The sequence below is a fragment of the Anaeromonas frigoriresistens genome, assembly GCF_016820655.1.
In the GTDB taxonomy this organism is placed as follows: Bacteria; Bacillota; Clostridia; order Tissierellales; family SIT17; genus Anaeromonas; species Anaeromonas frigoriresistens.
Genome location: NZ_WSFT01000024.1, coordinates 1 through 56,737 on the forward strand (window position 1 = coordinate 1; position 56,737 = coordinate 56,737).

Consider the following 56,737-nt stretch of genomic DNA (forward strand, 5'->3'; position numbering starts at 1 on the left):
TCTATTTTTATCGAATCCTACCATTTCTTCTCCATCAACTATGATTACTGGTACTCCCATATACCCCTTTTGAATAAGCTCTTTTCTTGCAGATGGATCAGTTTGAACGTTTTTCTCATTATATTCTACACCTTTCTCCGAAAGGTACTGCTTTGCAGTTGTGCAATGAGGTCACGTATTACTTGTATAAATAGTTACATTTGCCATTAAAATTCCTCCTTATAGAAATATTCTATAGTTATATTATAACCTATTTAATATTTCTATAATACCCTTAATTTTTTCTTTTTAATCATTTTTATTAACCAAATATCTTCAAATTGATTATTCTAAAGGGTTAGTAGGCCTTAGAGGAGTTACTATTCTTCCAGTTTTGGCATCAATATGTATTAGCCAATATCCTAGTTTGTTATCCTTGTTTGAATCAGATCTCTCTAACCATGTAGTGAATCCTGACATACCCCGATAAGGTTGTTCTTGTCTAGAAAACTTTCCAGGTATTCCATATACAAAATGTTTTACATCCCTATCATTTTCTGCTACTACCCCAAAAAGATAGTGTTTATATTTTCTTATCTGTCTGGAGGATGTGCTCATTCTATTCATTATAGTATAAGGGTAATGCATATTAACCACATAATTGTAGTATGGTAAAAATCCTCTTCTTATATTAACACTGTCTTCAGTTATTTCCCAAAATCTATATTCATTCAAGTTTATTTTAAAAGGTTCTACTTCATTAAAATAGTTTAATATGTTTAGGGAATAACTATCCATTTTATTATTAATATTTTCTTCAGAATTATTATTTATTGAGTAACCGTACTCGTTATTATAGTTATCTATATTTTCTCTAGATTTATATTGTTGATATTTTTTATATTCTTCTAAGTCTTTCTGAGATTTTTCCAAATAATAATCTTCTATATTATCATCAGCACTTGGATAATTTAACCCTTCTGTAGTTTCTTCATATTTAATTTTCTCTTTTAAATTAACTTTATCATCATGTTCAACTTCATGATGAGATTCTTCGGTTTCTTCATCTGCCTGTTCAATTTCTACCTCTTTTTCTATTTTAGCTTCAACATCTTTTTCTACTTCTTCTTTCTCTTCTTCTACTTTAGCTTCAACATCCTCTACTTCTTCTTTCTCTTCTTCTACTTCAGTATAAAGATTAACTTCTGAAGTAAGCTTATCTTCATGTTCTTGTTCTTCTATTTCTTCTAATTCTTTCTCTTCTTTCTTAGATTCAACCTCTTCTCCAACTTCAGTATGAAGATTAACTTCTAAAGTAAACTCATCTTCATGCTCTTGTTCTTCTTCAATATCTACTTCTTCAACATATTTTTCTTCTTTCTCTTCTTTACTATCATCTTCTACTAATAATGATTTTATATCCTTGCCTTTCTCTTCTCTATGTATAAATCCATATAATATTTCGCTATCTGAATGCTTCACAGCTACTATATTATAATCATCTATACTTTTATCTGATTTTAGTACATTTTTAGGATTAAAGTCATTTTTATAAAAAGCCTTTCCATTTCCAGTATCATATATTGTACCAAATCTAGCTACATTTGATTTTAATCCTTTTTCTGTTAATAGAAAAATATCATATCCTTTGTTAACATCAGATATTCCATCTAAATTAATTTCTAATTTCCCTCTACCATCTCTTATTTCAATCTTAGAATATCCCTTTATCTTATTTCTAGTTTCTGTTGGTTCTAATATTATAAACTTCCTTAAATATTTAAGACTACTCATCTTTACCCCCCTTTCAAATCCTTATTAATATTATATGTAGGAATTCTAAAATAGTTCACAAAAAAATAGAAGATGATAGACATCTTCTATTAATTATTTATTATTTAATTCATATATCATATCCGAAAGCCTTCCCATATCTTCTATAGATAGCTTTTCTCCTCTGATATTCTCTTTTATACCTAAGTTATCTAACATGTCTTTTATTTGATCTTTACTTACTCCTATACCACTAGCACTTAAAGAGTTCAATAGAGTTTTTCTTCTATGAGAAAATGCTCCTTTAACTACATTAAAAAATAATTTTTCATCCTTTACCTTTACCTTAGGTTTATCATATACATCAAGCCTTATTACGGCTGAATCCACATTAGGCTTTGGAATAAATACATTTTTAGGAACAATAGTAACTATTTCTGGATTACAATAGTATTGAACTGCAATAGATAAAGCTCCATAAGCCTTTGTTCCTGGTGAAGCTTGCATTCTCTCTGCTACTTCTTTTTGTACCATTACTATTATACTTTCTAGATTAACTTTATCTTCTAGAAGTTTCATTATAATAGGTGTTGTTATATAATATGGGAGATTTGCTGCCAATTTTACCTTTTTATTCTCGAATTTTTCTTCTATTAATTCATTTAGGTCAAGTTTAAGTACATCACTATTAACTATTTCTACATTATCATAAGAGGATAATGTATCTCCTAATATAGGGATAAGCTTTTTATCTATTTCTATAGCTACTACCTTCTTAGATCTTTCGGCTAATGCTTGAGTTAATGTACCTATACCAGGACCAATTTCTATTACTTCGTCTTCTTTACCCAAATTTATTCCATCACATATCTTATCTAAGATATTTCCATCAATTAGAAAGTTCTGACCTAATCCTTTGGAAAAACGAAATCCATACTTAGATAGGATATCTTTCATAACCTTAGGAGAATGTAGTCTATCAATATTATTCATCTCTGTCATTCATCCTTTCTATTGCTTTATTAAATTCTTCCCTTGTAATTCCATAATTATTTAGCCTTTTTAAAAATTGTTTTGAATTACAGTATCCTATTCCCAATATTTTTCCTAAAAAGTCTCTTCTATAGGAAGCATCTTCACCACCATTAAGTCCATTCCTAAGTAAATCACTTTTTGTGAATTCATTTCTTTTTTGTTGGGATTCAAATCTTGCTCCTTTTAAAGCTTCTATTATATCTTCAGGTTTAGCATTCTCTATTCCTATATCACCATCTAGTATAGCTTTATCTCTAGGCAAAAAAGCATGCTTACAACCTTTTACTCTACTAGATATATAATTTCTTATTTTTTCCCCTGCAAAGTCTGGGTCTGTAAGTATTATAGTTCCTCTATTTTTCTGAGCAAGCTTTATTCTTTCTATAAGGTCATCAGGATACCCAAATCCTCCTGTTATTATCACTTCACAATCCACTGCTTTTTTTAATGCAGATACATCATCTTTACCTTCTACTACTATTACTTCCTTTATCATTCGAACACTCCTATTCAATGGAACTATGATAATTATAACATATCGTGAAAATAAAAAGAGCGGAAATATCCGCCCTAATTAATCTAATATATGAACTTTTACTTTTCTTCTACCAAATCTTAGACATGTATTTTCACTTGTATAGAATAAGTCGACTTTATTACCTCTAATAGCTGATCCTGTATCCGCAGCTACTGCATATCCATAGTCACCCCAACCATCTAATGATTCGATATATAATCTTGTTCCTAAAGGTATAACAGATGGATCAACTGCAATTTTTCCTGGACCAGAAGGTACACCAGATGCTGTATTACCTTGTAGATTATAAGCAGTTGCTGTCATTGTTATTGTTTTACTTCCTTTAGTACTGGATCTAGAAGTTGTAGCTTTAGGACGTGTTGTTTTAGGAGTCGTTTTTTTACCCCTTGATGCTACGGTTATAGGTTTCTTACCTTTTTCGACAATCTTGTTAACAGGTTCTTTAACAACTTTCTCTGAAACCACTTCTTCTTTTACTAGCTTACCATTCTCAAAAACCTGAGATTTAGTTATTTCTTTAACTCCTTCAGATCCTTCTTGGGCAACCCTTGTTTTCCCAAGATCTAAACTCTTGTTGTCCTTATACATAGTATTATATTGTATCTTATCTTCTTCAACCACTTCTTTTTTCTCTACTCTAGTAAGATTGATCACCATGTTTTTCTCATAGGTTGTGCTTAACCCTGGCTCAACCCTATCATTCACATCATATTCAATATCTAAAGTATTAAGTATGTCTTTTACTGTATTTTTATATGTTTTTCTTGTGATTGATTGATTTCCAATCTTAATAGTTACCGGTGTGGAGCGTTTAATTATTACCTCCATACCCTTTTCCAATTTCTCGTCCTTGTTTAAATTGATGTAATCTGAATCACCAATATATATGTCATTTTCGTCAATAAATTCCTCTACTGTATCACTTGCCGTTTTAATTGTTTTCGTCTCATTGTCTACAGTTAATTTTACTTCAGCAAATGAATTGTTATGCAGGACGAAGGAAAATAATGCAATGGCGAAAACAGTACCCATGGCTAAAAGCCATTTCTTGTTTTTCAATATAGTATGCATTTTCTAACCTCCATTTCTTTGATTCCTAAGTAGTATATTAGGTATTTTCTCTTTTGTCAAATCCTATAGGACTTTTGGCCTATAACCAACCCCATAATACCTATATATCCTATTCCACCAAAGGTAAACAAAAATATTAACTACAGGTAATAATTCTTGCCATTATACACATTATTATTCAGTTAAACTAAAAAAAAGAAGGATTATTTGAAATAATCCTTCTTTTTTTTGTATATGTTTTAGTACCTTGGGTAATTTGGATACATAGGATACATTGGTCTCATATATTCCATATATTCCATATCTTCTAATTCTTCAATATCTTCCATGCAATCATCCATACTAGGCATCATTGGATAGGGACACATTGGATACATTGGTACACATCCATTCGGAGGAATGGTCATCTCCGGCAGTTCCATCTCAGGTCTTGGCATTGGCATATGTCTTGGCATTGGTCTACAATCTTGGTACATTTCTTCACCTAATACCTCTTCTATACATTCCATTATACAACGACAAAGTCTCATTGCCAAAGGATTCATATCCATAGGCATTTCTGGCATTGGTCTTGGTTGTGGCATAGGTCTCGGCATTGGCATTGGTCTTTTTATAGGATGTTCACTAGGTATTTGTGGTGGACATGGCTTTGGCATTGGTTTTGGTTGAGGACTTGGCTTTTGCTCAGGATATGGCTTCTGAGGTGGGCTTGGTCTCATAGGTTTCTCTTCTATAGGTAATCTGTCAGGCTTATAAGGCCGTTTAGGCATCTTTGGATATTCATATTCTTCTTCTGGCATAGGTTTGGGGTAAGGCTTTTTATCTTTTTCCATTAACTCATCTCCTTGAAGGGTAATTTTCATATATCTATTACCATTATATGAGGTGAAGGTAATGGTGTTACTTCTATTATACTTTGCTCTAGTTTGCGGGTCCCTTTTTGTCGAACTATGCGAAAAGTGAGACAGGAGAACCGTCCCTCTGTCTCACTCTATTTTATATTGAATATCTTCTTAGCATTCTCTGCAGTTTTTTTTGCTACCTCTTCATAGGATATTCCCTTTAATTCTGCTATCATTCCTGCTACATATCTAACATAGGCTGGTTCATTTCTTTTTCCTCTATGAGGGTGGGGTGTTAAATATGGAGAGTCCGTTTCTATTAGTAGCTTATCTAAAGGCACTCCTTCTGCTACTTCTTTTGGAGTTTTAGCATTTTTAAATGTCACTGGTCCAGCAAGAGAAATGTAAAAGCCTAAATCTATAAATTGTTGGGACATTTCTAGTGAACTTTGATAACAGTGCATAATTCCTCTTAATCTATCATCATTTTCTTCTTTAAGTATATTATATGTATCCTCATGGGCATCTCTATCATGAATTATTATTGGAAGGTCTAGTTCTTTAGCTAACTTTATCTGCTCCCTAAACCACTTTTTTTGGATTTCTCTAGGAGAATTGTCATAGTGATAGTCTAATCCGATCTCACCTATGGCTACTACCTTTTCATTTGTAGCTAATTCCCGTAATATTTCAATAGTGTTTTCATCCATTGTTTTAGCTTCATGGGGATGTACTCCTACTGCTGCATAAATATTCTTGTGTTTTTTAGCAAGAGATACAGCCTTTACTGAGGTAGCTACATCTGCTCCTGGATTTACTATTAGTTCTATACCATCTTCTTTAAAATTCTGTATAATCTTTTCTCTATCATTATCAAATCTACTTCCATCTAAATGGGCATGACTATCTATTAACATTAAACTCTCCTCCTCATTTCATTCTTTTATATTATTACCCTGTGGGTATTTATTTAAAATATGAAGAATGCCTTTAAGCTATTTAAAAAACAAGATCCTTCATTCCATTAAGGATGACTGACCTTGTTATATTTAAGTTACAACAAATTGTGTGCCATTTCTATTAACAAATAAAGCAATTTTATACTTTTGTTCTTATTACCTTGTCTTTCAATACTTTAGTTATTTCTTCCTTATTATATACGTCTATAATTAGTTTCTTAATCTTCATCTCACTAGGTCTCTTATATCTTAATATAAGTTTATATTTTTCCCCATTAGTATCTTTAAATTCATATCCTTTTATATGCTTCCAGCGAATAAAACTATTATATTTTACAACACCTTCTTCAACTAACATTAAAGGTTTTGTATAGTAATTTGCAAAGAATATAAAGTATACAGCGATAAATACTCCTATATCCATTCCCGCCATTATACTTCCGCCTTTTACTGCATTATATGCTCCATATAATATATATATAATTGCTATAGAAAATAGAATCCATTTAATAATTGTTACAGTCTTACCTTCTTTTCTTCCTTTATATAATACTTTTCCTCCTAATTTAGTATTAGCTCTATCTTTAAGAAAACTTACAACCGCAAAGACCAATACTAAAAAAGTCAGAACAAAATATGTGCTTTCCATAATTATCCTCCCCAACTCTCATGGTTTATTTAATATTACTATTATAACATTAAACAAGAATAAGGGGTAGAGCCATTAAAAAACGAGGACAATTGTCCTCGTTTTTAACTATACTACCTTTGCTCCACTATCAATATCTTCTAATGTTGTAAGTAGTGATAATGCTTTTCCTTTTTCTGCTGACAATATCATCCCTTGAGACTCTACTCCTCTAAGCTTTATAGGCTTAAGGTTTGCTATTATAACCACATTCTTACCTATTAACTCTTCTGGCTCATATGCTTCTGCAATTCCTGATACTATTTGTCTTTCTTCTTCTCCTACTTTTAACTTAAATACTAAAAGCTTATCCGCATTTGGATGTTTTTCTGCATTTATTATTTCAGCTACTTTAAGATCTAATTTATCAAAATCATCTAAAGTAATATAGTTTTCTTCCACTTTTGGTTCCTCCTTTTTAACACCTTTTCTCTTATCTATTAGTTTTTGATTTTCTTCATCTAACTTTTCTATTTCTTCTTTTACATCTAACCTTGGAAACATAGGCTTAGATTTTCTTACATTTAATCCTGACTTAAGTCTTCCCCAGTCAGATAACGATTCCCATGTGGTCATTTCACTTTTATCAATTCCAAATTGTTTCCATATATCATTAGATGTATTCTCCATAAATGGTCTTATAAGAACAGATATTATTCTGATAGATTCTGATAAGTTATATAACACAGTATCTAGTCTATCCTTTTTATCCTCATCCTTAGCTAATACCCAAGGAGCAGTTTCATCTATATACTTATTCGTTCTACTGATTAGCTTCCATACCTCTTCTAGGGCATTGCTATATTTTAGTTTGTCCATATGACTATCTACCATAGTAGGAGTAGATATTGCTAATCCTCTAAGCTGGTCATCAAACTCTCCTTCTTCCTTAGCTTCAGGTATAATTCCACCATTATATTTATCAATCATAGCAACTGTTCTACTTACTAGATTTCCTAAGTCATTGGCTAAATCAGAGTTTAATCTATTCATGAATTTTTCTTTAGTAAAGGAGCCATCTTGCCCGAAGGTAAATTCTCTTAATAAGAAATATTTAAGAGCATCTACTCCATATAAGTCTATGATTGGCTCAGGATATACTACATTTCCTTTAGATTTTGACATTCTATCATTATCAAATAATATCCATCCATGAGCAAATACTTGCTTAGGTAACTCTTCCCCTAATGCCATAAGTATAGCTGGCCATATAATAGTATGGAACCTTACTATCTCTTTTCCTACAAAGTGTATATCTGCAGGCCAGTACTTTTTATAGTCACTATCATCATCACTTAAGTATCCTAAAGCTGTTATATAATTACTTAATGCATCTGTCCATACATATATAACATGTTCTTCATCAAAGGGAACCTTGATACCCCAATCAAGGGATGATCTAGTTACTGATAAATCATCTAATCCAGGCTTTAAGAAATTGTTTATCATTTCATTTCTTCTAGACTCTGGTTGTAAGAAATCTGGATTTTCTTCTAATAGTTTAAGAATTCTATCCTGATATTTTGATAATTTAAAGAAATATGTTTCTTCCCTATCAGTATGAACCTCTCTACCACAGTCTGGACATTTACCTTCATTTAGTTGACTTTCAGTGAAGAAGGATTCACAAGGAGTACAATAATATCCTTCATATACTCCCTTATATATATCTCCTTGATCATATAGCCTTTGGAATATTTTTTTTACTGCTTCTTCATGATAGTCATCAGTTGTTCGGATGAAAATATCATAGGTAATGTCTAATTGTCCCCAAAGTTTCTTGATGTCTGCTACTATTCCATCCACATATTCTTTTGGCTTTAATCCTTTCTTCTTTGCTACCTCTTCTATCTTTTGTCCATGCTCATCTGTCCCTGTTAAAAACTTTACATCATAACCCTGTAATCTCTTATACCTAGCCAATGCATCTACTGCTACCGTGGTATAGGTATGACCTATAGTTAGATTCGCACTGGGATAGTATAATGGTGTGGTGATATAAAAAGTGTTCTTATCTGCCATTTTTACAACCTCCTTAATATTTTTTCCTACAATAAAAATTTAAAATAAAAAAACCTTCATCTCTATATAGAGACGAAGGTTGAATTCGCGTTACCACTCTAGTTTGCTTAAATCTCTCAATTTAAGCCTCCATAGGTTTATGTATAAACCTTGTATAATTAACGGATACAATACCGTCATGACCTACTTATTTTCAATCATGAAGCTCAGGGGCCATATTCAACTAATTCTCTATCACCAGCTTTCACCTAACCTGGCTCTCTTATAGATAGATTCTTAATCTACTCTTCCCTTCATAGCATTTATATTCTTATATACTATTATTGATTAATGATATATAAACTATTCATTTTTGTCAAGATTTAAATCATCTAAGTGATTCCTTTGAGGGTCTAGTTCAAAATATATTTTTTCAGAATTAGGTTTGATTACTAAAAATTTTCTATTGTCTACAAATCTATAATCAGAAATAAAATAACTAAATTCTCCCACATTCAACTCATTATTCATTTGCCCTGTCAATAACTTTGTATGGTCATGATCTTGTAACTCAATTATACTAATAGAATTTTTAATTATTCCTTTCTTTAATTCCCGAGTAAAGTTTATTGCCATATACATTTCATATGGTGATGTCTTATGATCTTTATATATAGCTCCTTTAGGTAACTCTACTATATTCTGTACTCTACCAAATTCTGTTCTCACTAAAAAGTTAAGAGGATTTTTTTCATTCTTATTATTTCTAATTATAAAATAATCATATTCTTTTATTTTCTCTAAATAAATAATCTCTAAATTATCTGTGTCCGTCTTCGATTCAATGCCAATTTCATTAGTATAATCTACACTTATAGCTATAGGCACACCTCCAGCTTTTAAATACACATCACTTTCATATCTGTCTATTCTTTCTCTTGTATTTAAATTTATTATGGAGTGTAATTTATCCCCTTTATTATATAAATCATCTTTAAATGTAATGTGTAATTCTTCATTTCCTCCATTATTTTTTATTTCTAAGATAGGTGGATTTTCTTTTTGATTGTCTTCAGTATGCCAATAATATCTATATTCCCTAGTTTTATATTTTAATACACCAGAATGAATAGATTTAAATTCCTTATCTAATTTCTCTTCATATAAATATATATCATTTTCTGGAATACTATTTATTTCTATATACTCATTTGTAGTATCCATGTAAAGATATCCAAAATATCCCAAAGTCAATATCCAGATAATGCTATTAAATATCCACTTCTTTTTAAATCTTCTCCCCATATCCCCCACTCCCACATTTTTACTATTATACTTTATTATAGCATAAAAATAGCAAATAACCTTTTGGTTATTTGCTATCCTTCTATATCCTATTTTTCATTTATGACAAACACTCCTACCGATAGGAATATAGATCCCATTAAGAGCAATATAAGGCTTGGAATTATGGCTACATTAAATCCTTTTCCATAAGTGACTATTTGCTCCATTCCTTGAATAGCCCACTTCTGAGGTGTAAGATTTGCTAAGAAAAGTATTATTTTTGAATTCACTATTTCTAAAGGCCACATAGCTCCTCCAAGCATAGCAGTACTAGTAAGAATAACAGGAGTCATAGCTGCTAATTGTTGATGAGTTTTGACTATTCCTGAAAGTAATAACCCAAAACAGGTAACAGCAAATACAAAGGCTGCTCCTATAGTTAATATGCCTAATGTGCTATTTCCCCAATCTACATTGAAGAGGTATTTCCCTCCAAATATTAATACTATCAATTGTAATGCTCCAGTAGCATAGGTAGTAATAAATGTACCTCCTAATATTTTCCCTCTAGAAACTGGAGATACTAGCATTCTACTCCAGGTATTATTCTGCTTATCTTCCAGTATAGTACCTATTCCAAATACCATAGTATAGGTAGAGAAAAATATTGAAAAACCTATAAGAGCATGATTCATTTGATCAAATCCTTCTCCAGAAGAATCAATAAAATCCTTTGTAACTTTGATTGGTTTTCTATATTTCCATGCTTCACTTATCTTTTTATAGGTAGAATCAAATGTTTTTTCTTTATTTTCTATATTAATACTTTTATCTAGTTCATTTACGATAACAGAGGATAACCTTATATCTCCTATCATTCTAGATATGTTACTCTCCAGTGCATTTTTAAGAGTGATAGAATCTAAATCATCTTTAATCTTTAAGATTCCCACTTTAGGAGAGTTTTTATTTTCTATACTATCTTCAAAACCTTCTTCTATGACTATGGCTGCTATGGATTTATATTCTTCTACTTCAGATATAGCATCATCATAATTCATATATTGAAACTTATAGGGGTTTTCCTCTGTTATCTTCTCTATTACCTTCTGAGAATACTCAGTATTGTCTTGATCTACAACTATCACTGAAGGTCTATATTCCCCCATGCTTTTACCAAATATAAAAGTAAGTCCTAATGCCATAAGAGTAAGAAAAAGTATCACAGGATATTCTTGTTTCATTTTTAATAGTCTAAGTTTTATTACACTAAGCATTCTTTACTCTCCCCCTTTCTTTTAATACATAAAGGGTGATAGCTATACATAATACTCCTATACCAAATAAGGAAAGAAGATATTTCCATATAAGCTTAAATTCATACCCCATCATTACTTTATGAAAAGACTTTAATGCTAATCCATTTACTGATAACAAACTTAGTTTTTGAACAAAGGAAGGCATTATCTCTACAGGAAAGAAACTTCCTCCTACCAAAGCCATTCCTTGAATTATAACCGTTTCAAACACATTAGCCATCTTGTAATTTCCAGATTTAAAGGTAAGAGAGCTTATAAGAATCCCCAAACCACTTACTGCAAAACAAGCTAGTAAACTAATAGCTACAACATTTATTATATTCCCCCAATCCACTCCAAGAACAAATGTAGAGAAGGTTATCATAGTTGTTATTTGGATTAATGCTAAAGAGAATATCGTAAAAAACTTACCCGCTATTATATCTGCTTTAGATGTGCCCGAGACTATCATTCTCTGATAAGTAGTATTATCTTTCTCTTCTAATAAAGCTCTCCCACCTAATCCAGCAGAAAATAATATAAACATCGTGGTCATAGCTATGGAATAATATCCAAAGCTTGATATAGGCTTTTTACCTTCTATGGTTATATTTTTAACTACTACTCTACTCTCTTCTAATTCCTCGCTAATATTCTCTATAACTGTATCCAAATTATTAAATACATCGAAGGATCCGCCTTCTTCTAATGCTTTTTCAATAAATACATTTTTTCCGATTATCATTGATGATAAATTTTCAGTAAATCCCATCATTATACTTTCTATTATTTGTGTAGATATACTTTTATCAGGATCTCCAACAACTTTAATGTCTATTTCATTTCGATAAGTAGTTAAAAAGTTCACATTCATATCATATAGAAAATTATCTGGAAGAATTACTATTGAATCAACCTCTCCATCCTTTAATAAACTTATAGCTTTTTCTCTATCTGTTAGTTTATAATCTATAAATTTTTTTATATCTTCATTTCCCAAAAACTCATCAAAAAATATTTTCTCCATATCTAGATTATCATCTAACATATTTTCTATATCCATCTCTAAGTCAACCATGTTAGACATATCCCTCATAGTATCTTTTAGCTTTTCCTTATCCTTTTCTTTATCATATTCTTTTACTATTGCAATATCTACAGTTCTGGTGAAATCTTCGCCTCCAAAATTTCCTTGCAATGCTGCACTTAATATTGAAGTTAGAATTACTGGCATTAATAAAATAGTGCCTAGAGCTTTTTTATCACTGAGGATTACTTTTAAATCCTTTATAATCATACTTAATATTCTCATATCATCACCCCTAATCCCTTAAGGCTCTTCCTGTTAGATGAAGGAATACTGCTTCAAGGCTTGGCTTTTTGATATCAATAGAAAGTATACTACTTTCAGTACCCATCACCTTATCTAATATATCTTTAAAGGCCATATCTCCATTTTTCATAGTAAGTATAATAATATTATCCTTACTATCAACTTCTTCAACTTCTTCTATTATTTTTAGCTTATCTAAAAGATTAGGAGGTATATTATCAAATGTTAGCTCTATCTTCTTATGGCCCTTTATAATATTTACTAATTCATCCTTAGTTCCCAAAGCTATTACTTGTCCTTTATCCATTATACTTATTCTAGTACATAAGAGCTCTACTTCCTCCATATAATGACTGGTGTATATGATAGTCATACCTTTTTTATTAAGTTCTAATACTGTATCTAATATATGATTTCTAGATTGAGGATCTATACCTACTGTTGGTTCATCCATTATTAATATCTCAGGTTCATGAAGTAAAGCCGCTGCTATATTTAGTCTTCTTTTCATTCCTCCAGAATAATTTTCTACTTTAGTTTTTAATTTATCCTTTAACCCTACTATATCTGCCACTTCATCTATTCGTTTCTTTAGATTATTTCCTTTTAACCCATATAGATTTCCCCAAAATTTTAAATTTTCATATCCTTTTAAAGTAGGATATAAAGCAATTTCTTGAGGTACCACTCCCATTTTTTCTTGAATCGCCTTAGGATTTTTAAATATATCTTCTCCTCTATAAAAAACCTTCCCTTTAGTGGGGTTTAACAAGGTGGATATTATAGATATGGTAGTGGATTTTCCAGCTCCATTTGGTCCTAATAATCCAAATATCTCCCCTTTATTAACCTGAAAAGTTATATCATTAACAGCATTTACATCCTTAAAACTCTTTTTTAAATTCTCTACCTTTAAAAGTGTCATTCCATTACCCCCTATTTATCTATGTTTCCGAAATTAAATGGCATCTCTTGATCTATTTCACTTTCCTTTAATATATTATCTTCATTAATATCAGGGAAATCAAACTCTTGCTTCTTTTCTATCCCCCACCTATTAATATTCATATTAAATGTGGCACTATTTATTTTTTCACTATCACTAGAATCCATAGTCACTTTAATAACTTCTTTAACTATATATCCATCTATATCTACATAAGCAGTATAGTTAAAAGCTCCAACATTTGCTCCCTCAATCATTTCTTCTGAATTATTAATGATATCATCGATAGTTACTTGTTCATTTCCATTTGAAGTATTGATTTGATTTGCTAAATTGTTTCTAAAATTCTCATCTTTAGCTACTGTATTTATTACATATGAAGCAAATTCTTTTAGTTTTCCCTTTTCCATTTGAATTGTGTACTCCGTTACCTTTACTTCTCCATCAGGGGTATCCATAACTGTGCTCTTGCCACTAAACACATCATCCTCTTGTAAGAAACCAACCCATTTCTCACTGATTTTCACTTTGGAGTTTTCAGATATAAACTCATTCTCTTGGGATGATTGTTTATTTTCATCAAATTCCTTTACGTTTATATATTTACCTATTATAGGCATTTGAAGATATATATCCTCTCCGTTTCCAAATACATCTAAATCAAATCCTAACCCACCAAAGTTAAAGTAATTTCGAGATATAAACTTTTCTGTTTCATCAAATTTTATTCTCATTTTTCCTTTCATGGTTTTAAAGTAATTCATTGCTTTTAATTCTTCTTCAGTCATCCCCTGAGTATTAATATCCAAATCCATATCCATATTCAATTCCATCTGACCCTTTGTTATCGAGTTTGTTTTTTCCACTGCATCTCCATAACTCTTTAAATCACTACCCTTACATCCAGTGAAACTAAATATTATTAAAGCTATTAAAAATATTGATATATTTTTTTTCATTTCTATCCCTCCATCGCCATCTTATATTAATATTTTATATAATAATTAGGTTTTTATCTTCTATCTAAGGTCATGATTAATGGAGACTAACTATGACTTTTTGCACAAAATAAAAAACAACTCAATTACTACTTAAACAATCACCTTAACTTTTAAAGACACTTCGTCAATCTCAGAGTGACGAAAATATAGTCATTCTGAACATAGTGAAGAGTCTTAAAGATCGATCAGTCAGTATAGGTCATTGGTAGTCTAATTCTACAGAGTGTTCTTTATAGAAAAAATAGCTAATTGAGTTCTATCTCGTAAGTCCAACTTATTAAGTACTTTTGTAATATGATTTTTTACAGTTCCTTCACTTAAATATAGTTCCTTAGAGATTTCTTTATTATTTTTACCTTCAGCTAAAAGTCTACATATATCCTTTTCCCTTCCTGTCAATAAATCTAGCTTCGGATTGTACTCTCTTTTCTCTTCGTTATTAGCCATTTGAGAAAATTTATTTATAACTTTAGCAGCAACCTCTGATTGTATTAAAGCTCCTCCTTCATATACCGTTCTTATAGCCTCTGCTATTTTCACGGGAGAAGCATCCTTAAGTAAATATCCTGATGCCCCGTATCTAAGGGCCTCATATATGTATTCATCATCTTTAAATGTAGTTAAAACTAGTATTTTAATATTAGGATATTTTTCTTTAATCTTTTTGGTAGCTTCTACACCATTCATTATAGGCATTTTAATATCCATAAGTATTATATTCGGTTTATAGAGGTTGCACATATCATAAGCCTCTTTTCCATTTTGAGCAATACCACAGATATCTATATCTTTTTCTTTCCCTAGTATCATCTGTAATCCTTCAGTAAGTATATGTTGATCATCAGCTATTATTACCCTTATCATTCTTTAACCTCCCCTGGGATAAATCCCTTTATCTCAAATCCATCATTTGACTTAAATGATATCTCTCCTTCTAATTTCTCAATTCTTTCTTTCATTCCCCTTATTCCATATCCCTTTTTTATTTGGACTGCTCCTATTCCATTATCTTTGATATTAAATCCTATTCCCTTATCTGTACATTTTATTTCGATGTTTATCTCTGAGGCTAAACCATGCCTTACACTATTAGTGAGTGATTCTTTAATCAATTTATATAATGTTTCTTCTATTTCTTCTGTTAATGCTATTTTACTACAATCTATCTGGCTATATATCTTCACATTAGTATGATCAGAAAATTCTTTTATAAGATTATCTATTTCTTTAAGGTTATTAATATCTACTCTTCTAAGAGTTTCCACAACATTTCGGATATCCCTTAATCCTTTCCTAGCCATTTCTTTTGAAGAATATAACAAATTTTTCGCCTCTTCTATATCTTCTTCTAAGATGTGCTCGGTCATTTCCAATTTCATAATAAGAGCTGTCATATTATGTCCTAAGTCATCATGTATATCTCTAGCTATTCTATTTCTTTCTTCAGTTTTTGATAGACGTTCCACTTCTTCTGTGTACTCTTTTAATTTCTTATGGGCTTTTAATAACTCTTTATATATTTTATCTTTTTCTTCTTTTTCTTCCCTTGTTTTATGGGCAAAATTTGACACAACTAATATAAATATATTAACCAACATAAAAAATAGCATCTCTGAAATATAGGTTACACTAGTATCATAATATATAAGAAAAAAGTATTTAATCAATGATATAAAAGCTGTGATTGAACCTATTATAATACCATTTTTTCGTTTAAGAGTAAGGGTTACTTCTAAAATTAATATCAAATATATAGAATGGATAAAATAATTAATCATAAACCTAGAATTGTTCTCTAATAAAAATATGATTACTATATCAAAGATATAGCTAGATATGTATAAATTTTTCTTATGTTGTAACTTAAGTCTAATAATTCCGTTAAGCACATATAAGAAAAATAATATTACAAGAATCGTTAATCTCTCTCCTCCTGCATTTTCATATAATACAGCAGCAGAAAAAAGTATAGATACAATTATAATTTTTAAAAATAATATTTTCTTTAAATAATTAATCACGTCTTCACCCCATTCTCTGATATTATTTTATCATAGATATATAATTAAAAGGGAGCCAAAAAGGCTCCCTTTTAATTATGTTGTTTTCTTATATTATTTAAGATTATTCTTTGCTCTACCCCGGCCACAAGCTTTCTTGTATAGGCTACTGTATCTGGATTTATACTCATACTATCTATTCCCTCTTGAACTAGAAACTCAGCAAATTCTGGATATAGGGATGGCCCTTGACCGCATATAGATACTGTTTTCCCATATTTATGAGCTGCTTTTATTAGCATTGATATGGCCCTTTTAACTGCCGGATTTCTTTCATCAAAATATCCCATACTATTTAGTATTCCTGAGTCTCTATCTGCTCCTAAGGTTAATTGAGTTAAATCATTGCTTCCTATACTAAACCCATCAACTAGCTGAGCGAATTCTTCTGCTTGGAAAATCACTGAAGGTACTTCTGCCATTATCCATATCTTAAAGTTTCCTCCTTGGACTAACCCTTCTGAAGCCATTATCTCCTTTACTTGCTTTAATTCCCAAATTGTTCTCACAAAAGGTAACATAACATAAACATTTATAAGTCCATATTCTTCTCTAACCTTTTTAATAGCTCTACATTCTAGTCTAAACCCTTCTTCATAGTCAGGAGAGATATATCTAGAAACTCCTCTCCATCCTATCATCGGATTACTTTCTACAGGCTCTACTTCTTCTCCACCTTCTAGACCTCTAAATTCATTAGTTCTAAAATCACTTAATCTTACTACTATGGGCTTTGGGTAGACTTCTTGAGCCACCATAGTTATACCCTCCGCCATTTTATCTATAACAACATCTTGTCGTCCTGTTTTTAATAGATACATAGGATGAGCCCCCACAAGATTAGAGAATATAAATTCCGTTCTCATAAGTCCTATACCATCAAAGGGTAAATCCTTATATTTTTTTATAATTGAAGGTTCTCCTAAATTCATATATATTTTAGTTCCTGTTATAGGAGCAAGCTGATTTACTAATCTATCAAAGGCGCTTTTATCTACTCCCCCATTAGTAGCTTCTTCCTCTTCTTCATCCATTACTTTACCTTCATATACTACTCCTCTAGTAGCATCTACTGTAACAAGCATTCCATCTTCTAAATGATCTGTAGCATCATTAGCACCTACTATACAGGGTACTCCTAGTTCTCTGGAAACTATAGCTGCATGACAAGTTCTTCCTCCTTCATCAGTTACTACAGCTTTAGCCTTTCTCATAGCTGGAACCATATCCGGATTGGTCATTACTGTAACTAATATATCCCCTTCTTTTACCCTTGATATTTCATCTATACTATTAATTTTAATAACCTTACCATAACCAATTCCTGGAGCAGCTGCTAATCCTTTAGCAAGAACCTTTAATGTTGTATTCTTTTCAACTTTCACCTTTTCCTCTTCCTCCTTTAATGTTGTAATTGGTCTAGACTGTAGTATATATAATTTCTTCGTATCTTTATCAAAGGCCCACTCAATATCTTGATTACTTCTATACATAGCTTCTATTAAAGATCCACTTCTTGCTAGTTTTATAACTTCCTCTTCAGATAAACATTCTCCCGTCACCTTGTCTTCGCCTAATACATGAGCTACTTTAACTTCTTCCGTTCCTACTGTATCCTTCTTTTTTATAACCATGGTCTTCTTATTAGCTATATTTTTTTCTACTATTCCTAAGCTGTTTTTATCAATTATATATTCATCCGGGGTAACTATACCTGATACCACTGCTTCTCCTAGGCCCCAACTTGCATTTATCATTATTTCATTTCTATTGTGGTTTATAGGGTTAGCGGTAAACATTACCCCGGCTTTTCCGCTATTTACCATCTTTTGAACAACTACACTTAATGCAACCTCTTCATGTTTAAACCCTTGATTTTCTCTATAATATATAGCCCTAGCCGTCCATAGAGATGCCCAACATTTCTTTATATGCTTTAATACCTCATCTATTCCATGAATCTCTAGGTAGGTATCTTGCTGTCCTGCAAAGGATGCCTCAGGTAAATCTTCTGCAGTAGCGGAACTTCTTATCGCTACTAAAGGATTCTCCTTATTTACTATATGGCTAAACTCAGTATAGCCATGGATGATCTCTTCTCTTATATCCTCTGGCATTTTTGATTTTATTATCATATCTCTTATTTCAGAAGATATAGTGTGTAACATATCATTATCTTGTATGTCTAATTGAGACAACTTATTATTCATTTTTTCTTTTATATTAGAATTTTCTATAAAGTCAACATATCCTTGAGCCGTTACACAGAAGCCTGGTGGTACATTTATTCCCCTTTGAGTTAATTCCCCTAGATTAGCTCCTTTCCCCCCAACTATTGGTATATCATCTTTATTCACTTCATTAAACCATTTAATATAGCTATATTTATGCATCATTATTCCTCCTATTATTATAATTATAAATGTATTATAACATACTAATTATATATATGCTATACTATATTGAGAAAATAGGAATAATGTTACACAACAAAACAGGTATGCTTAAAAGCATACCTGTTTATGTGAGTTTATTTTATTTAAATAATAATATTTTACCTACTGAATTATCTTCTGATCCACCGATAACTCTTATTTTCAATCCATAATTAGGGATATTTCTACCTGCATCAACTAACCCAGGATTACTATAGTCATTACTATCATCAAATATAGCATTAGCCTTAGTAAAGTTATCCTTCATAGTAAATTGGCCAGGATAATCTAAGAACATTTTTTCTGATTTATCTACATTAAATGCAGCATCATGAATTTGATATCTAGTAGATCCTACGTTCTTATCACTCCAATAATTTGCATGTTGATCTGCATCTACTACACCTAGATATCCATCTCCAGGATGTGCTCCTGTCCAGTTGTTGTCATAGCTTTCATCTACATACCAAACAACCATACCAGGATCGTAGCTCATTAAAGTTGCTCCTCTTCTGATATTAGCTAAACCTTCATCTACACCTGCATGATTTCTCCACTCAACTAAGTAGTAATGCTTTGAATTAAATTTACCATTATCTTTAGCAAATCCAGATAATGTAAATGAAGAATCTCCCTCTGCATCATCACTTAATATTACAGTATCATCTACTGTTACATTAATATCATCTGCGTAGAATCCAGGAAGAGCAACATAACCATCTGTCCAATAATTAAACTCTAATTCTATTGTCTGACCAGCATAGGCAGATAAATCAAATTCTGCATCTACCCAACCATTAGAACTTCCTGTTATACCATTTCCAGGATTTTGATCATATGGATTGGCATCAGTAGTTATATTTCCAGGAATTGATTCACCATTTACTTTAACTGATGCATAGTCCCAATCTTGCTCTATATCATACCAAGCTTTGAAGTTTAATATAGCATTTGTAGCATTAGTTAAATCTACAGTAGTAGTCATGGAATTATCTAAATTATTTCCACTTCCAGAGAAGTATTCATATTCTCCACTAGTTGGAGTATTAACTGAATTTTCCTTATCAGGAAGATTGATTCTGACAGCATCATTATTAGTTCCTTTGTCATTAGCTTGATCTAGTACTAATTCCATTCCTTCAGATGTTATATCATCAAGATTTACAGTAGTACCACTTAACCAATTACCACCATGTAGGCTTTGTAACATTTCTTTAGCATATGGGCTAAATCCAGTAGGTTCGTTTCCACCTATTTTACCTGCCCAACTACCACTTGCCATTATTGACCAGTAGGAAACTGCTTCTCCAGCACCAGTATATTGAGTATCATACTCATCAGGAAGGCCTAAATCGTGCCCAAATTCATGAGCCATTACCCCTACTGCTCCATCTTCTGGTTCTATAGTGTAATCGTATGCACCTAGTAACCCATCAAATCTATCACTATTTGATGTACCACCTGGAACTGCAACTAATTGTCCTAGATTCCATCTATGAGACCATATAGCATCTCCACCAAGATTTCCTCCACCAGCTTCCTCACCAACACCCGCGTGAATTACCATTAAGTGGTCGATAATTCCATCTGGTTCATTATAAACTCCATCATTATCATAGTCATCTCTATCCCACACATCATATTCACTTAAATCAACAGTTGGATCTTGACCAGCTGCAGCAAGAGCTTCATACACTAAATCACGAGGACGAGCATCACTATCTTCTGGACCTGGATAGTTTCCACCATAGTATTCAGCGTTATTCTCAGCTGTATACCAACCTGCTACTTCACCTTCTATAGTATAGGAGCCTCCAGATTGATTTTCATAATATTGTTTCATTGATACATAATTTTCACCATTTGGTCCAATGTATCCATCTTCTCCAAAAATCATATCTTGGAAATGCTCTTGTGGATAATCTTCATAATACATATCAGTTTCACTTTCAGTTATATCTCCAGCTTTTTGGTCTGGATAATCTATAAGTAATACTAATACCTTATCCGTTCTTACCTCACCATCATAAGATTCTTTAATAAGAGCTTCTAAGTTCTGCTCGTGACCTTTTTTACGCCCATTACCATTAAAGGTACCATTATTAATAGTTTTAGATCCTGGTATTTCTTTTTCTATATTATACATTTCTTTATTTCTCTTTTTTGCCCCTTCAGCTTTATCTCTTAAGAAGTCATTTAAAGCTTTTTCTGCTTCTGCAGGAGATGCATCCTTTGCTATCTTTCCTTCTTTCTTTAACATTTCGATAAGCTTTTCATCATTAGCTATACCTAAATCTACTGGTGCTCCACCATATTCCTCTAATTTAGGTCCGGATGTAAAGTCTACTACTTTTGACTCTGGTACTTGTGCTGCAAAGGTGAATGAACCAAGTAACATTGTACTTGCTACTGCCAAACTTAAAATTTTTTTCATCAATAAACCCCCTTGATTTTATTTATCTGTTTATCATGGTGCTTATATTAATCCTTTCCCTTACACCTCCTCGTAATTTTTATATATGAAAATATATTGTGTTTTGTATTAGTTTGAATATTTTGAATATTGCTCTTGGTAATATATTATTTTATTTATTACATTATTGCAATATATTGTAATGAAATAGGACTGGCTCCCTACTTTATTTTATCTTACATAGACATAGAATTTTATCAAAACAGCCTGTTCTATTTGGTCTAGTTTTGTAATACTAAATCATTTATATTCGAATATTCATAGCTATATAGATACTTGTACTATAAATATAAGAGAAACATATCTTAGATATGTTTCTCTTATATTTAGCAACTATTATTGCTTATTTTTCATATTCTTACTTTTAGCAATTATTTCATAACTAAAGTCTACAGTTCCTTTTTTACCTTCAGGAGCTGCATACCAGGTTACCATGGAATTAGTTCCATCTTTAAATAATTGTCTTAATTGAACTGCATCGTCTTCTGTAAAGGTTGTTGGGTCGATATTTATTAATTTATATTTTGATTTTCCTTTACCAACTTCCTTTTCATTAATGAAGGAAATAGCATATTCAACTTTTATATTTCTAATTTCATCTATTGTTTTAAATCCTTCTAAAGAGCTACAGTCATTCATGTAGCCTATTTCAGGGATTTCAATATTATCTATAAACCATCCACTATCATTATAAGCAGCATCTGTCATATATCTAAAGTTAATAAGTATTTTTTGTCCTGCATATGTTGATAAATCAAATGTTTCTTTTACCCATTCATCATAGTAGCCAGTAAATCCTGGAAGATTATTATAAATATACATAGCCTGATCATTTGGAGTGAAATTATCTTGGCTTACTGTATTTTCATTAGCTAAGCTTACCCAAGTTTCTCCATTATCAACGGAAACCTGTACAGCACCTGCATCCCAATCTTCTTCAATATCAATATAATTATCAAAGTTTAATGTAGCTGCATCTACATTTGTTAGGTCCGCTTCAAGGATTATTTGATTGTCTCTTAAATGACCTTTATTTCCCCAAAGAACACTTTCACTACTTCCTAATGGGTCACTAACAACTTCCCAAGGCAGTGGTAAGTATTCTATTCCATCTATCTTAATATTATCAATTTTATCATTAAAATCTAATACTTTATAATCAGCACCCCAAGCTGGTACTCCATCTTTATCGAAAGCCAAAGCTGATTCATAATTAATATCAAGGTCTATTGTGTCATATCCATAAATACCACCTTGCCAACTTGTATCATCTATAGCTACAGCTAAAGAGAATCTTCTAAATAACTCGGTGAAATCAACACCAATATTAAATTGGTTTAATATTTCATTTACCCCTGAAATACCTTCTGTTTCGTTCTTAGCCAATGCTCTTACAAACTCAGAACCATATTTCTCATTTAAATATAATGTGAATAAATATGCCTGACCATAGTCCGCTAATGTTTCTGGTCCTGTAGTAGCAGTATAATGTTCATCCCACTCAACTAATGAATTTTCAGGATGCTCTAAGAAGAAATTAACATGCCCCTGTGGATGACCATAACCACAAAGATATTCAGCAAAGTCTGACATACCTTCATTTACCCATGATTCTTCTTCTGCATCATTATCATCATGGATTAAGTGTTGGAATTCATGAGCTACTGTTCCATAAATATCATTACTAGGAATTCTTACATCCCATCTATTTGTATCTATATTGATTATGTTTCTATCAAAATAATCTTCAAAAGTTCCTGAATAGAAACCTGCTACATAGAATGGATAAGAGGGATCATAATATGCTTCATCTCTACAGTTATCAACAAGCATGATAACTCTTTCTACTCCATCTTCAGGAGCATAATAGTCTTCTGGAACATAACCCCATGCTTCTAAATCACCTTCTGTTCCATCATGAGAATCTGGCATTCCAAAAAATGTTGTGTCTTTTTCATAAATATTATTATCAAACTCATCTCTTAAAGAATCTACTTGCTCTTGAGTTACTACGTGATCAGGTCTATCATCTTCAAAAGAAATTTCATTGGCTACCCATACCTCAACATGCTCACCAATACTTCTTAGGGTATATTCTTTAAAGTAATCTCCATCAACATTGTCATAACCTAAGAATAGTTTGGTTCCACCATTGAATGTAAAGTTTTCCTCGTTATCTGCTACCGTTGCCTCTGCTGCTACTTCACTAAAATCAACTTCGGAAGCTAACTCTTTAATTCTTGCATCCATTTCAGCTCGCATTTCTGGATTATCATTACGATACTTTAAATATGGATCAACATCTAATTGTTTCTCCACATCATCATTGCCTTGTGCTTGAACCTTTGGCATAGTAGGTAAGAACATGCCAAATACTAATGTAAGTACTAACATAACTGACATTAATTTTTTAATCATTTACACTTCCCCTCTCATATTTTAAGTTAAATTATAGGTGATTAGTCTGTGATCTTCTTTTGCTCCATCACCTCCTTTAATTTTTCCTTTAATATATATTTAATATATTAATGACTGACCTTTATAAGAATTTTTTTTAATACAGTGATACTAGTTTCACTTTAACTTGTCTGTATTATATATATGATTGTTGTCCTAAAATATGTATGGTTTGTTCATATTTCATTTAATATATAGATTAGTTTTTAGAAATTTACTATTCATCTAATATTACTTTTATCTTGGAATATACTACCACTTATTGTAAGATTAAATAAGGTGTTCTATTATGAATAAAATACTAGGTGGATTATTTTTAATTTTAGTGGTTTTTTCACTCTTTGATCCTCTAAAATTTTTAGGACTTAGACCATTAACAAATGTAGAAAAAGAAGTAGAATTTTTTAAGACCTTTAGTATTGAGGATTACTTAAATAAGGAGTATAATAAACTTTTTGTAGATATCCATAAAGGAAAACAGATAAATAAAGAAGTAAAAATCATATTAATATAATTATTTGAAAAGAAAGAAGTATAGATATGCTAGGGGATAACAATATGATTTTAATGATTCATCTTATTATTTTATTTAGCAGACCCATATAACTATTAAAGACTCTTCGACAAGCTCAGAGTGACAATACTATTGTGACTGTTTGGAGATATTAAGAGCCCTCAACTCTTTGGGTTTTCTCTATCTGAAATGACAATAATTTATTATGATCTTTTTAATAATGTCATCCTGAGCATAGCGAAGGACCTTTCTTTTTATCATAAAAAATAAGAAGGCTTAAGCCTTCTTATTTTTTATATATATTTAATTCCTTCTATATCCTTAATACCAAATCCAGATCCCTCATTTACAGTGATTTTAGAATTATTAAATACTGCTCCACCTGTCACTGGATCTTCACTGCATAGTACCGGTCCATCTAGATCTATTTTTGTAATTATCTTTTTAGCTGCTGCTAAATGTACTGCTGCTGTAACACTTACTTTTGCTTCTAGCATACATCCTATCATGCATTCTACTCCATATATCTCTGCCATAGATACAATTTTTAATGCATTGTATACTCCTCCAGTTTTCATTAGCTTTAAATTTATTAGATCTGCTGCTCTATTTTGTAATATTGTCATTGCATCTCTTGGAGAAAATACACTTTCGTCAACTAATACTGGAATATTTACATTATCTGTTACTAACTTCATTCCTTCTATATCGTGAGCTAATACTGGTTGTTCAACTAACTCAATATCTAAGCCTAGGTCCTCCATTTTTCTTAAAGTATATACTGCTTCCTTTGGTTTCCATCCTTGATTAGCATCTATTCTTATATTTATATCCTTACCTACTGCATTTCTGATAGCTTTAAGTCTTTTAATGTCTAAATTAGAATCTTTTCCAACCTTTACTTTTAAAGTTTCATAGCCTAGTTTTATAGCATTAATACTATCTCTTTCCATTTCTTCTGGATCATTTACACTGATAGTTATATCAGTAGTTATTTCTTTTCTATATCCTCCTAAGAGTTTATATACTGGAGCATTAAACATTTGTCCATATAAATCATACAAGGCTATATCTACTGCCGCTTTAGCACTAGTATTTTTCACTACAGAAGAATGAAGTCTTATCATTATCTCTTCAAAATTTTCAACATCCATCCCAATAAGAGAAGGTCTTATATGATCTTTTATAGCACCTATTATTCCTCCAGTAGTATCCCCAGTTATTACTCCTGTAGGAGGAGCCTCACCATACCCTATATTCCCTGTATCTGTTTCTATAATTACTATAATATCTTCCACACTTTTTACCGTTCTCAGTGCAGTTTTAAAAGGTGTTTTTAAAGGTACTGATATCCTGCCCAATTTTATGTCAGTAATTTTCAAGCTTATCTCCTCCTATTAATAATGCTTATTTTTTGCTTCATTATATTTCTTAACTGCGTCCTTATAGGATACTATTATGGCTTTTTGAGATGATCCAAAATATCTTCTGATAATCTCCTTCTCAATCTCACCTCTATATTTATCCATTTTTTTACCTACAAATATATTTGCTATAAATTCTTGAGTAGTAGGAATTGTTGCTGAGCAGCTTAAATCCACTATTTCATCAGTTTTAGAGTCTATTACAAATCCTATAAAAAACATTTTAAAACGTTCTGTTATAGCGTTATCTGAAGTGGTTTTCCCATGTCCCACTACATATACAGTATTTTTATCATACATAATTACTCACCTTTACTTTTTTATAATAAGGATAAAATCTTACCTACCATTAATCCTCCACCGGTTCCAACTATGTAACCCATCATAGCCATAAGAACCCCAATAGGAATTAATGCTTCACTGTAAGCAGCTGCAAGAATTGGAGCAGAAGCTACTCCACCTATATTAGCTAAACTTGCTACACCACAGGTAAATAAATCAAGCTTAAATATCTTAGCTATTACTACTAATATCATTGCATGTATTGCTAAGATTACAAATCCAGAAATTATATAAAGAGGAGCTTGACCAAGCTCAGCAAAATTAGCTCTAGATGCGATAAGGGCTACGATTGTATATAACATAACATTTGAAATCTGTGATGATCCAGGTAGTTTTGCTAAAGGAGTCATGGCTGCTATAACTCCTAAGACTGTAACTATAAGAACTGTCCATGTAGTCCCAGAGAAGAAGTCATTAGTAGGTAATTTACCACCAATTAACATAGCTGCTGCTGCTACAAAAAGACTAGTACCAAGTAATACGATCAAATCTGAAAAGTCTATAACTTTTCTTTGATTATCTTGAGCTGCAGCTAATTGAGCTCCCACTTCATCTATGACACTAGTATCTGCCTTTGTCCATTTAGCAAATTTATTAGCAAAAGGAACTAATGCTAATAGTATCATGACCCATATAGAATAATCTATAGAGTCTATAAGTAATGTATATCCTAGTTTAGCATCTGAAACACCTAATGCTTGTTGTACAGCTACCATATTTCCTGTACCACCCATCCAGCTTCCTGCTAATGCAGCAAATGCTTTCCATGTCTCCGCTTCATAGAACCCTTGGAATATAGCATATGTAACTATGAAGCCTACTGCTATACTCAATGCCGCTGCAAAAAATGTTAATAACATTTTAGGTCCTAATTTTAATATCTTTCTCAAGTCACATCTTAATAACATTAAAAAAATCATTGCTGGAAGTAAATTGCCTTTTACTGTACTATAATACATATTCACATCATCTGTCTTTTCCCATAACCCTAAAGTTGATAATAGCATAGCTGTAAAGTAAATTAAAACTACCGCAGGAACATATTTGAAGAATTTTCCTTTTGCTTTTTTCTCTGCTAAAACAATAAGTCCAGCAAAAAAAATTAAGAATGATAAATACATAAATCCTGATTGAATCATAGATATCCCCCCATAATATTTTAGTAACATTCAGAAAAAAATGCAAAAAAGGACCCCTGATAAAATAAGATTTATCTAAAGGTCCTTATCTACGATGATAACTATGTTTAGTAGCTATCTAAATAAATAAGTGATATATTAATTTTCTGAATATTCTAATGGTATTATATAATATTATTTACTAATTGGCAATATGCTTGTTAATACAATATTTTTTTCTTAAATTAAAATGCTGAGGGACATGATCAATATCCCTCAGCTATTTAAACTGGAGGGTTCTGCTTCCCTACCAGATTAAAATATTTAGTTATAAAATATCTTTTAAATATTTCATCACCGAATTTCTATTCATTCCTATCTTACCCATATATATGGCTTTTTTTACTTCTTCTATTAATTTTGATGCTAGTATTTCTTCGGGTAAATCAAATTCTTTTATTATATCGGACCCTTTTATAACATCAGATATATCCTCCGTCTCTTTATACCTTGTTATATAGTTGTTTGCCATAAATTCAATATGAATTTTAAATTTACCCATTTCTTCATCTGGATATAATAATTTTCTAGTGCCTACTATATCTGATAAAGCTATAAGTAAAATATCTAATGTTTCGTTACCACATTCTTTAAACATCTTATATAAAAACTTAGAACTTACATCATTGGATTTATAGGATACTAATGGAAGCATGTGTTTTGCCACAATCCTATATAATATATCCCTTTCTTTAATGCTTAAATCAAACCTTTCTGATATTTCTTTTATTATTTCAGCACCAGTGATTTCATGACCTTTAAACCTAACTCTTCCTGCACTATCAACTTTTCTCGCTGAAGGTTTACCTACATCATGGAAAAATGCTCCTAGTTTTATAAGTTCTATCCTAGTACGATCTCCCTCCATCTTTTCACCGGCATGATTTTCATAGGTCTTTCTTATATGGTCTTCAAAATATCTATCATAATATATAATATTCTCAGTAAGCTTAAGTACATATAAAGAATGAGTAAAAGCATCTACCACATGATATTTGCACTCTCCTACATCCTTCATAGATTCTATTTCAGGGAATATTTCTTCTAAAATACCTAGTTCTTTATCCATAAAACTAAAATAATAGTAAGTCTTTCTTCTTCTTAATATTTTAAAGAATTCATCTCTTAATTCTTTACCTTCTATATTAGGTATCAACCCTTTATTTCTCTTTACTGTAGTAATAGTATCTTTATCCATCTCAAAGCCTAGTTCTGACATTAATCCCACTGCCTTAATACCTAATATAGGATTATCCATTAAAACTTCCTCATCCCATATTTTTATTATATTATTCTCAATATCTACTAATCCTCCAGTGGGATCTATTATATTATTTTTTAAATCATCTTCGAAATGACATATATCAACAGCCATACTATCTATTGTAATTCCCTTTCTTTGAAGAGTTTTATTGATGTCCCCTTCTTCAACTGGATGGAAGTCAATTCTTAAATCTCTGTCAATATCTAATACCTTATAGTGGGAAGGTCTACTTCCTTCTATAAGCTTCATATCTATTTTTTCCGAAAAATCTTTAGCTACAATAGGTGTTTTATCAGAAACTAGTAGTTCCATATCCTTAGTCTTTTTACCTAGTAAAAAATCTCTAAGATATTTTCCAGTTACGTATATTTTTATATTTTCCTCTATACTTATGTCCTTTAATAGGGAGAAAATAGTGTCCATATCATCACTCCTTAAATGATATATACCCAGTAATTATATTTGTACTACTATATTATAATAATTATCATCGTATTTTATTAATCGTATATTTAATATATTTATTTATCCTTAATTTCTTCATAAGAAGTAGTAAATGCAGTTTTTCTTTTAGTTATTATTTCTTCATTTACTAAATTATCTAAGTGAGATCTTAACCCATCTACATCAAAGATTGTTTCATGGTCTGAATCTTCTTCTATTTCCTTTACTATGTCATATATATTCATCTCTGTTATAGGTAGTTTATCCTTAATTAGCTCTACCATTTTGCCAGTATCTTCCTGTCTTCTCTCTTTAAGTTCGTCAAAGGGATTAAGAGTATGAGGACTGGTAGTTTTGGCAGCTCTTACCCTTATAGCAAAAGTTCTTCCCATTATAGCTGAAGATATAAATGCATCTCCAGATTTTAGATAAGGTAACCTTTTTGCCTCTTCCCCAGTAAGATCAGTTTCTTCTTTAATAGTTTGAATATCAGAGCTTCTTACTGTTCTAAATACTAATTTAGTATTTAGCTGGGCTGTTATGGTCTCATCTAGCAAAGTAGGTCTTTGGGTAGCTAAGAGTAAAAATACTCCATACTTTCTACCCTCTTGAGATATTTCTTTAAGTATTGATTTGGATGGAGAGTCATAACCCTTTGGAGCGAAGTTATGAGCTTCGTCTGTAGATATTATAAAGGGTGGAAAATAGTCTGCTATAGTATTTTTATATTGAGCATCTTTATAGTTTCTTCTTTTATGATATATATTATTTAATAAATAGGTTGAAAATACTTGAAGTAATCTTACATTTCCCTGAATAACCATTAATTTACCCATATTTAATCCCTCATATATGGCATTTATATCATTACTAAATACCCCATCATTATATAGTCTAGTTAATCTCCATATTATTCCCTTCACTGAACTAGATGGACAGGTTTTATCGAAATTCTCGAATAATTCTTTACACATAAGCCATCTTTCTCTTTCTTGATTACTATCTGCAGATGTGATTTGTTTATCTAGTTTTTGGATGGATCCTAAATCTTGAGCCTCAGAGAGCATTTTTAATCTATCATGAAAACTTTGATAAGAATCACTTCTCTTGTGTAATACATCTACTGCATTACTCATAGCATCAGAAAGCTTGCCTGAAGCATCCAATAAATTTTTCAAATCCGATGTGTTTAAATCCTTAAACTTAACCCCCACATCATGTCCTATTTGAAGACATCTAAATCTACCAGAAAAATCTACTCTCTCATCAGGGGAAAGATACTCAGCTATAGTGGAAAAATCCATTTCATAATGAGGATCTAGTACTACTGCGGGAACTTTAAGTTTCATTACTTCTTCTAGCAATACCCTCATACCAAAGGACTTTCCAGATCCTGAACCTCCAAATATCCCTATATGAGGGTATTGATGCATACTTTTAATATCAAATATAAATGGTATTTCATTTTGTTTTCTTATACCACCATCATCAAATATAGGAGATATATCTATCAAATCCTCATCCATATCATGTACCATTTCATCAGTACTTTTTATAATTCCCATAACTAGTCCATCATCAGGCCTAGTCTTAACCATAATATCTTTTACTTCATAAAATTTTGGACTTCTTACATCAGAAGCAGTTTCTGCAGGATACTGTGCTTCATTAAGTAGTCTAATCTTTCCTATATGAATAGTCTCATCATCTATATTGTATCCTATAGCATTTAAAGATTCTATCACTGAGGAATCTATCATTCCATCATTGATATTTAATGGAATATATCTATTGTAGGAACTAGTTTCTACTACTTCTCCCATTAACTCTCCCTGTTTATTATCTTGAATTATAAGAAATTCGTTTATTCTAAAGGGTCTATCCTTTGACCCTACAAAGACTTCTTGTTGCGTTGTCAAACCTACAACCTTCATTTTATCACTCCTTAAAGGGTTCGTTTACTTCTCTCTGAGACGAATAATTTTTCCAAAATATCTCTATCTAAATATCTATCTAATAATCCTCTCATTAATTTATCTGATATCCTTACTTCTTTATCTATTATATCAATCCACAGGGGTATTCCTCTACTATTTTCTGGAGTTAATGTATATACTAAATTTGCCATTTCCTTGAGATAGCTTCTTTGACTATTTAGTATATCCACTCCCGTTATCATAGGAGATCTGGATGACCTAATAAATAAAGAACTTAATCCTTCCTCATATTTAGGGATGTTCTGTATCTCAGGTATTAAAGTTTCTCCCATTTCTAATATCCCATATAAAAGTTCTCTGTCATATAAGAAGTTCATAGGGGGCTCTAAAGATTTCTTTTCTGCTAACGTAGTCCCAACTATATTTGTCTTTATATCCTTTACTACTCCAATAAGAATTATATTCTTCTCTTCACATACAGATTTAAGCTCCCTCCATTTATCTTGACACTCTATTTTATATCTTATCAAGGAGCCATCCATCATTATAATCTTTGGATTTAATTCTAATGCTGCTCTTATAGCGGCTTTTAATTCAATACAAGATAATTTATAATTTCTAATAAAAGTATCTACCTCACTTTTAGTTGGTTTCCCTTTATTAGAATCACCTTTATCTAATTTATCTATTATTTCCTGCTCTCTCTCTATATATAAGGGAGTATAAAAGTCCACTTCTACTATTGGATTTTCATTTTCTTTTGATCCCCTAGCTAATCCTTGGTATAATTCTACAAAGTGAGGATAGGCCCCTCCAAATTTATTATTAGAACCATCTACAGCTACTATGCCGCCACCAGTTGCATATTCTGCCAAGACGCCTTTCGACAATTTTCGACATTTGTTGATGTTTCCTACCTCTTTATGAACCAGTTGACGAATGTATTTTTTATCCAATTTTGATACTTTTTCATATTTTTCACTAAGAATTTCATTAAGTTCTGATACTAAATTTTTCATGTCTTTATTAACTTCAAGCATTGAAATCACCTCGTTTGTATTTAAAAAGTAAATTTTACCATAACTTTTTTACTATTTTCTATTGACTATTTTTGGTATATCTGTTACTATTTAAAGTGTAAGAAAAATGTCGAATTTTGACTGAATTTGAAGGAGGGGTTTTTATGAAATCAACTGGAATCGTAAGAAAGGTAGACGAACTAGGAAGAGTTGTTATACCTATCGAACTAAGAAGAACATTAGACATAGCTGAAAAAGACGCTTTAGAAATATTTGTAGATGGAGAAATGATTGTACTTAAAAAATATGCTCCAGCATGTATTTTCTGCGGACAAGCTAAAGATGTTTCTCAATTTAAAGGCAAAAACATTTGTCCAGACTGCTTAGACGAATTAAAGTAATACATAAAAAGATATCATAATATATTTTATTATAATTTCTAAGCTGAAACCTCAAGGTTTCAGCTTAGAAATTATTTATAGCTTTTTTATTTCGTTTAATTCATCTAACAATTCAATAATATCTACATTATTTATCTTTGCAGCCCATTCCAAAGTTTCATTATATGATTCTTGACAAGTGGTGCACTTCATCCCAAATCTATTTAATACTTCTATAACATCATTATCCATTAATATTATGTCCAAAATCTTCATATCCTTATTAAATTTCATATTAAGTGCCCCCTATATATCTAAACTTTCTTTGTATACTTCTCTCTTTGGTATACCTCTTTCCTTAGATACTTTTTTTATAGAGTCCTTCTTAGTGAACCCTTTTTCCATATAAGTTAATATATGCTCTTTTAGGGACATCTCCTCCCATAGGTTTTCCTCTATATTTTCTAGATTCTCTTTGGAAATCCCTTCTATAACTATAACAAATTCCCCTCTAGGATCTTCTTCTTTAAATTTTTCTATAGCTTCTTCTATATTTCCTCTAAAAATTTCTTGATATTTCTTAGTTAATTCCCTGGCTACAGCTACTCTTTTATTACCTAAGACTTCAAATGTATCTTTAAGCATATTTTTAAGCCTATGGGGAGATTCATATATAATCATTGTCCTATATTCCAGCTTTAATTCCTCTAGCCTTTTCTTCCTTTCAGATGATTGAGAGGATAAAAAACCTTCAAAAATAAATTTATCTGTAGGGAGTCCAGATAATATTAAGGCCAATATAGAAGCCGTGGCTCCAGGCAACACATCTACTTCAATATCTTGTTCTATAGCCTTTTTAATAATATCTTCTCCTGGATCAGATATTCCCGGCATTCCAGCATCAGAAACTACTGCAATACTTTCTCCCTCTAACAATTTATTTATAAGTATATTTCCCTTTTCATTCTTATTATGCTCATGATAACTGGTAAGAGGCTTTTTTATATCAAAATAGTTAAGAAGCTTAATTGTATGCCTAGTATCTTCAGCAGCTATCAGATCAACTTCTTTTAATGTATTTAAAGTCCTTATAGTTATATCCTCAAGATTGCCTATAGGGGTTGGACATATATATAGCTTGCCTAATTCCTTCATATTTATCTTCCTCTCATTTGTCTAGTCCATATATATTATGTATTTCATCTGTATATTGACCCAATTCATCATATACATATAAGGGTGGATCTATCTTAAGCTCGGGCTTTGCAGCCTTTATTGCTTTTATTAACACTAAATTAGGTGATTTAGATGCCTTGGGATGGATAAATCTCAAGGTTTTAGGTTCTAATTTATGCTTTCTCAAATAATATAATATATCTGTAAGTCTATTAGGTCTATGAACCATATAAAATCGTCCATTATGTTTTAAAAGTCTTTTAGCCTTCTCTATAACATCTTCTAATTCACACATTATCTCATGCCTTGATATGGCCTTTTTATCACTGGGATTTACCTTTCCTGTTCCTGTATCCATATAAGGTGGATTTGAAACTACTACATCGATAGAGTTTACTTCTATTACTTCTTCTACATTTTTTAAATCTATATTTAATATATCTATTTTTTCATCTAAATTATTTAGTTCCATACTTCTCTTTGCCATATTAGCTACTTGTTCTTGTATTTCTATTCCATATATTTTATTTATTTTATTTTTACCATAAAGTATTAATGGTATTATTCCTGTACCAGTACCCAAGTCTACTATTGTAGAGTTAGGCTTTACATCACAAAAATTAGCTAATAATACTGCATCTATTCCAAAGCAGAACCCTTCTGGATTTTGTATTATTTTTAGCCCTTTTAATTGTAAATCATCTATTCTTTCATTTTCCTGTAAAAAAATATCAGTCATAATATCTCTCCTATTATTTGATGATACTTCTATTATACCATTATTAGCGAATTTAAATAATTACATAACCAAATTCTCTGCAAAATAAAAAGACCCCTATCATCATTAGGGTCTTTTGGTTAAGTACAATATTACTCAGGTTGAGGAGCATCTACTGGACAAACATTTGCACATGCACCACAATCAATGCAACCATCTTGCTCTATTACGTATTTATCATCTCCTGCACTAATAACACTTACTGGGCACTCAGGCTCGCAAGCTCCACAGCTGATACACTCATCATTTATAAAATAAGCCATTAGTTTCACCTCCTTAAGGTACTGACAATAAATTATCAGTATAGTATTCCCCTTTATTTTAACACTTATCATTATTTTATGAAAGTATTTTAAGTTTATTTAAAATATTTTATTTGTTTTTTAACAATTTAATTTCATCTAGTACAAAGGGGACTATTTCTTCAGTATCATCCTCAGCTTTAACCTTTACTTTTACCATTTCTAATAAAGGATTTGTATTTATAATTATTCCATTTCCTCTAGGAGTTCTAACTTTCTGACCTACATTTGGTAAACGCTTTAGCACTTCTTCATATGTCTCATGTTCATATTTAAGACAGCACATAAGTCTCCCACAAAGACCAGATATCTTAGTAGGATTTAATGACAAACTTTGTTCTTTTGCCATCTTTATAGAAACCGGCTCAAACTCCCCTAAGAAGGTACTACAGCATAGGGATATACCGCAAGGTCCAATACCGCCTATCATCTTAGCTTCATCTCTTACTCCAATCTGTCTAAGCTCTATTCTAGTTCTAAATATGGAAGCTAAATCTTTAACTAACTCTCTAAAGTCTACTCTTCCATCAGCAGTGAAATAAAATATCACTTTGTTATTATCAAAAGTATATTCTACATCTATAAGTTTCATTTGAAGTTTATGTTCTTCAATTTTTTTACCACAAACTTCAAATGCTTCTTCTTCCTTTTGTTTATTTTCTTCATGTCTTTTAATATCTTCTTCCGTTGCTATTCTTATGACCTCTTTAAGAGGAGCTACTATCTCCTGTTCCTTTATCTCCTTTGGACCTACTACAACGTGGCCAAATTCAATACCTCTTGCGGTCTCCACAATAGCATATTCATCCTTTTTTATATCTATATCAACGGGATCAAAATAATATATCTTTCCCGCCTTTTTAAACCTTACCCCAACTACTTTAATCATATATTTAAACCTCCTGTAAATTTAGAAGCATTAATTCTATACTTAACTGGAAATTGACATTGGCTCTAATATTATCCTTGGTTTCCATTATACTGTCTATTATACCATGAATTCTCCCCATTGAAAGCTTAAATGCCTGTTCCTTAAGTAATTCCTTTTTGTCTCTATTTATTATAAGTTTATCATTATCTGTCTCTTTATATATAAGTAAATCTCTAAACCATATTAACATCATATCTAATATTTCGTCTATTTGATCCTTATTGTCCTCAAAAAACTTGCTAGTAGTAAAGGATTTAAATAAGTCTTTACTTATATTATTATCTATAACGTTCATTAATCCTTCTCTAATTTCATTAAATTCATCTGACTCACACATTTCTATAGCTCTCCCCATATTTCCACCAGCAAAAGCTGCAATTACATGGGATTTTTCTCTATCTATATTATATTTATTATTTAAATAAATCTCAATGGCATTTTCCTTCACAGGAGCGAATTTTAGACGTTGACTCCTAGAGACAATAGTTGGTAATAAACTCCTAGTATTTTCTACAGTCATTATTATAATAGTATCTTCAGGAGGTTCTTCTAAAGTTTTAAGAAAACTATTTTGAGCCTCAGTAGTCATTTTATCTGAGTCTTTTATAATAAAAATCTTTTTATTTCCTTCATAGGGTAGTATTCTTATCTCCCTCTGTATATTTTCTATCTGTTCCTTCTTAAAGGATTTTCCATCAGGGGTTTCAATATGAAAATCAGGATGATTATGAGACTCAAATTTAATACAAGAGCTACAAGTATTACAAGGTTCTATTTCTCTTTCTTTGCACAAAATAGCCTTTGCAAAGGCTGAAGCCATCATACTCTTACCTATACCATTTGGTCCTTCAAATATATATCCATGGCCTATGGATTTATTTTTTATTGTATTTTTTAAACTATTTATTATTTTATCTTGTCCTATTATATCTGAAAAATCCATAGTTAACCTCCATCTCTACAGAAAATTGGGAGATATCTATATATCTCCCAATTTATTTCTTAAATATTATATCATAATAGTTGTTTTAATTATACCTTTTCAAATCTATCTACATCTACTACAAATATAGTTGCTCCCCCTACTTCTACCTCTACTGGATAAGGCATGTATACACCTTGAGACCAAGTAGTTGGTGGCGGTGTTGTAGCCACTTGCGTCCTAGTTTTTGCAACTTCTCCTATCAAACCAATAACCTCATCTACTCTTTCCTTTTCTACTCCAATAATCAGTGTAGTATTTCCCGCTCTTAAAAACCCTCCAGTAGATGCTAATTTTGTTACACCAAACTCATTTTTCATAAGCTTGTCTACCAATTTATGGGCATCTTCATCCTGTACTATAGCAAATACTAATTTCATAAAAGTCCCTCCTTTTAATATCTCTTTGTTTCAATTTATTAATATCTTGTTATAATTATACCACAGAAAGTTAAGTTTATTCGCTAACCAACCTATAGACATAGTTATTTTTTATAGTTTAACCTTGTAATAAACTGGATTATTTGACACTAAACTGGGCAATGATATAATGGTTACTAGAGAGAACCTGGTGGAAGGAGGGTAATTTAGTGGCAGGTAAATATAGATTTAAAAATACATTCATAGTTATAATTCTACTATTTTTGATAGGATTAGGTATGTATATAAAATCAAATATTATGTTCATGACTAAAGTCCTCCCAATTAATGAAATAGACAGTACTTCAAAAATTATTTATATAGATAAAGCTAGGATAGGAGTCTGAACCCCTATCCTAGCTTTATCTTAAGACTATTTATTTCTTTTACTAATTGGTTGAATTCCTTATCTAGTATTATCTTTTCTTCATCTGAGGGCATCAAGGATAATTTCCCCATCACTTCAGACATTCTATTCTGTAATACTAAAAGTTTTTTTTCATCCTCTTCTTGCCCAAAATTAATTTTATTTTCTTGTCTTTCTATATATTCACTATACCATCCATTAAATATCCTTATTTTTTTATCTTCTATGGTTATTATCTTATTTGCTACTCTATCAATAAAAGTCTTATCATGGGTTACTAATAACAGACTTCCTTCATACTCTAACAATACTTCTTCCAATGCTTCTATTGAAGGTATATCTAGATAGTTAGTGGGTTCATCTAATATGATAAAATTTATATCTGATAAAAATATCTTTGCAAAGGCTACTTTTACTCTTTCTCCCCCACTTAAAACCTCTATATTTTTCTTTATATCTTCTCTTTTAAATAATAATCTAGATAAAAGAGTTCTCGCAGTGGTCTCATTTTGAATACTATTCTTCATTACATTTTCTAGAATAGTTTTATCACCCTCTAATATATCTAACTTTTGAGAAAAATAACCTACCTTAAGATTTTTACATATCTTTAACTTTTCGTCTCCCTCTAATATCATATTTATTAAAGTGGTTTTCCCAGTACCATTGTTTCCTAGTAATGCAGCCTTATCTCCATTAAATATCTTTAGTTCTGAGTTTTTAAATAAAATCTTATCCCCAAAGGATTTAGATATTTTATTACCATCAATCAATAGTCTATTTCTAAGATTTGTTACTGAGGGCATATCTATTTTTACCCTTTCTATTTCCTTAGGCTTTTCCTTCTTATCTAATTTCTCTATCCTAGTTTCTATTGCATTTATTGTATTATGAATTTTCCCTTGTATTTGCCTGGTATTAGCCCTATGAAGTCTTGCCTCAGAGTTTCCCATCCTAGTAGGTGTTTTCTTCATGGTTTTAGCATGACCTTGTCTTTCTTGGATAATCTGAGTTAAGCGTCCTTTCTCCTTAACATATTTTTCATACTCAAACTCTTGTCTTACTCTCATAGCTTCCTTATGTTCTTTATAATCTGAGTAATTCCCAGAATACTCCTTTATTTCTCCATCTTCTACTTCTATTATTTTATCTACGATATTATCAAGTAAGTTTCTATCATGGGATATTATAAGAATTGCACCCTGGAACTCTTGAAGCTTTTCTGTTAATACATTTATACCATCAATATCTAGATTAGAAGTTGGTTCATCTAATAATAATAGATTAGGATTAGTACTTAGTCCTTCAGCTAGTTTAAATCTAGTTTTCTCTCCTCCACTTAAGGTATCTCTATTATCATAGTCTACTTTAAACTCTCCCTTTAGTTTGTAGTCCATTTCCTTATTCTCTGGAGTTCCTAATTGAGTAATATAACTGATCTTCCCCTTTATATCTATATCTCCTTCATCAGGTAAGTCCCTCATAGATAAAATATTCATCAGAGTAGTTTTCCCTGATCCATTTACTCCTACTACTCCTATTCTATCTCCTTCATATATTCTGATATTTTTTATATCTAGTATTTTTCTTTCTCCATAATATTTCTTTATATTTTTTCCTTCTAAAATAATCATAAAAAAACCTCCCTTTGATTTCTAGAGAGGATATACGCATAGTAAAATAAGACCTTTTCATCTAATTTTGGGCAACAAAAAAGATGATAGCCATATGCACGCACTAATCCCACCTAGAAATACAGTCAAATTTCTATACACTAAAAAGTGTATTAATTTAGTCTGTCTCATAAATAGGATTAATTGAACATTGCTTCACCTTACCTTTCATTAGTCTTAATATATTATTTCATATTTTCTGAAAATTATCAATAATTTTTTATCTACTTTCTTCTTCAAAAATAAAGCCACTTTTAATTTCAATTAATTTTTCCAATTCTTTATACTCTTCATCGGTAACTTCAATCTCAATAGATTTTCTTAAAAAAGGCAGTCTCTTATTAGTTTTTACATTTAATATATTATTCAGATAAGAGTAACTCTCTATATCTTACCATTTCATATTTCTTTGAAGAGAAACTATGCCTTCATCTTTTATCCTTATACCTAGTCTGCTAGCATATAGGTAATAAATCAAAAATATTATAGAATTAAATGCTAAAGCAAAATAGGAGGGTTGATCAACTCTAAAACCTAAGTACATAAATAGGATGGTAGAAAGGATATGAAAAACATGAATATCTTGCTATTTTCATAACTTTGTTCTATCTTAAGTAAAGCCTTACCAAATCTTCTATTCTGAAATATTATATATGAGTATTGAATAATTAAAATAGCTACTAACAAAAGTAATAATAGAACAATATACATATCCTCTTCACCTTTCTTTTAAGAATAACTTCCCTTTATCATCTTTTTAACAAGTATAGTTAATACTATTTTAGTGTTTTATTCCTAAATATTCCATGCTGAGAATAAAAATAAACAGGTCTATTTGACCTGTCTAATCTATCCTATAGCTTTTATAACTTCCTTGTGAATTTCTTCTATAGTACCATTTGCATCTATTATAGTAAATTCTTCTGGGTATTTCTCTATCAACCTTTTATATCCTTCATATACTCTCTTATGAAAATCTACCTTTTCATTCTCTAGTCTATCTCCCTCATTATTCTTTGTCTTTCTTTTAAGAGCAGTTTCGGGAGAAATATCAAAGAATAATGTAACATCTGGTTTTATTCCTTCTATAGCAAAATTATTTATAGCTTTAACTTCTTCTACTCCCAGTCCTCTACCTATTCCTTGATATACTAGACTAGAGTGAACAAATCTATCACATATTACTACTTTACCTTTCTTTAAGGCTGGTATAATTTTCTGATGAACGTGTTGGGCTCTTGATGCTGCATATAACAAGGCTTCTGTCGTATCTGCCATAGCTGTGTTTGCATTATCTAAGATAATATCCCTTATCTTTTCACTTATTTCTGTACCCCCAGGCTCTCTAGTGATGACTATATCTTTTCCTTGATTCTTAAAATGTTCTTTCAATTGCTCTATTTGTGTAGATTTGCCTGCCCCATCCGGTCCTTCTATCGTTATAAATAATCCTTTCATTCTTATCATCCTCATTTCTGTATATTATATAATGCTAATTTTTCCATCTTTCAATCCCAATATTTCTATATTAGTCTCTTTTATTTCCTTAATATATTCTATTATATCTTGAGTAACCTTTTCTCCTGGAGCTAATATTGGAACCCCAGGTGGATAGGGTATTATATAATCCGATGAAACATGTCCTTTAGCTTCCTGTAAATTTACTATTCTCCCGTCTTTATTAAAGGCTTCATATATTGGCATTTCCTCTATGGGATAAATATATTTAATATTTTTTATTGATTTATTTTTAATATTATCTCTATATTTTTCTGATATATCTTCTAAGGCTAGATATAATCTATCCAGGTCATCTTTTTCATTGAGAACAGAAACCATAGCTAAACCATAATATAGATCCGCCATTTCCAACTGAATGTTATATTCTCTTCTCAATATACTTTCTAGATTATTTCCAGTTAAGCCTATTGCTGTAGCTCTTATCAGTATTTTTGTCTTATCGAAGTTATAATTTCCTTCCCCTTTGAATATACTTATGCCCTTTAACTTTGATGCCTTTTGATTAAATTCATCTATATACTTCAATACTTCTTTAAGTCTATCCCTACCTTCACTTTCCATATAACCCATAGCCACATCTATCGAGCTCATTAAGATATAGGAAGGGCTCGTAGATTGATACATTGTCATTGTTTTCTTTATTCTATCTAAATTTATCTTTTCAGAGTTAATATGGACCATAGAACTTTGAGTATAGGCCGGTAGAGTCTTATGGGTACTTTGAATAACTATATCTCCCCCAGCCCCTTCCGCTGATATTGGAAGCTTATCATTAAACATTAAGTGACTTCCATGGGCTTCGTCTACTATCAATATTTTATTATGCTTATGTACCACTTTAGATATAGTCTCTATATCACTACATATACCAAAGTATGAGGGATAGGTTATCACTACTACTTTTATCTTCTTATTATAAGATAATATATTATCTATTTCTTTAGGATCTATATAGGTTAAGATATTATTTGCTTTATCATATTTCGGATATATATAATGACCTTTGAGTCGTCCTAGTATCATTGCATTGTATACAGATTTATGACAATTTCGTTGAACAAGTATCTCATCCCCAGGCTCTGTCACAGCTGTAATCCCAGCATATATCCCCGCTGTTGTACCATTTATAGAAAACAATGTGGATTTTACTCCATATATATTTGAAGCTCTGTCTTGAGCTATCTTTATAATATCCCTGGGATTATGAAGGTTGTCTGTACCTTCTACCTCAGTCACATCTATCTCAGGAATTAAATTACCCAACTTAAATATTGATCGTCCTTTATGTCCTGGCATATGAAATCTTATATTTTTTTCATTATTGTATTTTATTAGTCCTTCTATAATTGGAGTTTTCATTTGTTTCCTCCTCGTTGAAATATACATATTAGATTATATCATTATTAAAGTTTTAAGAACAGAAAAACTCAGAGGTGAAATATTCCTCTGAGTTTTATTAAGTATGTAATTCTATGATTCCATTTGTGCTATGTAATCAATCCACATTCCTTTTATTACTGATTTATAGTACTCATAATATACAGTATCCTTCATATCTGTTACCGCTATTTTATCTAGACATTCTTTGCATATATAAGATTTAAATAATCCTAAGCCCTCTTCCCTGGTATTACCACATGTATTACATTCTATAAACCCCACAGGATCAACCCCTTAAAATATTTTATTCTGACTGAGTCTTACTTTACTTAGATTATTGACCTATATATACTATTTTATTCCTAACGCCTGACCAATGTTGCATGACCACCTTAAAAAGGACAATAAAAAAATACGGACTATATATCCGTATTTTTAACTATAAACCTTTTCTAAATTTAGAGCCTTTTTAATTTTTGGTCCTGGCTCAAATATAAATCTATATTTTTTGCCATTTCGTATGAATTCTCCTACATACATCTTCGTTTTATCCTTTTTAAACAAAAACTTATATGTCCGTTTGATTTCTTTGCTTTTTACTACATCTTCATAGGGTTTAATCCACTGAAGTTCTTCTGAAGTAACTATAAGCTTAGGATTATTATTGTCTGTAATTCCTCTTATAAATACTAACTCGTCCTCATCTAATATATAAATAAAGCTAGAGAGATATCTATATCCAGAGAATGCAAAGACTGCCAATGATCCTAATAATATAAGGATACTAGCTATATTCCCATACTTAGGAGTTAACATATTACTTTTTGTTATAAGGTAGTTTATAAATATAATAGCAAACATTATTATTATACTCGTTTGCCATAAGGGCAAGTGCTCTCTAACTTTTACTTCCTTTACCACATGTCTAAACATAAATATCACCCCACCTTCTAATAGGATCCTTTGTATATTATACTAAGAATTATATCATTATTAAAAAAGTATTGATAGCTATTACTATGCCTTGAACTTTGTCTATTATACTTTTATATTTAATAATAATCAACCAAAACTTCATAAAACAAACCAAAGGTTCACTTACCTTTGGTTTGTTTTAAACATGAGCTCTTTTTCTTTTTGATGTTTCTGTTGCATAGTATCCCGGTGTAGTATTCGTCCTATTAGTATTAGTATTAGCTTTTCCTAGTGCTTTTGAAGTATTTATAATATCCGATAGAATAATTAATTGGAAAAAACCTACTGGGATGATGAGAAGTATCAAAAATATTAATTTCATATAATCATCTCCAAATTAAATTATCTTTTCCAACATTATACTACAAAATGTTCTATATTTCCATAGAGAATACTGCTTATTTTGTTAGTTATTGTAGACTTATAGTACTATTTTCTCTTCACCACTAGGATGAGCCTTATCTTCTTCCCCTTCATCTCTTACTTCCGGTACAGGTTCATTTGGCTGCGGATCTAATACCTCTTCGTCCTCATCTAACCTATGATCATCTACTCCTGATACAAGGGCTATTATTTCTTCCATATCATTTAGCACAGCAATCTCTTCACCCATCTCTACATCTGATACTCTAAAGGTATCTCCTAGTGCAAGCTTAGATATATCTATAGATATATTTTTAGGTACATCAGTTGGATAGCACTCTACATCTAGTTTCATTACTTGTTGCTGTAATACTCCATCATCAATTTTGTCCTTACCAGATAATAAAATAGGAATAGATGTATGTATTTTTTCTGAAATATTTACTTGCTGTAAATCAATATGAGTTATTTCTCCAGATATTATATCTCTTTGTACTTCTTTAATCATAGCAGTATGAGGAGTATTATTGATTAGTACATTCACCATTGCATTCTCACCATTATCTCTTATAAATTTATTTAATGTACCATAATCAAATACTAATGGATAATTGGTAAAATTATGTCCATATATTATACCGGGTACATTTCCACTTCTCCTTACTCTATGACTGGCATTAGTACCTACTTCATTTCTAACACTACTAGTCAATGAAACATTTCTCATTAAAAAATCCCCTCCTTGGCATTATTTGAATATTATTGCCAAAGAAGGGAAGTTTTATAATTATTGTTTTTATGGGACATAGGAAGTGTTCTGATTTCCTATTTTATTCTAAGACACTTTTTTCGCTAATATAGATAGGTTCTTTCGTTTCCTCTTCTTCTTCTTCATCTTCTTGCTTAGTTGCATATGTTAAGCTTGCTATTACTTCTTCGTCTTCGTTTAATATATTTACGCCTTCTAATTCTAACTCTCCTACTGTTATAGCATGATTATCTTTTAATTTAGAGGCATCAATATCTACATGATTTATTATATATTTTGGTAAACATTGAATATCAATTTCCATTAGTTGCTGCTGAACCGTAGTTGCTGAATCTTCTACTGATTCTCTATTCCCTACATATACTGGAATAGTAAGTTTTATTTCTTCATTTTCTGATAGCTGTTGGAAGTCCACATGAAGATAGTCTTCCTTAACTATTCTTTTTTGTACATCCTTTAATATTGCAGGTATATTTTCTCCATCTACCTCTATGGTTACTAATGCTCCATTTCCATTATCAGATATCAATTTTTGAAGTTCATTAGTTCTTAGAGCTATGTTTCTAGTTTTCTTATTATGACCATACAATACTCCTGGTACAAATCCATCTCGTCTTAATGCGTGTGCTTTTCCTGTACCTACTTCTTCTCTTAAATTTACATTTAATTTTGTTGTCGCCATTCTTCTATTCCCCCTTAAAATTTTGCATATATTAATATTAAATCAGATTATTCGGAAAAATTCAAATATTTAGTTCTTTGTAATTTGTTCGTACTTTATATATACCTGATATACTATTTCTTAAACATGTAAATATTTTCTGTTCCTCTCTATCTTTTTGTTAATAAGGGAGAATATGACATATTAAAGAATTAAATTTAATACAAGCAATAGTACAAATCCTGGCATTCCTAATATAGCAACTACGAGCACAGTGACTATATTTATACCAACATATATCCCAGTAAATCCACTGAGAAAAATATTGTATAAAAACAGTAGTAATATACCTAATATACTGTGCAATACAAACTTACGTATTTTAATTGCACTTAAAATAGATATAAAACCTAATAGTAAAAGTACTATTATTATTATCGGTATGTATATGGGCATCCCTGAAAACATAAAAATCACCTCTATATAATTAGTTAACTAATTATATAGAGGTTTAATAGAATTTATTCCTATTTTATGCATTTTCATGAGAAACTTTTTCCCTTACTTGATTTAATAGATAAAAATATTTCTTTTTTGCAGCTTCCATATTATATATAGCATGATCAATCAATTCAGTATCAGTTACATTTTGAAAGTATAGTTCAGCTTGTCTCCATTCCTTATGAGCTTGTTTCAAATTATCCATCTCCTCCTCATGGCTCATTTCATTATTAATCTCCATATTGGATCTCATCCCTTTCAGAAATCTTGATATACTACATCTTATGCCATGAATTCTTCCTTTATTCCCAAATATCTTTCCAGTCTCTTCTACTTTCATTTTTATACCCCCTGTTAATCCTCTTTTATTATTTAAGATTATTAACAGATATTTGGGATATTATACCTATATAATTTAATGAGCACATATAAATTTTCACATTAAAAGAACCATAGCAAAGACAAAAACTGTCTTTTACTATGGTTCTTTCTTAATTATTATTCACTTACTTCTGCGATAGAAAAACCTCTTTTTTCTAATTTATCTTTAAGAGCTACTAAATTATCAGTTTCTACCCTAATGATAACTTGCTTAACATTTATAGGAGTCTCAGGATCATAAATAACTAAACTTATAATATTGCTATTTGATCTTCTAATAGCATTTGTTAAGTCAGATAACTTACCTTTAATTTCAGGAATATTAATAACTAGCCTTGTGCCCCTCTTATAACCAAGTAATCGACTAAATCCATTAAATATGGTTTTTTGAGTTATAATTCCTTCTAATCTGCCTTCTTGGTCAATAACAGGTACAAAAGGAATATTCCTTTCTCCAAATAACTGTGCAGCATCCTCAATTAAAGAGTTTGCAAATATCTTTGGAATATCCTCTTGGATATAATCTTCTATAGTACTATTTAAAAATCCCTTTATTTCTTTTGAATCCATCTCACTTAATTCTTTATAAATCCTATATATTGGTATAGAACCTATAAATTTATCTCCATCTAAAACAGGTAAGGATAAAAACTCCCCCTCTTCTATTACTCTTTTAGCCTTTTCTATAGTATCCTTTGTTTGAAGAGTAGTAAGACTTTCCTTTTTCATCAAAACACTTTTAATATACATTTTTTAAAACCCCCTTAAATTTTTAGTAATTCTTTCTATAATTTTATTATGTAATAACCTTGCAAATATCAAAATTATAGACTTCACCTTATTTTTATATTAATACCCATTTTTCTTTATATCTAATCTTATCTAAATCCTAATAAAGCTTAAAGACGAAATAAAAACCATGGGTTTAAAGCTATTCCTGCTTTAAACCCATGGTTTTTTAATCACTTGTTATTACAGTAATATCTATAGATATTTTTTAATTTCATCGGGAGAAGGGACTCTACCATTAAACTTTACCTTTTCATCCACTACAAGGGCTGGTGTTTTCATTACTCCATAAGACATTATATCTTTAAAATCTGTCACTTTCTCTATAGTAGCATCAATTTCTAAAGATTCTATAGCCTTTTTTGTATTTTCCTCTAACTTTGTACAATTTGCGCAACCTGTTCCTAAGATTTTAACTATCATGCAATTCACTCCTTTTAATATTTTATAAAAAATTTATATTTATATTATTAAATATGCAAAAGCATTAAATAGATATCCTATAATTAGTATTCCAATTGATACTATGGTTATAAATATTCCTAGTAGTTTGGGTTTTACAACTTTACTTAACATTATCATAGATGGTAGGGATAGAGCTGTTACAGCCATCATAAATGCTAATACTGTTCCAATACCTACACCTTTACCAAATAAAGCCTCTGCAATTGGTAGAGTACCAAATATATCCGCATACATAGGAATTCCTACTAATGTTGCCAGCACAACAGAGAATGGATTGTTTTGTCCAATAACATTCTGAATTACTGATTGAGGGATCCAATTATGGATTGCTGCTCCTATACCAACTCCTATTAAAATATATAACCATACTCTATTAATTATTTCTTTAACTTGGTCCTTTGAGTAGGATATTCTTTCCTTACGGGTCATTTCTTCAACCTCTACATCCACATTTTCTATTTCTTTAACATAACCTTCTACATGCTTTTCAAGACAAAACTTGTCAATCAAGGTACCTCCTATAACAGCTAATATTAATCCTACAATAACATAGGCAGCAGCAATTTTAGGTCCAAAAAATGACATTAAAAGTAGGAATGATGCTAAATCTACCATTGGTGAGGAAATCAAGAAGGAAAATGTAACTCCTATTGGTAGTCCTGCGGAAGTAAATCCTATAAAAATTGGTATGCTAGAACAACTACAAAAGGGTGTAATAGTACCAAGTAATGCTCCTAGGATATTACCCTTTACCCCTTTGATACCTCCAAGAATTTTCTTTGTTCTTTCTGGAGGAAAGTAACTTTGTATATAGGATATAGCAAAAATAAGTACTGATAAAAGTATAAAGATTTTTATTGTATCATAAATAAAGAAATGAATGCTTCCACCTAATTTACTACTATAATCTATCCTAAATACATTCTCTACTAAAGACTTTACAAGTTCATATAACCATGTCATTTTTAAAAATTGATCATTAAAAACGTTAAATATCTGTGTTATAAAATTCATAATAAATACCTCCTTAATTATGTCTTTATAGATAATAAATCAAAATTATCTATAATTTATTTTTTTCATTAATGTAACAATCTACATTTTTTATTCTTTTTAAATCATTTTTTAATATTGGATAGTCATCAATATTATTTAGTATATTCTCTAATAAATTATTAAGCATTTTATTATCCTTATCTAAATAATAGAATATAAACTTTTCTTCTCTTTCATCCTTAACAAATCCCATATTCCTGAGCTTTCCTAAATGTTTTGATATTTTAGGTTGACTTTCTTCCATTACCCCTTGCATTTGGCAAACACAGAGCTTTTTATGATAAAGCAATATTAAAACTCTGATTCTTGTTTCATCGGATAAAACTTTAAATAAATTCGTAAGTTCTTTCATATTCTCACATCCTCGTATATTAAATAATATATTATTTCAACTCATATTCCCTTATGGGTATATGTGTATACTTACATACTATTACTGTAACTATGCTTTTGTCAACATTAATTATAAATTTAATTTTAAAAAATTTATAGTTACAAGGGAGAACCTTAGGTATTCTGTGCTTTAAAGATATTTAAATGCTCTTTAAAAACAGATTTTGATAGAAATTATGTAACCTGAAAATAAAATTCTTCAAAGAAAGCAAGAAAAAACATAAAAAAGAAGGAGAAATCATTGTATTAATAAATGATTTCTCCCATAACTTATATAAACACTTTAATCATCTGATTCTACTGCTACATCACGATATAAAAAATACGAATTGCTTATACTCCCATATCATCTATAAGCCATGGGGAACTTTCATCTTTTCTTATAACAAAATACCACCAATCATATGTCCCACTATCTTGCGAACCCACTCCCTCATTTTTGTACTTTACTTCATACTTCACTTTATAAATCTTAAGATTATTTTCTATTATTCCATTTATACTGCCTCTTCCGTTATTCAAATAACCTTCCTTAACTTTTTCATCCTTTTCCTCTTCAATGTTTATTATCTTAATACTATCCAAATTTTCAAATCCCCAAACTACATTTTGAGTGTTCCAATGCTCTGTTAAAGTAGTTAATAACTTATCTTTATTTTTTTCATTTTTATACTTAAAATAATTCTCTACTACAGTTTGAGCAGAATCATCTTTAGAATCAACTACTTTTTTGCTCTCATTTGAGCAACCGACAAGAATACTTACAGTAATAATTACAAGCACAATACTGAACTTTAGATTTCATTTCATAATAGCCCTCCCATCTATTTGTCATAATTCTACTATTGCGCAAAATATAAAGATTAAGTATATACTTATTAAACACTAAATGAATACTTAGAGTAGCACACAGTTTTTCTAAATCTATTCGCCTGAACTGAATCTCTCCAATAGTTTTATAATTATGGCATATTGCAAAGAAACATCTGGTTGTATCTAATACTTTATTATGATAATATCTATCAACTTTCTCATTATCATACAAAAATATCATAGGTCATTGCAGGGTCAGTAATATAATCTTTAAAAAATACATGACACTTTTCTATTGTGTATGGCTTTAATGTAATCTTTTCTCCTTACTCCTACAAATGATAGGATTAATCCTAAAGCTATAATTATAATAGGTATAAAATCATATGTAGTTGATCGTAACTCAAAATAATAAAGTAATACTCCTATCACTAATAAATAATTATGCAATGATAAGAGTTTATTTAGTTTATACATAGTGGCAGTTTTAAGGTATAAGTTGTATGAATTAAAATGTCTATCATTAATCATTTCTATATTTTATTGTTTTTTATTTACAACTTAACTCTTTAAATCATATCTTATAATGAATGTTTATCTTTTATGTGAAATTATTTATCTTCATCTAAAGATTTTTCCCATTTTACGTATTTCTTACATCTTCGCTCACCTATTATATATTCAATGATTAATGAGATCAAAAACAAGCCTAATATCTCAAGTAAAATATTGAAATAAGATATCGAATCTACTTTCATGACAGAAAATATAAAAGTGATAACACCTATTGAAACTGAAAATAGTATAGATTGATATATATATGAAATAAATCTTTTTTTACGAGCCTCTTTAGACTGGGATGTAGGTAGTTTTTTCCCTAATATTGATTTAGGTAGATTCATTTCTTTTTGATCACGAGTAACTAAATAAAATATTACTGAATTTAATATAAGTAATATTATCTCCCAATCTAAACTAGAAATATCTTTTGTCTTAATATATTTATATGTTATCTCCACTAATAAATAAAAATATGTCACTAAACTACTGATTATGGCTGCTTTGCCTATTTTCCTTTCTTGCCTTTCATCAATTACTCTATTCCCATTTAAATTATTCATTCTAATCCTCCCAAAATAAGTCATCTAATGTCTTCCCCAATACTTTACATATACTTATACAAAGATTAAGCGTTGGATTATAGTCCCCCTTTTCAATAGCATTCATAGTTTGTCTAGTAACTCCTACGGCTTCTGCTAACTGTTTTTGTGTCATATCATGTTCTGCCCTTGCTATTTTTATTTTTAAATTTTTTGCCATATCATCACCCACCTCTATATTAATATATATATTACATAATGTCAAATATATATTACATTCTGGAAGTTGATTTTTTCATTAAAAAAACATGCCATTAAGGTGTTTTAATTCCTTTAAGAGCATGTTTTATAATAAAAGTTTATTTTCAGTAATAAATGTTTAATTGCAGTGATAGAACTTTATTCTGTGAGCACAAAATGCAGGGATAAGTATTTAAGTCCTATAGTATAAAGAATCTTTAATAATTTAAATATTTACAGTATTATTAATTAACCTTGAGTAATAAATCATCTGTTATCTCAGCAATTCGGTCAACATTATTTATATAAATAAAATGATTGCCATCAAGGACTTCATATTTTGCATGATCACCGATTCTCTCCAGATGTTTATGCTGATATTGTTGAGGTGTAATTTTAATCTGCTTATTTGGTTTTTCATAGGTTTGCCTGGAAATAATTTTGAAATACGGAATTGATTCCGGGAATGGTAAATTTATGGTCTGTTTTATGAATTCAGGTGTATTTACCATCTGATCTAAAACATTACTATTAACTGAAAATCCTGCAAAGGTAATCATGTCCCCAATTTCTTTTTCAGTGTATCCATTTGATAGCAATTTTTCTTTGTTTATGGCTAGGGGTGCTAAAAGCGAAGTGAAGCCGGTACCCTGTTGTAACTTTGCTACTTGTATTAAAGATTTTACAAAACCAGGCATTTCATCTCCCAAATATGAAGTAGATGTGCCATCAAGAGAAATCACAGCTTCTACTTCATTAGGGTACTTTGCAGCATAATATTCACTATAAACGCTCGATATTGAATGGGGCATTAAGATATATGGTTCTTTAAAACCAGTTTTATCAAGAGCAGTTCTTGTTTCTTCAATATAATTTTCAATGGTCCGGGGTTTGGCAGTTTCACTGCTAAAACCTACGCCAAAATACTCTACACAAACAACTGTATATGTTTTGCTGAGCTTACGCATCAGTGGAGCAAATTCAGCAGAAGGAAGTGAAACACCCATGCCAGGAAGTAATACAATTGTTTTTTCACCATTTCCCATTGAATAGATATGCATTTGTCCGTCATCAACATCAATAAGCTGACCATAAGGTTCTATTTGTTCTAATTTCCCTTTAAAATATGTACTATGTAGAATCCCGCCAATTATAATAAAAACTACAATCCCTGCAAATATTATTCCTATTATACTCATAATCCTTTTCCCCTTTTTAACTTTATTCTTAGTTGGATTTGCTGAGCCGGTTCTCATGAATTCTTTCCTTTCTTATCTTCATCCACCGGTGATGAAATAATTGAAATATCTCTAGCTTTTCTTCCCTCTGTAGCTTTAAAGTTATATTTTATGATAAGTTCTTTAAGTTCCAATAAAAATTGATCAAACTCATTATCATCCATCATTAATACTGAATTGTTAAAAAAAATCTTATCTTTACCGGGATTCGAATTCTCACCACTGAAGTAATTGTGAAACCTTATGTACCTGTTCATTAAAAATCCAAATGCATTCTGTGAGGCATTTTCAATGGTATTATTTTTTGATAATTCCTCAATATTCAAGGCTAGAGTTCTTTCAAGGCTACCTCTAATCTTTTTTTCAGATACGACAGTTAAAATATTATTGTCCAATAAAATATTTATGTGACGATACATGGTAGTCCTGGAAACATCACTAATTGTGTCACACAGCTCTATAGTAGTCATATTTTTCCTTGTTGCCAGTTCTTGTACAATTCTCATTCGAACAGGATTTAACATAATCTCATTTATATCTTTCAACATATCACACCTCCATTGATTCCACTTTTGATTATAATACCAAAATCGGAATCAGTCAAGTAAAAGCTTAACATATTTTATCAATATGTTTTAAAGATTATGCAATTATAATTAAACTATTTATTTTATAATTTTCTTCACATATGTAAAAAGACATCTATCTTTCGATAGGTGCCTTCCTTATATCTCTAATAATTAATGATTACACTCATGATGATTGCAACTATTATTTATAGAGAACTCCATTAGTTTTTTACTTTTTAACATACTAATATTCTCTAGCACAGTATTATCAGTAACCTTATAAGCCTTGATGCCTTGATTGCTTAGTTTCATTAATGCTCCTGAACCAATTCCTCCAACTAAAATAACATCAACCTTCTCTCCTCCAAGTGCTTTAAGTAGTTGACACATACCATGGGCATGATGTAAATCTTTGTTTTCAATTATTTTACTTCGTTCATTTTCTAGATCATAAATAAGAAAAAACGGAGTCGACCCAAAGTGATTATACGCAATACTTTCATACTCATTCCCCTTTCAATTTTTAATTATTGTCTTTTTGACAACATTTATTTTTACTTACTTTACAGGATGCTCTACATTTACCTGGTATATTTATGCCTAACTTAAAATCATTAATTATTTGATCATTACTCATTTGCTCAATAAATTTTATTATTTCTAGAAGAATTTTTTCTTACAAGTCATAATGAACATAATAACCAACCTTCTTTCCAACAATAACTCCTGCTTTTTTAAGCGGTTTTATATGCTGTGATACTGCTGCTTCAGAGATATCTAAATGCTTCTAAATTCCTTTAAGAGCACGTCTTGTGATAATAGAAATTTTTTTGTGAGTACAACTGTAACCCAAAAATAAAGTTCTTCAAGAAAGCAAGAAGAAAGACAAGGGTAAAGCAAGGCTATGAGAAAGAACTATCTCCATAATTTTATCCTTATGTCATAATGAAATTAATAAGATTATAATAAAGATATTTTAAAATGACTACTTCATCTTTTAGTAAAAAGTTAAAAATAGGGTATAAGAAAGCTATAGATTTTTTTAAAAAAAATGCTATCTAACCTTATTTACACTAAAAAAATTAATAGAAATCTAATATTCCCTGAGAAAAAAACAAGGTAAAATAAAACCAAAAATAAATGTTCTTTCAAAAAAATTTTAATAAAGACTCTGTTTAAGAATGTTGTTGAAAATTATATAATTCTTATAAGGTTTGTTTACAATTGCACAAGATTATGAGTAATTATAAAACTTATATTATAAGGGGGCAAAATTGTGGAGAAAACAGATAATGAACAAATTCATTTTAATGTATTGGCTAATCTTTTTAGAGGAAATGAGTCTGTTGGTGGTAAGTTAAAAATAACTGATAAAAGACTAATATTTAAATCTCATGCGCTTAATATTCAAACTGGCGTAACTGAAATACCTATTGAGAAAATTGTAAAAGTAAATAAACGAAATACTTTGAGGATTGTTCCTAATGGAATGTCAATTATTACACAAGATGGGATTGAGTATAAATTTGTGTTATGGAGTAGAGGTAAAATAATTAATTTTATCAATAATAGAATTGCTAATCATTAATAAAACATTTATTTTAAGCTAAATTTAGATGTTATTGATGTATACTACTCTTATTAGACAGCATGAAGGAACTACTTCTAAGTTTCTTTAAAACATGATGATTTCAACAGTATTATTAAACAGAACTTTAACAAAAAGAAGTAAGTGAAAGAATTTAAAAAACTACTCACTTACTTCTTTTCACTTTATAAACTCTAATTAATAATTTTTTATTACATTTTTCATTTTCCATTATATATATTGTCTTCTACCATCACTCCTTACTCCTCTATCCTAATTAACTTTAACTATCATTTTTAAATTTTTCAAATTACTAACTAAGTAAATTGAAAATAAAGTTCTTCAAAGATAAGCAAGAAGAAAGACAGGGGAAATCAGGGGTAAGGGAAAAGGATTAAAGGAAGATTAAGGTGTGAACAATAACTTAATTTTAAGGTTTAAAGGAATTTATGTAAAAGGAAATGTAAGTGAAGATGAAAGAAAAAATATAAAAAAAATAGAAGAAAAACTGCAGAAATCCACAGATACATCTTAGAAGCATTATTAATTCCCCTATTTCTTAAAAATAAATAATGTGGATGTCACCTTACTTTACTACTTTATTACAATGTATCAAAACTGCAAATCAATTACTCTATTTAAATTTTATTTTTTTATATAAAATATTTAGAAGTATACTATATATTAATCCGGAAATAATATAGCCAGTTATTTTATTAAACTTTAAAATATCAAAAATTATAAAAAATACCCCTATAATAATTAACATTGCTATAACTATAAAAATAAACGTGTTTTTCATATCTTGCCCCCTTATATTTATGTTACAATAATCTGTTGTTACTATATAATTTATAAATCACTTAATACATAATTTATTAAAAATACTCCTGATAATAAATCAAAATGTCTAATGTGTTTGACATTTGAAAAATACTTTGTTATCCTATAAATGTCAAATAGCTTTTACATTTATAGGAGGTAAGATAATGAGAAAAATGGATGAAATGGAGATGGCTATATCTTTAAAAGCAGTTAAATGGGCATGGTTGTATACAATTATATTTTTATTTATTTGGACTATATACGATTATATAAAGGTAGGAAGTTTTAATTCCCTTGCGTTCATTCTACTAATTTCCCAAAATTTAATTCGAATGAGCATAGAGCAGTATTTAAAATGGAAGATGGGTAAAAATGAAGAATAATATTAAATATCTTCGTAAAGAAGTGGGCTTTAGACAAGAAGATGTTGCTAAAAAACTAGAAGTTACCCGTCAAACAATTAATGCAATAGAGAATAACAAATATAACCCAACTTTAGAATTAGCCATGAGACTGGCAAAATTATTTAATACTCCTGTTGAAGAAATTTTTCAATTAGAAGATTAATACTTAGCCATTCCAGTCCACCTATTTCATAAAGTATAAAGAATGTGTCTCAACTAGTAACTATCAACTACTCATAAGTAACCAAAAAGTATAGCCAATTAATAATATGAGAATTATCCCTACAACAATCACAGAAATAATTTTAATTAATTCTCTTTTCAAAAATTCACCTCCGAAATATGATTTACTTATTTATTAAACTAAAAAATAAATATTCACCTATTATCTAGTTATAAAGTCAAGGTAAGATTTAGAACTACAAAATTCTTCATTTAAAATCAAATCATCTGAAATAACATAGGTTCCATATAATTCTCCTTTTTTAATCTGAAAATAACATGTCTTTTTCATGATTGGGCTAGATTTCCTTACTATATTATCCTTTACAATATTTATCCATTCAAAATTCTCTTGTACTTGATTGGAATCTTCCTGAATTACTCTCGTTGCCCATATAGTTTTGTCATTTTTAATAACAACAGCGATATCATATTTATGCATTTTACTAGGGTTCATATGAGCCATAATTGCATCTGCATAAACAGCAATAAAACCACCAATACATTCTTTATTTTCTTGACTGATAATTTCTTTAATCATATTTATCCTCCTTTATTAATTCTCTATATTCTCCTAATATGTACTATTTAAAAATTATCTAATTTTTCTTAACTCTTGTAAAGGGTAGAATTAACCCTAAAATTATAACTATAATAGGTATAAAATAATAAGAGGTTAACCGTAATTCAAGATAATAAAGTAATACTCATATCACTAATAATACAATGGATAAATTCTTCATTTTTTAGCCCCTCAATTATCTATTTTTTATATGAATCAACTTTCTTATAATAACTCCTCCGATAGTCCCTATCCATATTCCTAAGAAAATGCTGATGCTAACAAGTCCTAATATTAAACCTTCCCACCGTCTAATACCTACCAAACTATAAATAAATAGACCTACACAGAGTAAACTCAATATAATTGAGATTGAAAATAGAACTCTTCTTGAAACTTTAAAAGATATAATGAAACTTCCAACAGCAAATATAATTCCTACAATGAATATAAAAGTCCAACCCTCTAATAAAAATGTATTCATTCAATCCCCCCATTCCTATTAACTAATCCATCCGTATTTGTACGATAATATAGTATTATACTTATTTTAAACTATAAATCCCCCTACTTTGTCATAATTATCATTAAGTAAAATCTACTATTTAATCATTTT

At 30.3% G+C, this 56,737-nt stretch carries 61 protein-coding genes, 1 pseudogene and 1 other annotated feature; of the genes and pseudogenes, 7 read left to right on the forward strand and 55 right to left on the reverse strand.

Annotation, left to right across the window (positions count from 1 at the left end; all coding sequences use genetic code 11):
• From GOQ27_RS05470 to GOQ27_RS05560, 19 genes are all read right to left on the reverse strand, one after another.
• Window positions 1-207 (reverse strand): glutaredoxin family protein (locus GOQ27_RS05470; protein WP_203365829.1); only part of this gene is annotated, 207 nt, incomplete at its 3' end.
• A gap of 117 nt (window positions 208-324) precedes the next feature.
• Window positions 325-1,773 (reverse strand): hypothetical protein, encoded by a 1,449-nt coding sequence (locus tag GOQ27_RS05475; RefSeq protein ID WP_203365830.1) that lies wholly within the window; start codon window positions 1,771-1,773, stop codon window positions 325-327.
• A gap of 93 nt (window positions 1,774-1,866) precedes the next feature.
• The gene (rsmA, locus tag GOQ27_RS05480) at window positions 1,867-2,754 is read right to left on the reverse strand and encodes a 16S rRNA (adenine(1518)-N(6)/adenine(1519)-N(6))-dimethyltransferase RsmA (RefSeq protein ID WP_350445883.1); all 888 of its coding nucleotides are present in this window, start codon (window positions 2,752-2,754) and stop codon (window positions 1,867-1,869) included.
• Window positions 2,738-3,283, reverse strand: coding sequence for a ribonuclease M5 (gene rnmV, locus GOQ27_RS05485; protein WP_203365831.1), 546 nt, complete (start codon window positions 3,281-3,283; stop codon window positions 2,738-2,740). Before rnmV ends, rsmA begins: the two co-directional genes overlap by 17 nt.
• Window positions 3,284-3,361: 78 nt before the next feature.
• Entirely contained in the window at window positions 3,362-4,396 is a 1,035-nt protein-coding gene (locus GOQ27_RS05490) for a resuscitation-promoting factor (RefSeq protein ID WP_203365832.1), read from the reverse strand.
• A gap of 239 nt (window positions 4,397-4,635) precedes the next feature.
• Entirely contained in the window at window positions 4,636-5,229 is a 594-nt protein-coding gene (locus GOQ27_RS05495; protein ID WP_203365833.1) for a hypothetical protein, read from the reverse strand.
• Between the two features lie 158 nt (window positions 5,230-5,387).
• Entirely contained in the window at window positions 5,388-6,155 is a 768-nt protein-coding gene (locus tag GOQ27_RS05500) for a TatD family hydrolase (RefSeq protein ID WP_203365834.1), read from the reverse strand.
• Window positions 6,156-6,336: 181 nt separating this feature from the next.
• Window positions 6,337-6,846 carry a hypothetical protein gene (locus tag GOQ27_RS05505; RefSeq protein WP_203365835.1) on the reverse strand — a complete coding sequence of 170 codons (510 nt, stop codon included), beginning with the start codon at window positions 6,844-6,846 and terminating at the stop codon, window positions 6,337-6,339.
• Window positions 6,847-6,954: 108 nt separating this feature from the next.
• Window positions 6,955-8,907, reverse strand: coding sequence for a methionine--tRNA ligase (gene metG / locus GOQ27_RS05510; RefSeq protein WP_203365836.1), 1,953 nt, complete (start codon window positions 8,905-8,907; stop codon window positions 6,955-6,957).
• Between the two features lie 65 nt (window positions 8,908-8,972).
• Window positions 8,973-9,213 (reverse strand) — a binding site (T-box leader).
• 36 nt (window positions 9,214-9,249) lie between these two features.
• Window positions 9,250-10,191 (reverse strand): hypothetical protein, encoded by a 942-nt coding sequence (locus GOQ27_RS05515; RefSeq protein ID WP_203365837.1) that lies wholly within the window; start codon window positions 10,189-10,191, stop codon window positions 9,250-9,252.
• An 89-nt stretch (window positions 10,192-10,280) separates the two neighbouring features.
• Window positions 10,281-11,450 (reverse strand): ABC transporter permease, encoded by a 1,170-nt coding sequence (locus GOQ27_RS05520; RefSeq protein WP_203365838.1) that lies wholly within the window; start codon window positions 11,448-11,450, stop codon window positions 10,281-10,283.
• Window positions 11,443-12,783 carry an ABC transporter permease gene (locus tag GOQ27_RS05525; RefSeq protein WP_203365839.1) on the reverse strand — a complete coding sequence of 447 codons (1,341 nt, stop codon included), beginning with the start codon at window positions 12,781-12,783 and terminating at the stop codon, window positions 11,443-11,445. The genes GOQ27_RS05520 and GOQ27_RS05525 overlap by 8 nt, the downstream gene beginning before the upstream one ends.
• A gap of 10 nt (window positions 12,784-12,793) precedes the next feature.
• Entirely contained in the window at window positions 12,794-13,729 is a 936-nt protein-coding gene (locus tag GOQ27_RS05530) for an ABC transporter ATP-binding protein (RefSeq protein WP_203365840.1), read from the reverse strand.
• Window positions 13,730-13,740: 11 nt separating this feature from the next.
• Window positions 13,741-14,709: a hypothetical protein gene (locus tag GOQ27_RS05535; RefSeq protein ID WP_203365841.1), complete on the reverse strand. Its 969-nt coding sequence runs from the start codon at window positions 14,707-14,709 to the stop codon at window positions 13,741-13,743.
• A 258-nt stretch (window positions 14,710-14,967) separates the two neighbouring features.
• A complete protein-coding gene (locus tag GOQ27_RS05540) occupies window positions 14,968-15,615 on the reverse strand; it encodes a response regulator transcription factor (protein WP_203365842.1) in 648 nt (215 codons plus the stop codon).
• Window positions 15,612-16,772, reverse strand: coding sequence for a sensor histidine kinase (locus tag GOQ27_RS17430; RefSeq protein WP_203365843.1), 1,161 nt, complete (start codon window positions 16,770-16,772; stop codon window positions 15,612-15,614). The genes GOQ27_RS05540 and GOQ27_RS17430 overlap by 4 nt, the downstream gene beginning before the upstream one ends.
• A gap of 71 nt (window positions 16,773-16,843) precedes the next feature.
• A complete protein-coding gene (ppsA, locus tag GOQ27_RS05550; protein ID WP_203365844.1) occupies window positions 16,844-19,204 on the reverse strand; it encodes a phosphoenolpyruvate synthase in 2,361 nt (786 codons plus the stop codon).
• Between the two features lie 142 nt (window positions 19,205-19,346).
• Window positions 19,347-21,680: an immune inhibitor A domain-containing protein gene (locus GOQ27_RS05555; RefSeq protein ID WP_203365845.1), complete on the reverse strand. Its 2,334-nt coding sequence runs from the start codon at window positions 21,678-21,680 to the stop codon at window positions 19,347-19,349.
• Window positions 21,681-22,055: 375 nt separating this feature from the next.
• Window positions 22,056-24,137 carry an immune inhibitor A domain-containing protein gene (locus GOQ27_RS05560; protein ID WP_203365846.1) on the reverse strand — a complete coding sequence of 694 codons (2,082 nt, stop codon included), beginning with the start codon at window positions 24,135-24,137 and terminating at the stop codon, window positions 22,056-22,058.
• A gap of 328 nt (window positions 24,138-24,465) precedes the next feature.
• Here GOQ27_RS05560 and GOQ27_RS05565 point away from each other — a divergent pair, with 328 nt between their 5' ends.
• On the forward strand, window positions 24,466-24,690 hold the full coding sequence (locus GOQ27_RS05565) for a hypothetical protein (RefSeq protein ID WP_203365847.1): 225 nt from the start codon (window positions 24,466-24,468) through the stop codon (window positions 24,688-24,690).
• Between the two features lie 293 nt (window positions 24,691-24,983).
• Here GOQ27_RS05565 and GOQ27_RS05570 read toward each other — a convergent pair whose 3' ends face one another.
• From GOQ27_RS05570 to GOQ27_RS05595, 6 genes are all read right to left on the reverse strand, one after another.
• Entirely contained in the window at window positions 24,984-26,072 is a 1,089-nt protein-coding gene (locus tag GOQ27_RS05570; RefSeq protein ID WP_203365848.1) for a dipeptide epimerase, read from the reverse strand.
• Window positions 26,073-26,087: 15 nt separating this feature from the next.
• Window positions 26,088-26,414, reverse strand: coding sequence for a DUF3870 domain-containing protein (locus GOQ27_RS05575; RefSeq protein WP_203365849.1), 327 nt, complete (start codon window positions 26,412-26,414; stop codon window positions 26,088-26,090).
• A gap of 20 nt (window positions 26,415-26,434) precedes the next feature.
• On the reverse strand, window positions 26,435-27,595 hold the full coding sequence (locus GOQ27_RS05580; RefSeq protein ID WP_203365850.1) for a DUF819 family protein: 1,161 nt from the start codon (window positions 27,593-27,595) through the stop codon (window positions 26,435-26,437).
• 307 nt (window positions 27,596-27,902) lie between these two features.
• Window positions 27,903-29,321 carry an HD domain-containing protein gene (locus GOQ27_RS05585; RefSeq protein WP_203365851.1) on the reverse strand — a complete coding sequence of 473 codons (1,419 nt, stop codon included), beginning with the start codon at window positions 29,319-29,321 and terminating at the stop codon, window positions 27,903-27,905.
• 98 nt (window positions 29,322-29,419) lie between these two features.
• A complete protein-coding gene (locus GOQ27_RS05590) occupies window positions 29,420-31,276 on the reverse strand; it encodes an ATP-binding protein (RefSeq protein WP_203365852.1) in 1,857 nt (618 codons plus the stop codon).
• Between the two features lie 11 nt (window positions 31,277-31,287).
• On the reverse strand, window positions 31,288-32,319 hold the full coding sequence (locus GOQ27_RS05595) for a DNA double-strand break repair nuclease NurA (RefSeq protein ID WP_203365853.1): 1,032 nt from the start codon (window positions 32,317-32,319) through the stop codon (window positions 31,288-31,290).
• A 143-nt stretch (window positions 32,320-32,462) separates the two neighbouring features.
• Here GOQ27_RS05595 and GOQ27_RS05600 point away from each other — a divergent pair, with 143 nt between their 5' ends.
• Window positions 32,463-32,699, forward strand: coding sequence for an AbrB/MazE/SpoVT family DNA-binding domain-containing protein (locus GOQ27_RS05600; protein ID WP_203365854.1), 237 nt, complete (start codon window positions 32,463-32,465; stop codon window positions 32,697-32,699).
• 75 nt (window positions 32,700-32,774) lie between these two features.
• Here GOQ27_RS05600 and GOQ27_RS05605 read toward each other — a convergent pair whose 3' ends face one another.
• From GOQ27_RS05605 to GOQ27_RS05635, 7 genes are all read right to left on the reverse strand, one after another.
• Entirely contained in the window at window positions 32,775-32,972 is a 198-nt protein-coding gene (locus tag GOQ27_RS05605; RefSeq protein ID WP_203365855.1) for a DUF1858 domain-containing protein, read from the reverse strand.
• A gap of 12 nt (window positions 32,973-32,984) precedes the next feature.
• A complete protein-coding gene (gene rsmI / locus GOQ27_RS05610) occupies window positions 32,985-33,833 on the reverse strand; it encodes a 16S rRNA (cytidine(1402)-2'-O)-methyltransferase (RefSeq protein ID WP_203365856.1) in 849 nt (282 codons plus the stop codon).
• A gap of 13 nt (window positions 33,834-33,846) precedes the next feature.
• Window positions 33,847-34,593, reverse strand: coding sequence for a tRNA1(Val) (adenine(37)-N6)-methyltransferase (locus tag GOQ27_RS05615; RefSeq protein ID WP_203365857.1), 747 nt, complete (start codon window positions 34,591-34,593; stop codon window positions 33,847-33,849).
• Between the two features lie 131 nt (window positions 34,594-34,724).
• On the reverse strand, window positions 34,725-34,895 hold the full coding sequence (locus GOQ27_RS05620; protein WP_203365858.1) for a DUF362 domain-containing protein: 171 nt from the start codon (window positions 34,893-34,895) through the stop codon (window positions 34,725-34,727).
• Between the two features lie 109 nt (window positions 34,896-35,004).
• Window positions 35,005-35,823 (reverse strand): PSP1 domain-containing protein, encoded by an 819-nt coding sequence (locus tag GOQ27_RS05625; protein WP_203365859.1) that lies wholly within the window; start codon window positions 35,821-35,823, stop codon window positions 35,005-35,007.
• A 4-nt stretch (window positions 35,824-35,827) separates the two neighbouring features.
• On the reverse strand, window positions 35,828-36,808 hold the full coding sequence (holB, locus tag GOQ27_RS05630; protein ID WP_203365860.1) for a DNA polymerase III subunit delta': 981 nt from the start codon (window positions 36,806-36,808) through the stop codon (window positions 35,828-35,830).
• Window positions 36,809-36,897: 89 nt separating this feature from the next.
• The gene (locus GOQ27_RS05635; RefSeq protein ID WP_203365861.1) at window positions 36,898-37,227 is read right to left on the reverse strand and encodes a cyclic-di-AMP receptor; all 330 of its coding nucleotides are present in this window, start codon (window positions 37,225-37,227) and stop codon (window positions 36,898-36,900) included.
• A gap of 209 nt (window positions 37,228-37,436) precedes the next feature.
• On the opposite strand from GOQ27_RS05635, the gene GOQ27_RS05640 reads away from it, so the two are divergent.
• Window positions 37,437-37,613: a hypothetical protein gene (locus GOQ27_RS05640; protein WP_203365862.1), complete on the forward strand. Its 177-nt coding sequence runs from the start codon at window positions 37,437-37,439 to the stop codon at window positions 37,611-37,613.
• Between the two features lie 4 nt (window positions 37,614-37,617).
• Here GOQ27_RS05640 and abc-f read toward each other — a convergent pair whose 3' ends face one another.
• The 21 genes and pseudogenes from abc-f to GOQ27_RS05745 form a co-directional block, all read right to left on the reverse strand.
• A complete protein-coding gene (abc-f, locus tag GOQ27_RS05645; RefSeq protein WP_203365863.1) occupies window positions 37,618-39,267 on the reverse strand; it encodes a ribosomal protection-like ABC-F family protein in 1,650 nt (549 codons plus the stop codon).
• An 888-nt stretch (window positions 39,268-40,155) separates the two neighbouring features.
• On the reverse strand, window positions 40,156-40,764 hold the full coding sequence (gene tmk, locus GOQ27_RS05650; protein WP_203365864.1) for a dTMP kinase: 609 nt from the start codon (window positions 40,762-40,764) through the stop codon (window positions 40,156-40,158).
• A gap of 24 nt (window positions 40,765-40,788) precedes the next feature.
• On the reverse strand, window positions 40,789-42,186 hold the full coding sequence (locus GOQ27_RS05655) for an aminotransferase class I/II-fold pyridoxal phosphate-dependent enzyme (RefSeq protein ID WP_203365865.1): 1,398 nt from the start codon (window positions 42,184-42,186) through the stop codon (window positions 40,789-40,791).
• Between the two features lie 111 nt (window positions 42,187-42,297).
• On the reverse strand, window positions 42,298-42,489 hold the full coding sequence (locus tag GOQ27_RS17070) for a sigma factor G inhibitor Gin (RefSeq protein WP_203365866.1): 192 nt from the start codon (window positions 42,487-42,489) through the stop codon (window positions 42,298-42,300).
• 153 nt (window positions 42,490-42,642) lie between these two features.
• Complete coding sequence (locus GOQ27_RS05665) at window positions 42,643-43,140, reverse strand: hypothetical protein (protein ID WP_203365867.1); 498 nt, start codon at window positions 43,138-43,140, stop codon at window positions 42,643-42,645.
• 181 nt (window positions 43,141-43,321) lie between these two features.
• Window positions 43,322-43,504 (reverse strand): hypothetical protein, encoded by a 183-nt coding sequence (locus GOQ27_RS05670; RefSeq protein WP_203365868.1) that lies wholly within the window; start codon window positions 43,502-43,504, stop codon window positions 43,322-43,324.
• Between the two features lie 99 nt (window positions 43,505-43,603).
• Complete coding sequence (locus GOQ27_RS05675; protein ID WP_203365869.1) at window positions 43,604-44,272, reverse strand: 50S ribosomal protein L25; 669 nt, start codon at window positions 44,270-44,272, stop codon at window positions 43,604-43,606.
• A gap of 103 nt (window positions 44,273-44,375) precedes the next feature.
• Window positions 44,376-44,996: a 50S ribosomal protein L25 gene (locus GOQ27_RS05680; protein WP_203365870.1), complete on the reverse strand. Its 621-nt coding sequence runs from the start codon at window positions 44,994-44,996 to the stop codon at window positions 44,376-44,378.
• Between the two features lie 183 nt (window positions 44,997-45,179).
• Window positions 45,180-45,443 carry a pro-sigmaK processing inhibitor BofA family protein gene (locus tag GOQ27_RS05685; RefSeq protein ID WP_203365871.1) on the reverse strand — a complete coding sequence of 88 codons (264 nt, stop codon included), beginning with the start codon at window positions 45,441-45,443 and terminating at the stop codon, window positions 45,180-45,182.
• A 64-nt stretch (window positions 45,444-45,507) separates the two neighbouring features.
• A complete protein-coding gene (locus GOQ27_RS05690) occupies window positions 45,508-45,816 on the reverse strand; it encodes a DUF2508 family protein (protein ID WP_203365872.1) in 309 nt (102 codons plus the stop codon).
• Window positions 45,817-45,974: 158 nt separating this feature from the next.
• Window positions 45,975-46,607: a CBS domain-containing protein gene (locus GOQ27_RS05695; RefSeq protein ID WP_203365873.1), complete on the reverse strand. Its 633-nt coding sequence runs from the start codon at window positions 46,605-46,607 to the stop codon at window positions 45,975-45,977.
• 234 nt (window positions 46,608-46,841) lie between these two features.
• Entirely contained in the window at window positions 46,842-47,069 is a 228-nt protein-coding gene (locus GOQ27_RS05700) for a thioredoxin family protein (RefSeq protein WP_203365874.1), read from the reverse strand.
• 39 nt (window positions 47,070-47,108) lie between these two features.
• A complete protein-coding gene (locus tag GOQ27_RS05705; protein WP_203365875.1) occupies window positions 47,109-48,125 on the reverse strand; it encodes a permease in 1,017 nt (338 codons plus the stop codon).
• Window positions 48,126-48,174: 49 nt separating this feature from the next.
• On the reverse strand, window positions 48,175-48,519 hold the full coding sequence (locus GOQ27_RS05710; RefSeq protein ID WP_203365876.1) for an ArsR/SmtB family transcription factor: 345 nt from the start codon (window positions 48,517-48,519) through the stop codon (window positions 48,175-48,177).
• Between the two features lie 374 nt (window positions 48,520-48,893).
• Complete coding sequence (locus tag GOQ27_RS17075; protein ID WP_350445884.1) at window positions 48,894-49,343, reverse strand: DUF4829 domain-containing protein; 450 nt, start codon at window positions 49,341-49,343, stop codon at window positions 48,894-48,896.
• Window positions 49,344-49,984: 641 nt separating this feature from the next.
• Window positions 49,985-50,494 carry a hypothetical protein gene (locus tag GOQ27_RS05720; RefSeq protein ID WP_203365877.1) on the reverse strand — a complete coding sequence of 170 codons (510 nt, stop codon included), beginning with the start codon at window positions 50,492-50,494 and terminating at the stop codon, window positions 49,985-49,987.
• Between the two features lies 1 nt (window position 50,495).
• On the reverse strand, window positions 50,496-50,693 hold the full coding sequence (locus GOQ27_RS05725) for a helix-turn-helix transcriptional regulator (RefSeq protein ID WP_203365878.1): 198 nt from the start codon (window positions 50,691-50,693) through the stop codon (window positions 50,496-50,498).
• Between the two features lie 265 nt (window positions 50,694-50,958).
• Window positions 50,959-51,912 carry an alpha/beta fold hydrolase gene (locus GOQ27_RS05730; protein WP_203365879.1) on the reverse strand — a complete coding sequence of 318 codons (954 nt, stop codon included), beginning with the start codon at window positions 51,910-51,912 and terminating at the stop codon, window positions 50,959-50,961.
• Between the two features lie 53 nt (window positions 51,913-51,965).
• Entirely contained in the window at window positions 51,966-52,499 is a 534-nt protein-coding gene (locus tag GOQ27_RS05735) for a helix-turn-helix domain-containing protein (RefSeq protein WP_203365880.1), read from the reverse strand.
• Window positions 52,500-52,691: 192 nt separating this feature from the next.
• On the reverse strand, window positions 52,692-53,015 hold the full coding sequence (locus GOQ27_RS05740) for a NifB/NifX family molybdenum-iron cluster-binding protein (RefSeq protein ID WP_203365887.1): 324 nt from the start codon (window positions 53,013-53,015) through the stop codon (window positions 52,692-52,694).
• Window positions 53,016-53,196: 181 nt separating this feature from the next.
• Window positions 53,197-53,301 (reverse strand): annotated as a pseudogene (locus GOQ27_RS05745) (ArsR/SmtB family transcription factor); the annotation flags it as partial.
• Between the two features lie 495 nt (window positions 53,302-53,796).
• Between GOQ27_RS05745 and GOQ27_RS05750 the strand changes: the two are divergent.
• From GOQ27_RS05750 to GOQ27_RS05760, 4 genes are all read left to right on the forward strand, one after another.
• Complete coding sequence (locus GOQ27_RS05750; protein ID WP_203365881.1) at window positions 53,797-54,108, forward strand: GRAM domain-containing protein; 312 nt, start codon at window positions 53,797-53,799, stop codon at window positions 54,106-54,108.
• A 412-nt stretch (window positions 54,109-54,520) separates the two neighbouring features.
• Entirely contained in the window at window positions 54,521-54,643 is a 123-nt protein-coding gene (locus GOQ27_RS17290; protein WP_286673013.1) for a hypothetical protein, read from the forward strand.
• A 454-nt stretch (window positions 54,644-55,097) separates the two neighbouring features.
• Window positions 55,098-55,316 (forward strand): hypothetical protein, encoded by a 219-nt coding sequence (locus GOQ27_RS05755; RefSeq protein ID WP_203365882.1) that lies wholly within the window; start codon window positions 55,098-55,100, stop codon window positions 55,314-55,316.
• Window positions 55,306-55,500, forward strand: coding sequence for a helix-turn-helix transcriptional regulator (locus tag GOQ27_RS05760; protein ID WP_203365883.1), 195 nt, complete (start codon window positions 55,306-55,308; stop codon window positions 55,498-55,500). The genes GOQ27_RS05755 and GOQ27_RS05760 overlap by 11 nt, the downstream gene beginning before the upstream one ends.
• A 222-nt stretch (window positions 55,501-55,722) precedes the next feature.
• Here the strand turns inward: GOQ27_RS05760 and GOQ27_RS05765 are convergent, their stop codons facing one another.
• On the reverse strand, window positions 55,723-56,100 hold the full coding sequence (locus tag GOQ27_RS05765) for a hypothetical protein (RefSeq protein WP_203365884.1): 378 nt from the start codon (window positions 56,098-56,100) through the stop codon (window positions 55,723-55,725).
• A gap of 217 nt (window positions 56,101-56,317) precedes the next feature.
• Complete coding sequence (locus GOQ27_RS05770; RefSeq protein ID WP_203365885.1) at window positions 56,318-56,605, reverse strand: YesK family protein; 288 nt, start codon at window positions 56,603-56,605, stop codon at window positions 56,318-56,320.
• Between the last annotated feature and the right edge of the window lie 132 nt (window positions 56,606-56,737).

Coding starts and splice junctions, on each gene's coding strand:
- GOQ27_RS05475 (WP_203365830.1), bottom strand. CDS start 1,773: ATGAGTAGTCTTAAATATTTAAGGAAGTTTATAATATTAGAACCAACA.
- rsmA (WP_350445883.1), bottom strand. CDS start 2,754: ATGACAGAGATGAATAATATTGATAGACTACATTCTCCTAAGGTTATG.
- rnmV (WP_203365831.1), bottom strand. CDS start 3,283: ATGATAAAGGAAGTAATAGTAGTAGAAGGTAAAGATGATGTATCTGCA.
- GOQ27_RS05490 (WP_203365832.1), bottom strand. CDS start 4,396: ATGCATACTATATTGAAAAACAAGAAATGGCTTTTAGCCATGGGTACT.
- GOQ27_RS05495 (WP_203365833.1), bottom strand. CDS start 5,229: ATGGAAAAAGATAAAAAGCCTTACCCCAAACCTATGCCAGAAGAAGAA.
- GOQ27_RS05500 (WP_203365834.1), bottom strand. CDS start 6,155: ATGTTAATAGATAGTCATGCCCATTTAGATGGAAGTAGATTTGATAAT.
- GOQ27_RS05505 (WP_203365835.1), bottom strand. CDS start 6,846: ATGGAAAGCACATATTTTGTTCTGACTTTTTTAGTATTGGTCTTTGCG.
- metG (WP_203365836.1), bottom strand. CDS start 8,907: ATGGCAGATAAGAACACTTTTTATATCACCACACCATTATACTATCCC.
- GOQ27_RS05515 (WP_203365837.1), bottom strand. CDS start 10,191: ATGGGGAGAAGATTTAAAAAGAAGTGGATATTTAATAGCATTATCTGG.
- GOQ27_RS05520 (WP_203365838.1), bottom strand. CDS start 11,450: ATGCTTAGTGTAATAAAACTTAGACTATTAAAAATGAAACAAGAATAT.
- GOQ27_RS05525 (WP_203365839.1), bottom strand. CDS start 12,783: ATGAGAATATTAAGTATGATTATAAAGGATTTAAAAGTAATCCTCAGT.
- GOQ27_RS05530 (WP_203365840.1), bottom strand. CDS start 13,729: ATGACACTTTTAAAGGTAGAGAATTTAAAAAAGAGTTTTAAGGATGTA.
- GOQ27_RS05535 (WP_203365841.1), bottom strand. CDS start 14,709: ATGAAAAAAAATATATCAATATTTTTAATAGCTTTAATAATATTTAGT.
- GOQ27_RS05540 (WP_203365842.1), bottom strand. CDS start 15,615: ATGATAAGGGTAATAATAGCTGATGATCAACATATACTTACTGAAGGA.
- ppsA (WP_203365844.1), bottom strand. CDS start 19,204: ATGCATAAATATAGCTATATTAAATGGTTTAATGAAGTGAATAAAGAT.
- GOQ27_RS05555 (WP_203365845.1), bottom strand. CDS start 21,680: ATGAAAAAAATTTTAAGTTTGGCAGTAGCAAGTACAATGTTACTTGGT.
- GOQ27_RS05560 (WP_203365846.1), bottom strand. CDS start 24,137: ATGATTAAAAAATTAATGTCAGTTATGTTAGTACTTACATTAGTATTT.
- GOQ27_RS05565 (WP_203365847.1), top strand. CDS start 24,466: ATGAATAAAATACTAGGTGGATTATTTTTAATTTTAGTGGTTTTTTCA.
- GOQ27_RS05575 (WP_203365849.1), bottom strand. CDS start 26,414: ATGTATGATAAAAATACTGTATATGTAGTGGGACATGGGAAAACCACT.
- GOQ27_RS05580 (WP_203365850.1), bottom strand. CDS start 27,595: ATGATTCAATCAGGATTTATGTATTTATCATTCTTAATTTTTTTTGCT.
- GOQ27_RS05585 (WP_203365851.1), bottom strand. CDS start 29,321: ATGGACACTATTTTCTCCCTATTAAAGGACATAAGTATAGAGGAAAAT.
- GOQ27_RS05590 (WP_203365852.1), bottom strand. CDS start 31,276: ATGAAGGTTGTAGGTTTGACAACGCAACAAGAAGTCTTTGTAGGGTCA.
- GOQ27_RS05595 (WP_203365853.1), bottom strand. CDS start 32,319: ATGCTTGAAGTTAATAAAGACATGAAAAATTTAGTATCAGAACTTAAT.
- GOQ27_RS05600 (WP_203365854.1), top strand. CDS start 32,463: ATGAAATCAACTGGAATCGTAAGAAAGGTAGACGAACTAGGAAGAGTT.
- GOQ27_RS05605 (WP_203365855.1), bottom strand. CDS start 32,972: ATGAAATTTAATAAGGATATGAAGATTTTGGACATAATATTAATGGAT.
- rsmI (WP_203365856.1), bottom strand. CDS start 33,833: ATGAAGGAATTAGGCAAGCTATATATATGTCCAACCCCTATAGGCAAT.
- GOQ27_RS05615 (WP_203365857.1), bottom strand. CDS start 34,593: ATGACTGATATTTTTTTACAGGAAAATGAAAGAATAGATGATTTACAA.
- GOQ27_RS05620 (WP_203365858.1), bottom strand. CDS start 34,895: ATGGCTTATTTTATAAATGATGAGTGTATCAGCTGTGGAGCTTGCGAG.
- GOQ27_RS05625 (WP_203365859.1), bottom strand. CDS start 35,823: ATGATTAAAGTAGTTGGGGTAAGGTTTAAAAAGGCGGGAAAGATATAT.
- holB (WP_203365860.1), bottom strand. CDS start 36,808: ATGGATTTTTCAGATATAATAGGACAAGATAAAATAATAAATAGTTTA.
- GOQ27_RS05635 (WP_203365861.1), bottom strand. CDS start 37,227: ATGAAATTAGTATTTGCTATAGTACAGGATGAAGATGCCCATAAATTG.
- abc-f (WP_203365863.1), bottom strand. CDS start 39,267: ATGATTATTTTAGAAGGAAAAAATATAAAGAAATATTATGGAGAAAGA.
- tmk (WP_203365864.1), bottom strand. CDS start 40,764: ATGAAAGGATTATTTATAACGATAGAAGGACCGGATGGGGCAGGCAAA.
- GOQ27_RS05655 (WP_203365865.1), bottom strand. CDS start 42,186: ATGAAAACTCCAATTATAGAAGGACTAATAAAATACAATAATGAAAAA.
- GOQ27_RS05665 (WP_203365867.1), bottom strand. CDS start 43,140: ATGTTTAGACATGTGGTAAAGGAAGTAAAAGTTAGAGAGCACTTGCCC.
- GOQ27_RS05670 (WP_203365868.1), bottom strand. CDS start 43,504: ATGAAATTAATATTTTTGATACTTCTCATCATCCCAGTAGGTTTTTTC.
- GOQ27_RS05675 (WP_203365869.1), bottom strand. CDS start 44,272: ATGAGAAATGTTTCATTGACTAGTAGTGTTAGAAATGAAGTAGGTACT.
- GOQ27_RS05680 (WP_203365870.1), bottom strand. CDS start 44,996: ATGGCGACAACAAAATTAAATGTAAATTTAAGAGAAGAAGTAGGTACA.
- GOQ27_RS05685 (WP_203365871.1), bottom strand. CDS start 45,443: ATGTTTTCAGGGATGCCCATATACATACCGATAATAATAATAGTACTT.
- GOQ27_RS05690 (WP_203365872.1), bottom strand. CDS start 45,816: ATGAAAGTAGAAGAGACTGGAAAGATATTTGGGAATAAAGGAAGAATT.
- GOQ27_RS05695 (WP_203365873.1), bottom strand. CDS start 46,607: ATGTATATTAAAAGTGTTTTGATGAAAAAGGAAAGTCTTACTACTCTT.
- GOQ27_RS05700 (WP_203365874.1), bottom strand. CDS start 47,069: ATGATAGTTAAAATCTTAGGAACAGGTTGCGCAAATTGTACAAAGTTA.
- GOQ27_RS05705 (WP_203365875.1), bottom strand. CDS start 48,125: ATGAATTTTATAACACAGATATTTAACGTTTTTAATGATCAATTTTTA.
- GOQ27_RS05710 (WP_203365876.1), bottom strand. CDS start 48,519: ATGAAAGAACTTACGAATTTATTTAAAGTTTTATCCGATGAAACAAGA.
- GOQ27_RS05720 (WP_203365877.1), bottom strand. CDS start 50,494: ATGAATAATTTAAATGGGAATAGAGTAATTGATGAAAGGCAAGAAAGG.
- GOQ27_RS05725 (WP_203365878.1), bottom strand. CDS start 50,693: ATGGCAAAAAATTTAAAAATAAAAATAGCAAGGGCAGAACATGATATG.
- GOQ27_RS05730 (WP_203365879.1), bottom strand. CDS start 51,912: ATGAGTATAATAGGAATAATATTTGCAGGGATTGTAGTTTTTATTATA.
- GOQ27_RS05735 (WP_203365880.1), bottom strand. CDS start 52,499: ATGTTGAAAGATATAAATGAGATTATGTTAAATCCTGTTCGAATGAGA.
- GOQ27_RS05755 (WP_203365882.1), top strand. CDS start 55,098: ATGAGAAAAATGGATGAAATGGAGATGGCTATATCTTTAAAAGCAGTT.
- GOQ27_RS05760 (WP_203365883.1), top strand. CDS start 55,306: ATGAAGAATAATATTAAATATCTTCGTAAAGAAGTGGGCTTTAGACAA.
- GOQ27_RS05765 (WP_203365884.1), bottom strand. CDS start 56,100: ATGATTAAAGAAATTATCAGTCAAGAAAATAAAGAATGTATTGGTGGT.
- GOQ27_RS05770 (WP_203365885.1), bottom strand. CDS start 56,605: ATGAATACATTTTTATTAGAGGGTTGGACTTTTATATTCATTGTAGGA.